This is a genomic window from Streptomyces sp. B8-7, from assembly GCF_058833805.1.
Window position 1 is genome coordinate 630,945 of the sequence record NZ_JBYRRL010000002.1, and the last position, 56,635, is coordinate 687,579.

47 protein-coding genes and 2 pseudogenes (2 of these 49 only partly in view) are annotated in these 56,635 nt (G+C 74.9%); 18 read left to right on the plus strand and 31 right to left on the minus strand.

All coding sequences use genetic code 11. From position 1 onward, the window contains the following. Nucleotides 1-794, plus strand: a pseudogene (locus AC5K6T_RS11500) (lysylphosphatidylglycerol synthase transmembrane domain-containing protein) (its annotated part extends 535 nt beyond the left edge of the window); the annotation flags it as partial. Nucleotides 795-919: 125 nt separating this feature from the next. On the opposite strand, the gene AC5K6T_RS11505 reads toward AC5K6T_RS11500, so the two are convergent. Continuing rightward, nucleotides 920-1,681: a creatininase family protein gene (locus AC5K6T_RS11505; RefSeq protein ID WP_493208158.1), complete on the minus strand. Its 762-nt coding sequence runs from the start codon at nt 1,679-1,681 to the stop codon at nt 920-922. Between the two features lie 38 nt (nt 1,682-1,719). Here AC5K6T_RS11505 and ribA point away from each other — a divergent pair, with 38 nt between their 5' ends. Further along, the gene (ribA, locus tag AC5K6T_RS11510) at nt 1,720-2,379 is read left to right on the plus strand and encodes a GTP cyclohydrolase II (RefSeq protein WP_493208159.1); all 660 of its coding nucleotides are present in this window, start codon (nt 1,720-1,722) and stop codon (nt 2,377-2,379) included. Nucleotides 2,380-2,536: 157 nt separating this feature from the next. On the opposite strand, the gene AC5K6T_RS11515 is transcribed toward ribA, so the two are convergent. From AC5K6T_RS11515 to AC5K6T_RS11575, 13 genes are all read right to left on the minus strand, one after another. Further along, entirely contained in the window at nt 2,537-3,769 is a 1,233-nt protein-coding gene (locus AC5K6T_RS11515) for a serine hydrolase domain-containing protein (RefSeq protein WP_493208161.1), read from the minus strand. Between the two features lie 97 nt (nt 3,770-3,866). Then, nucleotides 3,867-5,315, minus strand: coding sequence for a membrane-associated oxidoreductase (locus AC5K6T_RS11520; protein ID WP_493208162.1), 1,449 nt, complete (start codon nt 5,313-5,315; stop codon nt 3,867-3,869). Nucleotides 5,316-5,355: 40 nt separating this feature from the next. Further along, nucleotides 5,356-5,952, minus strand: a complete 597-nt coding sequence (locus tag AC5K6T_RS11525) for a histidine phosphatase family protein (RefSeq protein ID WP_493209298.1) — start codon at nt 5,950-5,952, stop codon at nt 5,356-5,358. An 11-nt stretch (nt 5,953-5,963) separates the two neighbouring features. Further along, entirely contained in the window at nt 5,964-6,839 is an 876-nt protein-coding gene (gene gnd / locus AC5K6T_RS11530; protein WP_493208163.1) for a phosphogluconate dehydrogenase (NAD(+)-dependent, decarboxylating), read from the minus strand. A gap of 2 nt (nt 6,840-6,841) precedes the next feature. After that, nucleotides 6,842-8,485 (minus strand): glucose-6-phosphate isomerase, encoded by a 1,644-nt coding sequence (gene pgi / locus AC5K6T_RS11535; RefSeq protein ID WP_493208165.1) that lies wholly within the window; start codon nt 8,483-8,485, stop codon nt 6,842-6,844. Further along, entirely contained in the window at nt 8,478-9,413 is a 936-nt protein-coding gene (opcA, locus tag AC5K6T_RS11540; RefSeq protein WP_493208166.1) for a glucose-6-phosphate dehydrogenase assembly protein OpcA, read from the minus strand. The genes pgi and opcA overlap by 8 nt, the downstream gene beginning before the upstream one ends. After that, complete coding sequence (zwf, locus tag AC5K6T_RS11545) at nt 9,410-11,122, minus strand: glucose-6-phosphate dehydrogenase (RefSeq protein ID WP_493208168.1); 1,713 nt, start codon at nt 11,120-11,122, stop codon at nt 9,410-9,412. The genes opcA and zwf overlap by 4 nt, the downstream gene beginning before the upstream one ends. A gap of 226 nt (nt 11,123-11,348) precedes the next feature. After that, a complete protein-coding gene (locus AC5K6T_RS11550; protein WP_493208169.1) occupies nt 11,349-11,900 on the minus strand; it encodes a thiamine pyrophosphate-binding protein in 552 nt (183 codons plus the stop codon). A gap of 301 nt (nt 11,901-12,201) precedes the next feature. Beyond that, the gene (locus tag AC5K6T_RS11555; protein WP_493208171.1) at nt 12,202-12,522 is read right to left on the minus strand and encodes a hypothetical protein; all 321 of its coding nucleotides are present in this window, start codon (nt 12,520-12,522) and stop codon (nt 12,202-12,204) included. Between the two features lie 135 nt (nt 12,523-12,657). Then, on the minus strand, nt 12,658-14,055 hold the full coding sequence (locus AC5K6T_RS11560) for a glycoside hydrolase family 16 protein (RefSeq protein ID WP_493208172.1): 1,398 nt from the start codon (nt 14,053-14,055) through the stop codon (nt 12,658-12,660). Nucleotides 14,056-14,451: 396 nt separating this feature from the next. Beyond that, on the minus strand, nt 14,452-15,069 hold the full coding sequence (locus AC5K6T_RS11565) for a DUF7134 domain-containing protein (protein ID WP_493208174.1): 618 nt from the start codon (nt 15,067-15,069) through the stop codon (nt 14,452-14,454). A gap of 328 nt (nt 15,070-15,397) precedes the next feature. Beyond that, nucleotides 15,398-17,086 carry a carbohydrate binding domain-containing protein gene (locus tag AC5K6T_RS11570; RefSeq protein WP_493208176.1) on the minus strand — a complete coding sequence of 563 codons (1,689 nt, stop codon included), beginning with the start codon at nt 17,084-17,086 and terminating at the stop codon, nt 15,398-15,400. A gap of 167 nt (nt 17,087-17,253) precedes the next feature. Beyond that, the gene (locus tag AC5K6T_RS11575) at nt 17,254-18,378 is read right to left on the minus strand and encodes an ATP-grasp domain-containing protein (protein WP_493208177.1); all 1,125 of its coding nucleotides are present in this window, start codon (nt 18,376-18,378) and stop codon (nt 17,254-17,256) included. Between the two features lie 275 nt (nt 18,379-18,653). Here AC5K6T_RS11575 and AC5K6T_RS11580 point away from each other — a divergent pair, with 275 nt between their 5' ends. Continuing rightward, complete coding sequence (locus tag AC5K6T_RS11580) at nt 18,654-19,532, plus strand: metallophosphoesterase family protein (RefSeq protein ID WP_493209300.1); 879 nt, start codon at nt 18,654-18,656, stop codon at nt 19,530-19,532. Between the two features lie 73 nt (nt 19,533-19,605). Here AC5K6T_RS11580 and AC5K6T_RS11585 read toward each other — a convergent pair whose 3' ends face one another. From AC5K6T_RS11585 to AC5K6T_RS11595, 3 genes are all read right to left on the minus strand, one after another. Continuing rightward, on the minus strand, nt 19,606-19,932 hold the full coding sequence (locus AC5K6T_RS11585; RefSeq protein ID WP_493208179.1) for a hypothetical protein: 327 nt from the start codon (nt 19,930-19,932) through the stop codon (nt 19,606-19,608). Nucleotides 19,933-20,289: 357 nt separating this feature from the next. Next, nucleotides 20,290-20,820 carry a toxin-antitoxin system, toxin component gene (locus AC5K6T_RS11590; protein ID WP_493209301.1) on the minus strand — a complete coding sequence of 177 codons (531 nt, stop codon included), beginning with the start codon at nt 20,818-20,820 and terminating at the stop codon, nt 20,290-20,292. A 38-nt stretch (nt 20,821-20,858) separates the two neighbouring features. Continuing rightward, nucleotides 20,859-21,518 carry a helix-turn-helix domain-containing protein gene (locus AC5K6T_RS11595; protein ID WP_493208181.1) on the minus strand — a complete coding sequence of 220 codons (660 nt, stop codon included), beginning with the start codon at nt 21,516-21,518 and terminating at the stop codon, nt 20,859-20,861. A gap of 223 nt (nt 21,519-21,741) precedes the next feature. Between AC5K6T_RS11595 and AC5K6T_RS11600 the strand changes: the two genes are divergently transcribed. Next, on the plus strand, nt 21,742-22,410 hold the full coding sequence (locus AC5K6T_RS11600) for an MmyB family transcriptional regulator (RefSeq protein ID WP_493208182.1): 669 nt from the start codon (nt 21,742-21,744) through the stop codon (nt 22,408-22,410). 237 nt (nt 22,411-22,647) lie between these two features. Here AC5K6T_RS11600 and AC5K6T_RS11605 read toward each other — a convergent pair whose 3' ends face one another. Next, entirely contained in the window at nt 22,648-23,553 is a 906-nt protein-coding gene (locus AC5K6T_RS11605; RefSeq protein ID WP_493208184.1) for a DMT family protein, read from the minus strand. Continuing rightward, entirely contained in the window at nt 23,550-24,476 is a 927-nt protein-coding gene (locus AC5K6T_RS11610; protein WP_493208186.1) for a phosphatase PAP2 family protein, read from the minus strand. The genes AC5K6T_RS11605 and AC5K6T_RS11610 overlap by 4 nt, the downstream gene beginning before the upstream one ends. Nucleotides 24,477-24,703: 227 nt before the next feature. Between AC5K6T_RS11610 and AC5K6T_RS11615 the strand changes: the two genes are divergently transcribed. Then, the gene (locus AC5K6T_RS11615) at nt 24,704-25,315 is read left to right on the plus strand and encodes a TetR/AcrR family transcriptional regulator (protein WP_493208188.1); all 612 of its coding nucleotides are present in this window, start codon (nt 24,704-24,706) and stop codon (nt 25,313-25,315) included. 633 nt (nt 25,316-25,948) lie between these two features. Here the strand turns inward: AC5K6T_RS11615 and AC5K6T_RS11620 are convergent. Both AC5K6T_RS11620 and AC5K6T_RS11625 read right to left on the minus strand, forming a co-directional pair. Continuing rightward, entirely contained in the window at nt 25,949-26,764 is an 816-nt protein-coding gene (locus AC5K6T_RS11620) for a hypothetical protein (protein ID WP_493209303.1), read from the minus strand. Nucleotides 26,765-26,965: 201 nt separating this feature from the next. Next, nucleotides 26,966-27,085, minus strand: a pseudogene (locus AC5K6T_RS11625) (DUF2510 domain-containing protein); the annotation flags it as partial. A 292-nt stretch (nt 27,086-27,377) separates the two neighbouring features. On the opposite strand from AC5K6T_RS11625, the gene AC5K6T_RS11630 reads away from it, so the two are divergent. After that, nucleotides 27,378-30,053, plus strand: coding sequence for an ATP-binding protein (locus tag AC5K6T_RS11630; RefSeq protein ID WP_493208189.1), 2,676 nt, complete (start codon nt 27,378-27,380; stop codon nt 30,051-30,053). A gap of 113 nt (nt 30,054-30,166) precedes the next feature. Here the strand turns inward: AC5K6T_RS11630 and AC5K6T_RS11635 are convergent, their stop codons facing one another. Both AC5K6T_RS11635 and AC5K6T_RS11640 read right to left on the minus strand, forming a co-directional pair. Beyond that, nucleotides 30,167-31,159 (minus strand): DUF3048 domain-containing protein, encoded by a 993-nt coding sequence (locus AC5K6T_RS11635; RefSeq protein WP_493209305.1) that lies wholly within the window; start codon nt 31,157-31,159, stop codon nt 30,167-30,169. 215 nt (nt 31,160-31,374) lie between these two features. Beyond that, the gene (locus tag AC5K6T_RS11640) at nt 31,375-32,445 is read right to left on the minus strand and encodes an ATP-dependent DNA ligase (protein ID WP_493208191.1); all 1,071 of its coding nucleotides are present in this window, start codon (nt 32,443-32,445) and stop codon (nt 31,375-31,377) included. A 74-nt stretch (nt 32,446-32,519) separates the two neighbouring features. Between AC5K6T_RS11640 and ligD the strand changes: the two genes are divergently transcribed. Both ligD and AC5K6T_RS11650 read left to right on the plus strand, forming a co-directional pair. Next, nucleotides 32,520-33,530 carry a non-homologous end-joining DNA ligase gene (gene ligD / locus AC5K6T_RS11645; protein WP_493208193.1) on the plus strand — a complete coding sequence of 337 codons (1,011 nt, stop codon included), beginning with the start codon at nt 32,520-32,522 and terminating at the stop codon, nt 33,528-33,530. Between the two features lie 60 nt (nt 33,531-33,590). Then, nucleotides 33,591-34,619 (plus strand): LacI family DNA-binding transcriptional regulator, encoded by a 1,029-nt coding sequence (locus AC5K6T_RS11650; protein WP_493208195.1) that lies wholly within the window; start codon nt 33,591-33,593, stop codon nt 34,617-34,619. Between the two features lie 25 nt (nt 34,620-34,644). On the opposite strand, the gene AC5K6T_RS11655 is transcribed toward AC5K6T_RS11650, so the two are convergent. Then, nucleotides 34,645-35,439: a VOC family protein gene (locus tag AC5K6T_RS11655; protein ID WP_493208197.1), complete on the minus strand. Its 795-nt coding sequence runs from the start codon at nt 35,437-35,439 to the stop codon at nt 34,645-34,647. 229 nt (nt 35,440-35,668) lie between these two features. On the opposite strand from AC5K6T_RS11655, the gene AC5K6T_RS11660 reads away from it, so the two are divergent. Next, nucleotides 35,669-35,914: a WhiB family transcriptional regulator gene (locus tag AC5K6T_RS11660; protein ID WP_493208199.1), complete on the plus strand. Its 246-nt coding sequence runs from the start codon at nt 35,669-35,671 to the stop codon at nt 35,912-35,914. 73 nt (nt 35,915-35,987) lie between these two features. Here AC5K6T_RS11660 and AC5K6T_RS11665 read toward each other — a convergent pair whose 3' ends face one another. The 4 genes from AC5K6T_RS11665 to ssgD form a co-directional block, all read right to left on the minus strand. Further along, nucleotides 35,988-36,962 (minus strand): acyl-ACP desaturase, encoded by a 975-nt coding sequence (locus AC5K6T_RS11665; protein ID WP_493208201.1) that lies wholly within the window; start codon nt 36,960-36,962, stop codon nt 35,988-35,990. Between the two features lie 216 nt (nt 36,963-37,178). Then, nucleotides 37,179-37,955 (minus strand): dimethylargininase, encoded by a 777-nt coding sequence (gene ddaH / locus AC5K6T_RS11670; RefSeq protein WP_493208202.1) that lies wholly within the window; start codon nt 37,953-37,955, stop codon nt 37,179-37,181. 367 nt (nt 37,956-38,322) lie between these two features. After that, nucleotides 38,323-39,945, minus strand: coding sequence for an ABC-F family ATP-binding cassette domain-containing protein (locus AC5K6T_RS11675; RefSeq protein WP_493208204.1), 1,623 nt, complete (start codon nt 39,943-39,945; stop codon nt 38,323-38,325). Between the two features lie 528 nt (nt 39,946-40,473). Beyond that, entirely contained in the window at nt 40,474-40,890 is a 417-nt protein-coding gene (ssgD, locus tag AC5K6T_RS11680; RefSeq protein WP_493208206.1) for a spore wall synthesis regulator SsgD, read from the minus strand. A gap of 710 nt (nt 40,891-41,600) precedes the next feature. On the opposite strand from ssgD, the gene AC5K6T_RS11685 reads away from it, so the two are divergent. From AC5K6T_RS11685 to AC5K6T_RS11695, 3 genes are all read left to right on the plus strand, one after another. Beyond that, complete coding sequence (locus AC5K6T_RS11685; protein WP_493208207.1) at nt 41,601-42,632, plus strand: WD40/YVTN/BNR-like repeat-containing protein; 1,032 nt, start codon at nt 41,601-41,603, stop codon at nt 42,630-42,632. Between the two features lie 147 nt (nt 42,633-42,779). Further along, entirely contained in the window at nt 42,780-43,103 is a 324-nt protein-coding gene (locus tag AC5K6T_RS11690; RefSeq protein ID WP_493208209.1) for a plasmid stabilization protein, read from the plus strand. Between the two features lie 61 nt (nt 43,104-43,164). Then, nucleotides 43,165-43,863, plus strand: coding sequence for an endonuclease V (locus tag AC5K6T_RS11695; RefSeq protein WP_493208211.1), 699 nt, complete (start codon nt 43,165-43,167; stop codon nt 43,861-43,863). A 600-nt stretch (nt 43,864-44,463) separates the two neighbouring features. Here the strand turns inward: AC5K6T_RS11695 and AC5K6T_RS11700 are convergent. After that, on the minus strand, nt 44,464-45,642 hold the full coding sequence (locus AC5K6T_RS11700) for a saccharopine dehydrogenase family protein (RefSeq protein WP_493208213.1): 1,179 nt from the start codon (nt 45,640-45,642) through the stop codon (nt 44,464-44,466). An 850-nt stretch (nt 45,643-46,492) separates the two neighbouring features. On the opposite strand from AC5K6T_RS11700, the gene AC5K6T_RS11705 reads away from it, so the two are divergent. Genes AC5K6T_RS11705 through AC5K6T_RS11715 form a run of 3 tightly spaced genes read left to right on the plus strand, consistent with a single transcriptional unit; the run spans nt 46,493 to nt 51,178 of the window. Beyond that, complete coding sequence (locus tag AC5K6T_RS11705; protein WP_493208215.1) at nt 46,493-47,749, plus strand: CaiB/BaiF CoA transferase family protein; 1,257 nt, start codon at nt 46,493-46,495, stop codon at nt 47,747-47,749. After that, nucleotides 47,746-48,960 carry an acetyl-CoA C-acetyltransferase gene (locus AC5K6T_RS11710; protein ID WP_493208216.1) on the plus strand — a complete coding sequence of 405 codons (1,215 nt, stop codon included), beginning with the start codon at nt 47,746-47,748 and terminating at the stop codon, nt 48,958-48,960. Before AC5K6T_RS11705 ends, AC5K6T_RS11710 begins: the two co-directional genes overlap by 4 nt. A gap of 37 nt (nt 48,961-48,997) precedes the next feature. Next, the gene (locus AC5K6T_RS11715; RefSeq protein WP_493208217.1) at nt 48,998-51,178 is read left to right on the plus strand and encodes a 3-hydroxyacyl-CoA dehydrogenase NAD-binding domain-containing protein; all 2,181 of its coding nucleotides are present in this window, start codon (nt 48,998-49,000) and stop codon (nt 51,176-51,178) included. Nucleotides 51,179-51,409: 231 nt separating this feature from the next. On the opposite strand, the gene AC5K6T_RS11720 is transcribed toward AC5K6T_RS11715, so the two are convergent. Next, the gene (locus tag AC5K6T_RS11720; RefSeq protein WP_493208219.1) at nt 51,410-52,126 is read right to left on the minus strand and encodes a MerR family transcriptional regulator; all 717 of its coding nucleotides are present in this window, start codon (nt 52,124-52,126) and stop codon (nt 51,410-51,412) included. Between the two features lie 266 nt (nt 52,127-52,392). On the opposite strand from AC5K6T_RS11720, the gene AC5K6T_RS11725 reads away from it, so the two are divergent. Both AC5K6T_RS11725 and AC5K6T_RS11730 read left to right on the plus strand, forming a co-directional pair. Next, complete coding sequence (locus AC5K6T_RS11725) at nt 52,393-52,893, plus strand: F0F1 ATP synthase subunit B (RefSeq protein WP_493208221.1); 501 nt, start codon at nt 52,393-52,395, stop codon at nt 52,891-52,893. 124 nt (nt 52,894-53,017) lie between these two features. Further along, a complete protein-coding gene (locus AC5K6T_RS11730) occupies nt 53,018-53,941 on the plus strand; it encodes a PfkB family carbohydrate kinase (RefSeq protein ID WP_493208222.1) in 924 nt (307 codons plus the stop codon). A gap of 7 nt (nt 53,942-53,948) precedes the next feature. Here the strand turns inward: AC5K6T_RS11730 and AC5K6T_RS11735 are convergent, their stop codons facing one another. Then, nucleotides 53,949-55,445 (minus strand): M1 family metallopeptidase, encoded by a 1,497-nt coding sequence (locus AC5K6T_RS11735; protein WP_493208224.1) that lies wholly within the window; start codon nt 55,443-55,445, stop codon nt 53,949-53,951. Between the two features lie 203 nt (nt 55,446-55,648). On the opposite strand from AC5K6T_RS11735, the gene AC5K6T_RS11740 reads away from it, so the two are divergent. Beyond that, nucleotides 55,649-56,635, plus strand: partial view of an ABC-F family ATP-binding cassette domain-containing protein gene (locus AC5K6T_RS11740; RefSeq protein WP_493208226.1) — the 5' portion only. Its footprint extends 660 nt past the window's final position; only the first 987 of its 1,647 coding nucleotides appear in the window; the start codon lies at nt 55,649-55,651; its stop codon lies beyond the right edge, outside the window.

Genomic DNA, 56,635 nt, shown 5'->3' on the forward strand with positions numbered 1-56,635 from the left:
CGCTGCTCGGCGCGCTCGGCATCGGCCTGGGCACCACGGTGCTCAGCGCCTGGCGCTGGCAGCTGGTCGCCCGCGGCCTGGGCATCCGGCTGCCCCTGCGGCAGGCCGTCGCCGACTACTACCGGGCGCTGTTCCTGAACGCGGCGCTGCCCGGCGGGGTGCTCGGCGACGTGCACCGCGCCGTGCGGCACGGACAGAGCGCGGGCGACGTCGGCCGGGGCGTCCGGGCCGTGGTGCTGGAGCGGACGGCCGGGCAACTCGTCCTCGCCGTCGCGGGCGGCCTCGTCCTGACCACGGTGCCGTCCGCGCTGCGGGAGGAGACCCGGCAGATCGCCGCCCTCGCCGCCGTGGCCGCGACCGGCGCCCTCGCCGTCGTCGCCGCCCTGCGCATGAACCGGCCCCGCGGCGCGGCCGCCGCGGACGGCGTCCCCGCACCGCCCACCGGGCCGGCCGACGCCCCCCGGCGGGGCGCCGGCCCCGGCGCGGCCCCGTCCCGCGACGCCTCCGGGCCCGGGAGCGGGCCCGCCGCCCCGCGTCGCGGCCGGGCCCTGGCCGCCGAGGTGCGCGAGGCGCTGTTCTCCCTGCGCACCGGGCCCGCCGTGCTCGCCGCGTCCACGGTCGTGCTGGCCGGCCACATCACCCTCTTCCTGCTCGCCGCCAGGGTGGCCGGCGTGGGCGCTCCCGCGCTCACCCTGCTGCCGCTGGCCGTGCTCGCCCTGCTGGCGATGAGCCTGCCGCTGAACGTCGGCGGCTGGGGACCCCGCGAGGGCGTCACGGCCTGGGCGTTCGCCACCGCCGGGCTGGGGGCGGCGAACGGGCTCGCCGTCGCCGTCGTCTACGGCGTGCTGTGCTTCGCGGCGAGCCTGCCCGGTGCCGCCGTGCCCGTGGTGCGCTGGTGCGCGGCCCTGCGCGCCCGCGCCTACCCGGCCGCGTCCGGACCGTCGTCGCCCAGCAGCAGGGAGACGTACGCACCGAAGGAATCCGCGAGACTCGCCAGGAGTTCCTTTCCCTTTTCCGCGGATGCCAGGGAGGGACGGCCTATGACGCCCGAATCGGTATAGGCGGACATTCCCGCGGTCAGGAGATGCCGGCGGTCGTCGGCCTCGAAATCGGCGGACTCGTAGCCGGGCCGCACCCTTTCCGGATACGCGTGCAGAAGGACGGAGGTCTCGATTTCCCCCGCGTGCATGTCGGTGAGCAGCGAGGTGCGCACCCCGGCCCGCTCCCGGGCCTCCTCCCAGTCCTCCGCGGCCGGGAACAGCGCCATCCGCTCACCGCGGGCGGAGGCCTCCTGCACCACGTTGCCCAGGACGTAGTTGCCGCCGTGGCCGTTGACCACCACCAGCGTGTCGACGCCCGACGCGCGGAGCGAGGCGGCGATGTCCCGGACGATCGCGTGCAGGGTGACGGCGGAGACGCTGACCGTCCCCGGCCAGGCCGCGTGCTCGTGCGAGCAGGACACCGTCACCGGCGGCAGCAGGTGCACCGGGTGCGCGGCGGCGATCTCCGCGGCCACGGCGCAGGCGACGAGGGTGTCGGTGGCCAGCGGCAGAAAGGGGCCGTGCTGTTCGAAGCTCCCCACGGGCAGCACCGCGATCCGCGCGTCCCGGGCCCGTACGTCGTCCGTCGTGTCGGCCGGCAGCAGGCTGTACGCCGCCGGCCGTATGTCCGAACCACTCATCTCTTTCACGGCCTTTCATCTCTGCTGAGGAACAGATCATGACAGAAAAGATCGGCGTACTCGCCGCGAAGTCCGCGCCGCGCACCGGAGTGGAACGCGTCGTGAATGCCCCGCTGCCCACCGTGTACGGGCAGTTCACCGCGGTCGGCTATCTCGACCACGACCGCGGCGAGGAGCAGGTCGCGCTGGTCCACGGGGACCCCGGCGGCGACGCGGTGCTGACCCGGCTGCACTCCGAGTGCCTGACCGGCGACGCGTTCGGCTCCCAGCACTGCGAGTGCGGCGACCAGCTCGACTCGGCGCTGCGGGCGGTGGCGGCGGAGGGCCGCGGGATCGTCGTCTACCTGCGCGGACACGAGGGCCGCGGCATCGGGCTGCTGGGCAAGCTGCGCGCCATGGCGCTGCAGGCGGAGGGCCTGGACACGGTGGAGGCCAACCTCGCCCTCGGTCTGCCGGTGGACGCCCGCGACTACGGTGTCGCCGCCGCGATGCTGCGCGACCTCGGGGTCCGCTCGGTGCGGCTGATGTCGAACAACCCGCGCAAACGGGAGGCGCTGGTGCGCCACGGCATCCAGGTCGCCGAGGAGGTGCCGCTGCTGATCCCGCCGAACGAGAACAACATCACCTACCTGCGCACCAAGCTGAAGCGGATGGACCACCGGCTGCCCCACCTGGACGCGGTCGCGCAGCACCGGTGACGGCGGCCGGGACCCGCCCCGGGCCGGCCGGCGCGACCGGGCAGCCGCCCGGCCCGCGGCCCGGCCGCCGCGGTGCCGCGACACCGGGCGGCGACCGGGCGGCGACCGGGCGGCCGCAGAGCGCCGCCGGGGCGGCCGGGCCGGATCCGCCTGTGGCTCAGCCGGTGGCGGCCTGGTGGACGAAACGTTTGAGCACCGGGTAGACGGTGTGGGCGCCGCGCGGCCGCAGCTGGGTCATGAACTGGACCGTCAGGTCGCGGCCCGGGTCGACGAAGAACGTCGTGGTGGCCACACCGCTCCACCCGTACGTGCCCCGCCCGGAGGGGACCCTGGTGCGCTCGGGGTCGACGACCACGGACACCCCGAGGCCGAAGCCGACGCCCTCCTTGCCGGGGTCGTCGTGGGCGGGACGGCTGCCGAAGGACCGCAGGTCGGCGCCGCCGGGCAGCTGGTTGGCCGTCATCAGGGCGACGGTGTCCGGCGCCAGCAGCCGGACGCCGTCCACCGCGCCCCGGCCGCGCAGCAGTTCCATGAAGCGGTGCACGTCGTGCGCGCCGGCCACCATTCCGCCGCTGCCGGACAGGAAGCGGGGCCGCCCGCGGCGCAGCGGCAGCCCCGGCACCGGCGTGAGCCGGCCGTCCTCCCGCTCCCCGTACAGTTCGGCGAGCCGGGGCGCCTGCGCGTCGGTGACCTGGAAGGCGGCGTCCGCCATGCCGAGCGGCCGGAAGACCCGCTCGGCGAGGAACGCGTCCAGCGGCCGGCCCGACACCACCTCGACGATCCGCCCGAGCACGTTGTAGGCCACGGAGTAGTTCCACTGCGTTCCCGGCTCGAACTGCAGCGGCAGGCTCGCGTACAGGTCGACGGTCTCCGCGAGGTCCGCGCCCGGCCGCACCGTGGACGTGAGGCCCGCCTCCCGGTACAGGGCGTCCACGGGGTGGCAGCGGTAGGAGCCGAAGGTGAGACCAGCGGTGTGGGTCAGCAGGTGCCGCACCAGGACGGGCTCCTCGGCCGGCCGCGTCCTCAGCTCCGTCCCGGCCCCCTCGACGTACACCCGGGGAGCGGCGAACGCGGGCAGGTGCCGGGCGACCGGGTCGTCCAGGCCGAGCCGGCCCTCCTCCACGAGCAGCAGCGCGGCGACCGAGGTCACCGGCTTGGTCATGGAGTAGATCCGCCACAGCGTGTCCGCCTCGACGGGCAGCCCGGCCGCGATGTCGCGCCGGCCGTACGCGGTGAGGTGCGCGACCCGGCCGCCGCGGGCCACCGACACCAGGAAGCCGGGCAGCCGCCCGGCGTCGACCTCGTCCGCGAAGTGCCGGTCCATACGGTGGAGCGTCCTCGGGTCCAGGCCCGCCTCCCCCGGGTCGACCTCTTGCCGCAGCTGTGCCATCGCTCTCCTCCGCTCGCGTGCGACGATGCGCACCGGCCTACCCCCGCCAGGACGACGTCAGACCTCATGACCGCTCAGCCGTTGCAGCCGGCCCGTGTCACTGCCGGGTGACGGAGCGGCTGACGCCGGCCACCACGGTGGTCGCGAGGATCCAGCCGGTGACGACGAACAGGTAGGACAGCCACTGGTACCAGCCGTGCGGGGAGAAGGCGCTCTCCTGCCCGAAGGAGATCACGGGGACCAGCAGGTCCAGGGTGTAGAAGACCGCGTTGAACTGCGGCGCCTCGTCCGCCTTCAGGGCGCCGGGCGGATGCAGTCCGTAGACGAGGGAGCCGACGGCCAGCAGGGACAGCAGCCAGCCCGCCGCGCGCAGCGGGCGGAACCCGTAGCCGACGGTGATGTCCTGGACCCGGCCCCACACCCGGCCGTACCAGGGCAGGGTGGTGCGGTGGCGGCGCTGCTTGGCGAGCTGGACGAGGCGGGCGGCGCGGTCGTCGCCGGTGCTCAGGTAGGCGGCCGCCAACTGCTCGTAGGCGTGCGGGACGTAGCCGTCCTCGTCCCGTTCCGCCATCGGCAGCCGACGCTCGGCAGGCTCCTGCGGGGTGAGGGAGGCGTAGGTCAGTCCGCTGAGCAGCACAGCCCGCGGCAGCGTTTCGGGGTTCAGGAACAGGACGCCGATCTGGGAGCGCCGCAGGTTCAGCGTGCCGTCCATCGGCGGGCCTCCGCGCAGCCACAGCTCGCCGATGGTGCTGCTGCTCGCCCGCAGCGCGGTGTCGCCGGGGTGGGAGAGCCTGCTGTCCGACAGGTCGAGCCGGCCGGCGATCCGCGTGCCGCGCAGGGCGACCTTGCCGCGCAGGTCGGCGTGGCGCACGAGCAGGTCGCCCTCCACGCCGAGGCCCTCGGCGTCGACCGCCTTGTCGGCCGCGGTGATCCGGGCGTGGCTCAGGTCGATCGTTCCGCTCACTGCGGCGCCGGTCAGCCGGACCTCGCCGCGGACGCCGAGGCCGGGCGCGGACAGGCCGTCGCCGATGCCGACATGGTTGAGCTGGAGGGCGGACGTGCCGGGCGCCTCGATGTCCGCACCGTCCAGGAACAGCGCCCCGCCGATCTGCGCCCCGCCGAGCCGCACCGGACCACCGAACCGGCAGCCGGACAGCCGCAGCACGCCCTCCACCTGCACCGAGGCCGAGTCCAGGCCTGGCAGGACGGAGCCGCGCAGGTTCAGCTGGCGCAGCCGGGCCCCGTAGAAGACGGGTTCGGCGTCGAAGTGGCAGTGGCTCAGCCGGACCGGGCGCGGGGTGGTGGCGTACTCCAGGTCCAGGACGCCGGTGATGCGGGCGCCCACGATCCGGAGCGCGGGTATCTCCCCCTCCTCGCAAGGATCGTCGAGCAGCAGCCTGCGCAGCACGGTGGCTCGTATGGTGTGTTCGGGTCCGCAGGGGGTGTTGCCGTCGGCGGGGCCGGGCGGGCGGAAGTCCACCACTGCGCCCCGGGGGTAGGCCCGCCACACCCGTGCCTCGGCCGGTGTCAGGTCGTCGGTCTCCATCGCGGGGGACTGTGACCCGGCCGGGGCACGGGTGTCAACTTCACACTGACGGACGGGTGTTCCACTCCGCGATCACGGGGTGGCCGTGCTCCGTCGACAGCCGGCCGACCGTGGCCGTGGCGAGCTGGAACAGCCGGCCCTCGGTCGGCGCCAGGCCGAGCCGGCGGGCGGTCAGCACCCGGAGGAAGTGGGCGTGGGCGACCAGGAGTACGTCTCCCGGCCGGTCGGCGGGCAGCGCGTCCACCCGGGCGAGCACCCGGTCCGCCCGCACGCCGACGTCCGCCGCGCTCTCGCCCGGGTGGCCGGTGCCGGGCGGCACGCCGTCGCGCCACAGGTCCCAGCCGGGGCGGACGCGGTGGATCGCGTCCGTGCTCATCCCCTCGTAGCCGCCGTAGTCCCACTCGTGCAGGTCCTCGTCCGGCACGGTGTCCTTCAGGCCGGCGAGTTCGGCCGTGCGGACCGCGCGGGACAGCGGACTGGTCAGGACGAGAGCGAAGGGCCGGCCGGACAGGACCGGTGCCAGCGACCGAGCCTCCTCCTCACCGCGCGGGGTGAGGGGCAGGTCGGTGAACCCGGTGTGGCGCCCGTCGGCGCTCCACTCCGTCTCGCCGTGACGGACCAGCAGCAGATCGCGCAGCACGGCGGGCCCTACTTCTGCTCGACGGCGTGGCCGCCGAACTGGTTGCGCAGCGCGGCGATCATCTTCATCTGCGGCGAGTCGTCCTGGCGGGAGGCGAACCGCGCGAACAGCGACGCGGTGATCGCGGGCAGCGGCACGGCGTGGTCGATCGCCGCCTCCACCGTCCAGCGGCCCTCCCCGGAGTCCTGGGCGTAGCCGCGCAGCTTGTCCAGGTGCTGGTCGTCGTCGAGGGCGTTGACCGCGAGGTCCAGCAGCCAGGAGCGGATGACGGTGCCCTGCTGCCAGGAGCGGAGGACCTCGCGGACGTTGTCCACGGAGTCGGCCTTCTCCAGCAGTTCCCAGCCCTCGGCGTAGGCCTGCATCATGGCGTACTCGATGCCGTTGTGGACCATCTTCGCGAAGTGGCCGGCGCCGACCCGGCCGGCGTGGACGTAGCCGAAGTCGCCCTCCGGCCTGAGCGCGTCGAACACCGGCCGGACCCGGGCCACGTTGGCGGCGTCGCCGCCCACCATGAGGGCGTAGCCGTTCTCCAGGCCCCACACGCCGCCGGAGACACCGGCGTCGACGAAGCCGATGCCCCTGGCGCCCAGTTCCCCCGCGTGCTTCTCGTCGTCCGTCCAGCGGGAGTTGCCGCCGTCGACGACCACGTCGCCCGGGGACAGCAGCCCGGCCAGCTCGTCGAGGACCGACTGGGTGGCGCCTCCGGCCGGGACCATCACCCAGACCACGCGCGGAGCGTCCAGCCGTTCGACGAGTTCGCCGAGGCTGCCCACGTCGGCGAGGTCGGGGTTGCGGTCGTATCCGACGACGGTGTGGCCCGCGCGGCGGATCCGCTCGCGCATGTTGCCGCCCATCTTGCCGAGGCCGATGAGACCGAGCTGCATGATCAGTTCACTTCCTTGAGGTCGCGGTAGGCCGCGACGAGGGCGGTGGTGGAGGCGTCGAGTCCGGGTACGTCCGTGCCCTGGGTCAGGGCGGGTTCGATCCGCCTGGCGAGGACCTTGCCCAGTTCGACGCCCCACTGGTCGAAGGAGTCGATGTGCCAGACGGCGCCCTGCACGAACACCTTGTGTTCGTAGAGCGCGACCAGCTGGCCGAGCACCGAGGGGGTCAGCTCCGGCGCCAGGACGGTGGTGGTGGGGTGGTCGCCCTGGAAGGTGCGGTGCGGCACCTGCTCCTCGGGCACGCCCTCGGCGCGGACTTCCCCGGGGGTCTTGCCGAAGGCGAGGGCCTGGGTCTGGGCGAAGAAGTTGGCCATCAGCAGGTCGTGCTGGGCCTTGAGGGTGTCGCCGAGGCCGTCGACGGGGCGTGCGAAGCCGATGAAGTCCGCGGGGACCAGCCTGGTGCCCTGGTGGATGAGCTGGTAGTAGGCGTGCTGGCCGTTGGTGCCGGGCGTGCCCCACACCACCGGCCCGGTCTGCCAGGTGACGGGGCGGCCCTCGCGGTCGACGGACTTGCCGTTGGACTCCATGTCGAGCTGCTGGAGGTAGGCGGTGAACTTCGACAGGTAGTGGCTGTAGGGCAGCACGGCGTGGGACTGCGCGTCGTGGAAGTTGCCGTACCAGATGCCCAGCAGGCCCATCAGCAGGGGGGCGTTGGCCTCGGGGGGCGCGGTGCGGAAGTGCTCGTCGACGGTGCGGAAGCCCGCGAGCATCTCCCGGAAGCGGTCCGGGCCGATCGCGATCATCAGCGACAGGCCGATCGCGGAGTCGTAGGAGTAGCGGCCGCCGACCCAGTCCCAGAACTCGAACATGTTCGCCGGGTCGATGCCGAACGCGGTGACCTTCTCCTCGTTCGTCGACAGTGCCACGAAGTGGCGTGCCACGGCCTTGTCGTCGCCGAGGGCGTCCAGGAGCCAGGAGCGGGCGGAGGTGGCGTTGGTGACCGTCTCGACGGTGGTGAAGGTCTTGGAGGCGATGACGAACAGCGTCTCGGCCGGGTCCAGGCCGTGCAGCGCCTCGTGCAGGTCGGCGCCGTCGACGTTGGAGACGAAGCGGAAGGTCATGTCCCGGGCGGTGTAGGCGCGCAGGGCCTCGTAGGCCATGGCGGGGCCGAGGTCGGAGCCGCCGATGCCGATGTTGACGACGTTGCGGATGCGGCGGCCGGTGTGGCCGGTCCACTCGCCGGAGCGGACCCGGCGGGCGAAGCCGGCCATCTTCTCCAGCACCGCGTGCACCCCGGGCACCACGTCGTGGCCGTCGGCCTCGACCACCGCGCCGGCCGGGGCCCGCAACGCGGTGTGCAGCACAGCCCGCCCCTCGGTGGTGTTGATCCGCTCACCGCGGAACATGGCGTCCCTCAGCCCGAACACGCCCGTCGCGGCAGCCAGTTCCCGCAACAGCCGGAGCGTCTCGTCGGTCACCAGATGCTTGGAGTAGTCGATGTACAGGTCGCCGACGCGTACGACGTACCGCTCGGCACGGCCGGGGTCGGCGGCGAACAGCTCACGCAGGTGCGGCTGCCCTTCGGCGCGGTGGTCCTCCAGGGCGGCCCACTCCGGGCGGCGGGTCAGCGGGGGGAAGTCAGACATGGGCGGGCATCTCCTTGCCGGCCATGCCCCGCAGGGCGATGGCGTACATCTCGTCCGCGTCGAGGCGCCGCAGCTCCTCGGCGATGAGGTCGGAGGTCGGGCGCACCTTCAGGGCGAGGGAGCGCGAGGGCTGGCCGGGCAGGGACAGGGTGGCCAGCGGTCCTTCGGGGCGGTCGATGACGATCTCACCGTCGTCGGTGCCCAGTCGTACGGCCGTGACGACGGGGCCGGCCGTGACCACGCGGTCCACGGCGACGCCGAGGCGGGCCTCCAGCCAGCGCGCCAGCAGCTCGGCGCTGGGGTTCTCCGCCTCGCTCTCCACCGCCCCGGCGGTCACCTTCACCCGGGCCTGGTCCAGCGCGGCGGCCAGCATCGAGCGCCACGGCGTCAGCCGGGTCCAGGCCAGGTCGGTGTCGCCGGGCGCGTAGGACCGCACCCGGGCCGCCAGCGCCTCCAGCGGGCGCTCCACGGCGTACATGTCGGTGATACGGCGCTGGGCGAGGGCGCCGAGCGGGTCCTTGGCGGGCACCTCGGGGGCGTCCACCGGCCACCACACGACGACCGGGGCGTCCGGCAGCAGCAGCGGCAGCACCACGGAGTCGGCGTGCGCGGCCACCTCGCCGTACAGGCGCAGGACGACGGTCTCGCCGGTGCCCGCGTCCGCCCCCACCCGTACCTCGGCGTCCAGCCGGGACGCGGTGCGGTCACGCGGCGTACGGGCGTGCCGCTTGATGACGACCAGGGTGCGCGAGGGGTGCTCGTGCGAGGCGCGCTCGGCGGCCTTGATGGCGTCGTAGGCGTTCTCCTCGTCGGTGACGATCACCATGGTCAGGACCATGCCCACGGCCGGCGTGCCGATGTCCCGGCGGCCCTGCACCAGCGCCTTGTTGATCCTGCTTGCCGTGGTGTCGGTCAGGTCGATCTTCATGGCCTGCGCCAGCTCCGTCCGTCTCGTGCGAGCATCTCGTCGGCTTCCCGGGGGCCCCAGCCGCCCGACGCGTACTGCGCCGGCCGGCCGTGTGCCGCCCAGTGCTCCTCGACCGGGTCGAGGATCTTCCAGGACTCTTCCACTTCCTGATGGCGCGGGAACAGGTTGGCGTCCCCCAGGAGGACGTCCAGGATGAGCCGTTCGTACGCCTCCGGGCTGGACTCGGTGAACGACTCGCCGTAGGCGAAGTCCATCGTCACGTCCCGGATCTCCATCGACGTGCCCGGTACCTTCGAGCCGAACCGGACCGTCATGCCCTCGTCCGGCTGCACCCGGATGACGACGGCGTTCGCGCCGAGCTCCTCGGTGGCGGTGGAGTCGAACGGGGAGTGCGGGGCGCGCTGGAACACCACCGCGATCTCCGTGACCCGCCGCCCCAGCCGCTTGCCGGTGCGCAGGTAGAACGGCACGCCCGCCCAGCGCCGGTTGTCCACGTTCAGCCGCAGCGCCGCGTAGGTGTCGGTGGTGGAGCCCGGGTCGATGCCGTCCTCCTCCAGGTAGCCGCGCACCTGCCGGCCGCCCTGCCAGCCGGGAGCGTACTGCCCGCGCACCGTGTGGGCCGCCAGGTCCGCCGGCAGTTTCACGGCCCTGAGGACCTTCAGCTTCTCGGTGAGCAGCGATCCCGCGTCGAAGGAGGCCGGCTCCTCCATCGCGGTGAGCGCCATCAGCTGCAGCAGGTGGTTCTGGATGACGTCGCGGGCCGAGCCGATGCCGTCGTAGTAGCCGGCGCGGCCGCCGATGCCGATGTCCTCGGCCATGGTGATCTGCACGTGGTCCACGTACGACCGGTTCCAGATCGGTTCGAACATCTGGTTGGCGAAGCGCAGCGCCAGGATGTTCTGGACGGTCTCCTTGCCGAGGTAGTGGTCGATGCGGAAGACCTGCTCGGGGTCGAACACGTCGTGCACGACGGCGTTCAGTGCGCGTGCGCTCTCCAGGTCGCGCCCGAACGGCTTCTCGATGACCGCGCGCCGCCAGGCACCGTCGGGCCCGTCCGCCAGGCCGTGCTTCTTCAGCTGCCGGACGACCTTGGGGAAGAACCTCGGCGGCACGGAGAGGTAGAAGGCGTAGTTGCCGCTGGTGCCGCGGGCGGAGTCCAGCTCGTCGACGGTCCTGCGCAGCGTCTCGAACGCGGTGTCGTCGTCGAAGTCGCCCGGGATGAACCGCATGCCCTCCGCGAGCTGCTGCCAGACCTCCTCGCGGAAGGGGGTGCGGGAGTGCTCGCGCACGGCGTCGTGGACGACCTGCGCGAAGTCCTGGTCCTCCCAGTCGCGGCGGGCGAAGCCCACCAGGGAGAAGCCCGGCGGCAGCAGTCCCCGGTTGGCGAGGTCGTAGACGGCCGGCATCAGCTTCTTGCGGGAGAGGTCGCCGGTGACACCGAAGATGACCAGCCCGGAAGGGCCCGCGATCCGCGGCAGCCTGCGGTCCCGCCCGTCGCGCAGGGGGTTGGCCCAGGCGGCGGAGCGCGCGGCCGCGGCGGCCGCCCGTCGGGTACGCGGCTTCGTCCGGCGGCCCCGTGTCCCGCCGGCCGTCCCGGACGCGGGGCGGGACACGGAGGCGGGCGTGCTGCCCGGCCGGCCGTCCGCCGCCGCGGCGCCCTGGGCCGCGGGCGCTCCTGAGGCCGTCCGCGCGGTGCTCTCCTTGCTCATTCCCCGTCAACTCCCCTGCTCGTCGCCCGCTCGTCGCGGCTTCCGTCGGAGCGGCCCCCGCCGGAGCCGCGGGCGGCCCCGGCAGTCCGGCCTCCGGCGGTGCCGCCGGCGGCACCCCGGTCCGGCCCGGCCGCGGTGCTCCCGTGGTCCGGCCGGTCGCCCGGCCGGGCGCGGACGCCGCCGCCGGAGTGGCTCCTGAGGGCTCCCGCGGACGCGGTTGCTTCGGTCATTTCGTGATCTTCTTCTCTCTGGCGGTCGGGTCAACCACGTGCCGGGTCCCGGGATTCCCGGGCGGCGGTGACGGCCTCCCGCGCCGTCGCGGCGACGGGTGCGGCCGTGACGCCGCACCCGGCCGACGGGGCGCGGCGTCGGCACGGACGCCGACGGGGCCGGGGAGGACGACGCGTCCCGCGTCCTGTGTGAAGCGGTACCCCGTCGGGGCGATCCCGGCTGCCCCGGCGCCGCGCGCTCGCACGGACGGCGGAAGGACGCGGTCCCGGCGGGCCCGCGGCTGCTCCTCGCACCACCCCGCGCACGGCCCGGGCAGGGTGCCCGGCAGGGGCACCGCGCACGCCGGGACGCCGCCGGCCTCCCGGCGCCCGCACACCTGCATCACCTTCTGAAAGAGCGTGTACGCGACGGGTGTGGGACCCGTGGCCGTGCCCGGGCGCCCGCTGCCCGCCCTCCGTACCGCGTCGGCGCCGAGAACGCATGCCGGGCCGACGGCACGCCGGTCACGTCCGGTCCACTCGAACCGGGGAGACGCATGCGTGCTCATCTTCAAGAGATCCTCTGGCGGAGCGATTCCGGGGGCCTACGCGTTAGAGACTAAAAGTCTGACTTTTTTGAGGCCAGGGCGGGGTGCCTCTCGCTGCGGCAACCGTGGGACAGCATGCGACAGGTGAGCCTCGGCCGGTCACAGGTGAGCGGCCGAGGCCGGTGCGCGCGCGGCCGGGACACACGGGACACAGCCGTCCCGTGCGCGCGGCACGACAGGGCCGCGCGGGCGAAGGCGGCGTGGCGCGGCGCGGCCTGGCGCGGCCTGCAGTGGGTGCCGGCTCCGCGGCGCGCCGCGGAGCTCAGGCGGCACGGCGGGGAGAGGTCCTGGATCCGGCCCGAGGGGTGTGCCGCTTCTCCGCGCGGGCCCGGTGCCGCGGCACGGCGCTGACCCCGCCCGCCGGCTTCCCGCCCCGTGGCACGGCCGGTGCCACCGACCTGTGCCGCCACGGTCCTGCTGTCGCTGCCACGATCCTGCTGTCGCTGTCGCTGTCGCTGTCGCTGTCGCTGTCGCTGTCGCTGTCGCTGTCGCTGTGGCTGTGGCTGTGGCTGTGGCTGTGGCTGTGGCTGTGGCTGTCGCCGTCGCCGTCCGGGCCGTCGTGTGCGTCGGGCCCGCCGCGCACGGCTTCGCCTGCGGTGAACCTCTCCGGGCCCTCCCGGGGCGTACGGGTCCGGCCCCGCCGCCTTCCGTGCGGAAACACGCCGACGGGGCGTCCTCGTGACGCCCCGTCGGCCGATGTGCCCTCTCGTGCGGATGCTCAGTGGCCGAAGTCGAACCAGTTGACGTTCACGAAGTCGGCGGGCTGGCCGCTGGTGAAGGTCAGGTAGACGTCGTGGATGCCGGTCACCGCGGTGATGTTGGCGGGAACGGTCCGCCACGACTGCCAGCCTCCGGTGCTGCCGACCGCGAAGCTGCCGACGGGTGCGCTGGTGCGGCTGTCCAGGCGCACCTCGACCAGCCCGCTGACGCCGCCCGCGGCACCGCTGGCGACCCGGCCGTAGAACTGCCTGGCCGCCGAGGAGCCGAAGTCGACGCCCCGGTACAGCGCCCAGTCGCCGTTGGCCAGCGCGCCGATGTTCTGCCCGCCGCCGGAGTCCGTGGTCGCCTCCGTGACGGTGCCGGACTGGGCGTCGTAGGACTCGGCCTGGATGGCGGTGTAGGCGTCCCGGCTGCCGCTCGGCGGGGGTGTGGTCCCGCCGCCCGATCCCAAGGACAGCACCTGCACGTAGTCGACGACCATCGCGTGCCCCGGCACCGTGCCGCCGTCGGGGCCGCCGCCGAACGCATCGGGGAAGCCGCCGCCCATCGCCACGTTCAGGATGACGAAGTAGCCGTGGTTCGTGGCGTTCGCCCACGTCGCGGCGTCGACCTGGTCGGCCCGGACCGTGTGGTAGGTGGTGCCGTCGACGGAGAACCGGACCTGCTCCACGCCGGTGGAGCGGTCCCACTCCATCCGGTAGGTGTGGAAGCCCGCCTGGCAGGACGCGCCCGGGCAGGGGGTGGAGCCGCCGATGCCGGTGGTCTCGTTGCACGGCCCGCCGGGGCTGGTGCCGCAGTGCATCGTGGCCCAGACGGTGTTGATGCCCTGGACGTTCTCCAGGATGTCCAGTTCGCCGACGCCGGGCCAGTTCCAGTAGTTGCCGCGGTAGGGCGCGCCCAGCATCCAGAACGCCGGCCAGTAGCCCTTCGCCGCCGCGCCGGTGACGTTCGGCATCTGGATCCGGGCCTCGACGCGCAGCTTGCCGCCCGCCGGGGGCTGGAAGTCGGTGCGGCGGGTCTCGATCCGGCCCGAGGTCCAGCGGCCGGAGGCGTCGCGTCGCGGTGTGATGCGCAGGTTGCCGCTGCCGTCGAGGGCCACGTTGTCGGTGCTGGAGGTCATCGTCTCCACCTCGCCGGTGCCCCAGTTGGCGGGGCCGCCCGGATAGGAGGTGCCGGTCGCGTACTGCCAGTCGGCGGTGTTCACGCCGGAGCCGGCCGGGCCGTCGAAGTCGTCGGCGAAGACCTGGGTCCAGCCCGAGGGGGGCGGCGGCGCGGCCGCCCCGGCCGTGCCGGTGGCCGTCGTGGCGGCGGCCGTGGCCAGGGCGAGTGTGGCGGCCGCCGCCAGCAGGGCCTGACGCAGCGGGCGGCGTCTGCGGACGCCGGGTGTGTCGCTCATGTGGGGGTCGCCTCTCGGGATACGGGGATGCGGGGAGCCGTACTGCCGTGCCTGAGCGGTGCGTGAGGGTTGCCTGTGCCTGTGCCTGTGTCTGTGTCTGTGCATGGGGCCTGCCACTGCGGTGCGAGCGCAGGGCGGCCCCGTTCTGAGAGCGCTCTCACGGCGCGCCCAATGTGCTCCCGGCCGGGCGGGTCGTCAAGAGGTGAAGCAGATAAATCCTTTGGAGCGGGCAAGAGTTCATGAAGTGAAAGGCCGCGGGCCGTCCACCACGGCACGGCGGACGGCCCCCGTTCCGGCCCTGCCCGCCCGGCTGGCCTGCCCGGCTCGGCCTGCCCGACCCTCTGCCCGGACCGCAGTCCGGGCAGACGGTGGGAGCGGGGCGGTCACGCGGGGCAGTCAGTGGTGCACCAGCTCCCGCTCGGCCGGGGCGGCCGCCTCCTCCCGCAGCCCCTGGGCCCGAGCCCGCTCGGCGTCCGCGACCCGCTCCGCCTCCAGCCGCCGGGCCCGGTCCTTAAGGGCCGCCGTGTAGGCGCGCTGCGCCCGGGCGAGCACGCCGAGCGCGTACGCGCAGACGACGCTGAGCAGGTGGAACGCGTATGCGAAGGGCTGGGCGCTCTCCCTCGGGAACACGGTGACGACCACGCCGAACAGCCAGCCCAGCAGCATCATCCGCCGTTCCACGGGCCGGCACTGGGCGGCGGCCGTGTACAGCACGGCGAGCCCGCCCCAGATCACGGTCGGCGGGGGTGCGTGGTGCAGGGCCATCAGGACGGTCGCCGCCGACACCGCCAGCGCGGTGGCGAAGGGAGCTCTGCGGCGCCACACGAGCGGCACCGCCGTCGCCGTGCCCAGCGCGAATCCGAGCCAGGTCAGCCGGTCGTCGCCCTCGTCGGGGAAGATCCACTGGAGGGAGGCGGCGAACAGCACGAGCGCGGCGAGCGCACCGTCGACGGCGTACGGGTTCGCCGTGCGCAGCCACGTGGCCGCGGTGTCGATCCAGGACCGGGTGGGCATGAACGCTCCTCGGGGCCGGGGCGGTTGCAGTATCCGGGCCGGTCGCGGGCTCCGCCTCGCCGGGGAGAGGGATGTTCGTCCTCCGGGGCCCGCACCCGGACGCCCCCGTACGAGGCGGCCCGCACGGGGACACCGTGCACGGGGCGGCCGCCCCACGGACGCCGCACACGGAGGGACTCCGCCCGACGGACGCCGCACACGGAGGGACTCCGCCCGACGGCGCCACGGGAACGCGCCGGGAACGCGCCGGGGGCGCCCCTGCGAGGGGGCGCCCCCGGTCCGGGGAGTGCGTGCGGCACCCGCGGCGGGGCGCCGCACGGCGGGCCGGTCAGCCGGTGAATCCGGCCGTGATGGAGGTGAACTGCCAGTTGTTCTGGCTGATGCCGGAGCAGTTGCTGGTCACGCCGCCGCCCGGACAGGGCCGGTCGCGGTTGACCGACCAGAAGGCGAGGCGCGCGAGGTGGTGGGAGTTCGCCCAGTCGCGGATCCGGGTCCAGGTCGCGACGGAGGTCAGCTCCTGCTGGTCGGACAGGCCGTTCATGCCGGAGATGCCGATGTGGGCGTACGCGGTGGCGTCGTCCCAGCCGAACGTGGACTTCAGCTTGGCCTTGAGTCCCTCGGTGGCGTTGACGGTGTTGCCGTACATGTCGGCACCGCCCCCGAAGTCGAACGGCATGACGGTGAACACGTCGATGCCGGCGTTGAGCGCCTTGGCCTGCTCGATGAGCCGGTTGCCCCAGTAGGTCGGACCGGTCGTCGAGGTGCCGAAGGTGAGGATCGTGCGCAGGCCCGGGTTGCCGGCCTTGACGATCTTCAGGGCGTTCAGGATGCGGTCCTGCACGGTCGCGTTCTCGAACTCGTCCGAGTTCTCGATGTCGACGTCGATCGCCTTGAGGCCGTAGGCGTCGATGACGCGCTGGTAGGCGCCGGCCAGGGCCTCGGGCGTGGAGCAGTTCGGGCCGAGCTTGTTGCCGCTCCAGCCGCCGATCGAGGGGACGACGTCGCCGCCCGCGGCGCGGACGGAGTTGATGACGCCCTGGTCGTTGCCGCCGGTCAGCGGCCGGTTTCCGTCCCAGGCCGGGTTGCAGCCGCCGGAGGAGAGGATGAACGCCATCGTGTACCACTTGACGCCGGTCGCGCCCATCACCGAGGTCGCGCCGGGCGGGTCGCCCCAGCCGAGGTACAGGTAGGGCGCGGCCTGCTTGAAGCCGGTGCCCCCGCCGCCGCCCGGGTCCGTGGTGACGGTGACGGCGTTGGACGCGGGGGAGCTGTTGCCGGCCGCGTCCCGGGCCCGCACGGTGAAGGTGTAGGAGGTGCTCGCCGCGAGCCCGGAGACCGTGGCGCTGGTCCCGGACACGCTCAGCACCTGGTGGGATCCGCTGAACACGTCGTACGCGGTGACGCCGGTGTCGTCGGTGGAGGCGTTCCAGGCCAGGGACACGCTGGACGAGGTCCTGCCCGTGGCGCGCAGGCTGCCCGGCACCGTCGGCGCCTGGGTGTCGCCGCCGCCCCCGCCGCCGGGTCCGTCGAGGCTGATGTCGTCGGCGTGGTACGTCCCCTGCCCGTACCAGCCGTGCACGTACACCCGGGCGCTGGTCTGCGAGGCGCCCGTGGTGAAGGACAGGCTGAGCCGGCTGTACGACGACGGCGAGGTGGTCCAGGTGGAGGCGCCGCCGTCCACGCCGAGGTAGACGTAGGAGCCGCGGACCCAGCCGCTGAGCGTGTACGCCGTGCCCGGCCGGACCGCGATGTCCTGGCCGCACTTGGCGTTGTCGCTCGCGCCGGCCGCCCCCCGGAGGGCGCGGGAGCCGCTGTGCACGGGGGAGGACACGACCGAGCCGAGGTTTCCGGTGCAGGTCCAGGGCGACAACGACCCCGACTCGAAACCGGCGTTGGACAGGATGTTGGCCGCCTGGGCGGTACCGGGAAGCGCGACGGCTCCGCCGGCCGCGAGGCCGACGGCACCGAGCAGCGCGAGAAGTCTGCGTCGGGAGCGACTGAGGAGTGAGGTGCGCACGCGATCTCCCTGGGGAATGTGGGGTGTTCGGGAGTGCACGGGAGTGCGGGTGGTGCGCCCACCAAGTTGGTATGGACCAATCCTGCTGTCAAGAGGCCGCTCGACATCCGTCCGTACCGGAGCCCGGAGCGCGGCCGCTCCCGGTGCGCACCGGGAGCGGCCGCGCCCTAGAGCGGCAGGGCCTGGGCGGTGCTCTGTACCGGGTCCGGCAGGGCCGGTACGGCGGGCAGCGGCACCTCGGTCTCCTCGCTCCGCTGCTGGGGCAGGGAGACGGCCAGCAGGGGCCGCGGCCCCGAGACGACCGTGTAGTCCTGCCCGAGGAACGGCGGAGCGACCTCGCCCGGGTCCTCCCCGAGCGCCAGCCGGACGGCCAGCCACGGCACGTTCGTCCCGCACAGGGACAGCTGGTGCAGTCCGCCGGCCGGACGGGTGTTCACGTCCATCAGCACGGGCGTGTCCCCGAGCATCCGGAACTGGATGTTGGACAGGTGGTGCAGCCCGAAGCCCTCGGCGATCCGGCGGGCCGGCTCCAGCCACTGCTCGTGCAGGGTGAAGCCGCGCCGCCGCCCGTTCTTCGTGCGGCCGATCGCCAGCCGGACCCGGTTGTCCGTCCCGGTCAGGCAGTCCACCGACACCTCGGGCTGGTCCAGCCGCGGCATCACCAGCCAGTCCACCGGCTCGTCGGCCGACCGCAGCGCCTCGACGACCAGGTCGAGATGGACGTAGGGGCTCGGGAAGCCGTTGAGCTGCACCAGGGAGAAGGGGGCCCGGGTGACCACCCGGAAGCCCACGCCGCCCGCTCCGGACGCCGGCTTGAAGCACGCCTTGTGTCCGGCCGCCTCCAACTCCTCCACGGCGGCGAGGAGTTCGTCCGCGGTGCGCACCCGCCACCAGGGCGGCACCGGCACTCCGATCGCCTGCACCGCCTGGTAGGCGACGATCTTGTCCTCGAAGAGCGCGGCCGCCTCCGGAGTGGGCGCCAGCAGCGCGGTGCCGACGGCCGCGAAGTCCGCCCGGTGCGCCGCGATCGCCGCCTGGTGCAGCCGGGGCACGAACACGTCGATGCCGCGCCGCGCGCACAGGTCGAGGGCGAACTCGACGTACGCCGCCGGGGACAGGCCCTCCGGCTCCGGCTCGGCGGTGTCGGCGGCGGCGAGCACGGGGGAGTCCGGGTCCCCGTGCGTGGCATGGATCTCGACGGCCCGGTCGCTGGGATTTCGTCGGAGCTGATCCATGAAGAACACGTTCTCCGCGTACGTGCGGTTGAGCCAGACGCGTACGCGAGAGACCATGCAGGGCCGCCTTTCGGGGGTTCGCGGGCACGGCGGAGCGGCCCGTGCCCGGGCAAGGTGGTTGAAGGGACACCGAACCGCCCCGGTGAAGGGAAGTGTCTCGGCGGTGGTGTTGGGGGGATCATACGACCTCCCCGGACCTCCGCGTGCAACGCGGGTGTTACGGATTCCCCACCGGGGCGGGGTCTGCAGGTGTCGCGGGATCGCCTTGTCGGCGGGGCGCGGAATGTGCTGTCGTAGGGGCGGACGGTGGACACCGGATGGGGGGCGAACGGGTGGCGTCGAGGGCCGGCGGGAGCGGGCGGCTGCTGGCCATCAGCGACCTGCACATCGGGTATCCGGAGAACCGGGCGCTGGTCGAGAAGCTGTATCCCGAGCAGGAGGGCGACTGGCTCGTGGTGGCCGGCGACGTGGCCGAGACCGTCGCCGACATCCGCTGGGCCCTCGCCCTGCTCGCCGAGCGCTTTCACACGGTCCTCTGGGTGCCCGGCAACCACGAACTGTGGACACACCCCAAGGACCCGGTCACCCTGCGCGGTGTCGCCCGCTACGACCATCTGGTCTCTCTCTGCCGCGAGCTGGGCGTGCATACGCCGGAGGACCCCTACCCCGTGTGGCAGGGGCCCGACGGGCCGGTGCGGGTGGCACCGCTGTTCCTGCTGTACGACTACTCCTTCCTGCCGCAGGGCTGTGCCACCAAGGAGGAGGGCCTGGCCTACGCCCGCAGCACCGGGATCGTCTGCAACGACGAGGACCTGCTGCACCCCGACCCCTATCCGACGCGGGACGCCTGGTGCCGGGCCCGGGTGGAGCTGACCGGACGCCGGCTCGCCGAGCAGGCGGGTGACCTGCCCCTGGTCCTGGTCAACCACTACCCGCTGGACCGGCATCCGACGGACGTGCTCTGGTACCCCGAGTTCGCCATGTGGTGCGGGACGAGGCTGACCGCCGACTGGCACCGCCGCTTCGGAACGGTCGCGATGGTGTACGGCCATCTGCACATCCCCCGCAGTACGGTGCTGGACGGGGTCCCCTTCGAGGAGGTGTCGGTGGGCTATCCCCGCGAGTGGCGCGGCCGCCCCCAGCCGCCCGGCGTCCCGCGCGTCGTCCTGCCCCGGGAGCCGCGCCGCGCCCCCGGGCCCGACGCCCCCTGAGCCGGGGGCCCCTGAGCCCGGGCCCGCCGCACGCCGCGGGGCGCGCCGGCGGTGTGCGCTCCCCTGTGGGGTGTCAGCCGTGCGGCTGCCAGGTCTGCACCAGCCGGAAGAACTCCTCCTCGTTGCCTCTCAGCCCCGCCTGGGCCAGTGCCTGCTCGGCCTCGGCCAGGACGGACGGCGGGACGACCGGTGGCCGCCCGCCCTCCGGCGGCCGGTCGGCGGCCCCCGTGCCGCAGGCCCCGTCGAGGACACCGTCCGGACCGGTGGTGCCGGTTTCGCCGTGTCCGTCGGCCGCGCCGCCGCCCTCGGCGTCGTCGAACGCGGCCCGTACGGTGTGCAGCAGGCGCAGATAGGCCTGGACGGCCGTGCGCTCCCGGTCGGTCAGGACGATCGTGGGCATCGGTCGGCTCTCCCCGTGTCGGCTCGGTCGGTCACGCGCCGGTGGGCACGTACGCCCCCTCGGGGGACGCGCTCTCCAGCTTGCCCGCCGCCACTGACAATCGGGGCGCAGCGACGGCCGGTTCGCCCGCTCAGCCGACGCCGGGCCACCCCGCCGGCCCGGGATGCCTCCGGGTGCGGGACGCCCTCGGCGGGTACGCGGCGGCCCGGTGGGCCGCGCGGGCCGGCCGGGGAGCCCCGGGAGGCGGCCCGCCGGATCGGGGCAGCCGGATCGGGGCGGCCGGATCGGGGCAGCGGGAGCGGTGGCCGGAACGGGAGCGGTGCGCCGGCCGGGGAGCGGCCCCCCCCCGGGTGCGCCTCAGCCCTGCGGGCCCAGATAGCCCAGGGACGTCTCGATGCGGCCGGCCAGCCGGTCGCGCCGCAGCGGTGCCCGGCCCGAGGAATCGGCCAGCCAGGTACGGCACTTGCTGGCCAGGAGCAGGCCGAACGCCTCCGCCTCCCGCTCGTCGTCGAGGTCGAAGCGGGTGCGGGCGGCCACTTTCAGCACGGTCGCCTGAAGGTCCGCGGACTCCTCCAGCAGCCGGGCGGCCACCGTCGCGCCGTCCACATGGTGGCCGCGGTGCCCGGCCTGCATGTGCCACAACTCGTGTCCGAGGATGACGAGTTGATGATCCGGAGCGGTGCGCTCCTCGATGACCACCAGGTCCTGGTCCGCCATGTCGATCCACAGGCCGCTGGCCGCGTTGGACGGGAAGGAGGCCATGCGCAGGCGCACCGGGCGCCCGCGGCGTCTGCTCATCGCGTCGCACAGCGCGGTGTAGAGCTCCACGGGTGCCGCCGGTGCGGGCAGCCGGAGTCCGGCCACCAGGTCGGCGCACAGACGGCGCATCTCCCGGGCGTTTCCGTTTCCCACAGTTCTCTCCCGGATCACGACTCGGGCCGTTTGACGCTCTCCAGGAGCATGTCCAGCCATTCGGCGACCTTGTCGCGATGCTGATCGGTGGGCAGTTGGGCGGCCCGCCAGGCGATGCCGCGCACCCCGTGGTCCTGGAGCAGCCGCTCCAGCGGGTCCGACGGCACCGCGGCCGCCGCCTGCCGCTCACGGTCGGCGAGCTTCTGCAGCAGGTCCTGCTCGGCGCGTTGGAGAGCACCGGCGAGTGCCTCGCCGTCCTCGGCGGTCAGGAAGCCGGCGTGCACGCGGAAGAAGCGCTGGAGGGCGTCGCAGTGTTCCATGGTGGGGCGCCGGTCGCCGTTGATCAGCGCGCCCGCCTGCTGCCGGGACATGCCCGCGCCGTCGGCGATCTCCTGCTGGGTGTATCTGCGCCCGTTCGGCTTGAGCCGGGTGCGCCGCAGCAGGTCGAGACGTTGCAGGAAGCGTGCCTGCACGTCGGGTTCGCCGGCCGGGCGGCCCTGGAGGAGGTCCTTCACCACGGGCTCGGGGACGCCGGAGGCCACGGACAGCCGTACCGTGTCGAACACTTCCGGGTGCGGTACGCCGAGCCGGTCGGCGAGCGCCGTGACGCGGTCGACGACGGCCGGCAGGACGGCCCACGCCGTGCCGTCCGAAACCTCGTAGCCATCCGCCACCGACGTGTCTCCTACGTCTCGCACAGCCGTCTCACCCATGGTCCCCGTGAACTTCCCGGAGCGTAGCCGGTGCTTCGAACTCACATCCAGGTCTCGCCACAACTGTGGCCAATTTCAGCCGTCAACAGTCGTGGAATGCCACGATAGTTGACATGCCTACGGTCGGAGCAGCAGGATCGGTGCGCCGCGAGATGGCCGCAGAGGCAAGAGGGGTGACCTCCCGATGGCATACCAGGCAGGTGGGCAGCGGCCGGCGCCGCGGTCCGCCCCCGTGCGTCCGCAGGCCCAGGAGTACCTTCGGGACTACGCGGCGCTCGTGGAGGCCGTTCCCTTCCCGTCGTTCGTGGTCGACCACCGCTGGGACGTGGTGCTGACCAACGGCGCGTTCCGGACACTCTTCCGCGGCGTGGGCCCGCATCCCACCGCCATGCCGGCCGACAACTTCCTGCGGTTCGTCCTGTTCCATCCCGACGCGGGGACGGTCCTCGGCGAGCACGAGTCGCGCTGGTGCCTGCCCATGCTGGCGCACTTCGCCGCCGCGCTGGAGCGGCACGGGCACGACCCCGCGCTGCAGGCGGTGCGGCGTGAGATCGCGCAGGACCCCTTCATGGAGGCGGCCTACCGGCAGGGTCTGCCGCACTGGGTGCGGGCCGTGGGTGAGTCGGCCCTGGAGCACGACGGGGCCGTGCGGCCGCTGCTGCATCCCGATCCCCGGTGGGGCGCGACCGACTGCCGGATCGTCGACGAGACGCCCCGGGCGCTGCGGGAACTGGACCGCACCCGTCTGACGTTGGTGCTGCGCGACCGACGTGCTGCCGCCGAGCGCGCAGCCGTGTCCAGGGCGCGCCGCACGGTGGGTCACCTCAGCGTGGTGCCCGCCCCCGAGGACTGACCTGGCACCGTCGGCGTTCAGGTCGCCGACGGCGTCAGGTCGGCCCGGCGGGGCGCGGCCGGCCCCCGCCGCATGGAGTCCCTGCCGGGTGCGGTGGCGCCGTGGGCAGGGGTGCGCGGGCGTGTCGCGGCCGCTCGCGCAGTTCCCGTGCGCCCCTTCCCGGGCGTGGGCGCGTTGACGGCGGCAGTGCCGTTCCCGGGTCGCGTCGGAGCGCGGCCGCGGGTGCCGGCTCGGTGGTCAGGCGGCCAGCCGGCGTCTGCCGCGTCTGGTGCGGGGGGCCGGGATCGGAGTGGGCCGGGGGAGCGGGGAGGGCTCGGTGCCGACGGTGGCCGGGGGGCGGGACAGGAGGATGACGCCTCGGGCGGCCAGTGCCGTCCCGGTGAGGGCCAGCAGGAGGCCCGCCGGTCCGCCCTGGAGGTGCTCGCCGAGGAGGGAGAGGCCGATCAGGGCGGCCGCCACCGGGTTGGCGAGGGTGACCGTGGCGAGCGGGGCGCCCAGGCCGCCCCGGTAGGCGGTCTGCGACAGCAGCAGGCCTCCGGCCGCGAGCGCCGCGACGAGGACGGCGACCCCGACCACCTGCGCGCTGAGCAGGGGGCCGGAGCGGTCGGTGGCGGCCACCGTCACGGTCTGGGTGAGTGCGGAGGCGACCCCCGAGGCGAGGCCGGACGCGGTCGCGTGCCGCAGGCCCGGCCGTGCGCCCGGCCGGGACAGCACTCCGATCAGCACCGCCGCGGTGCCCGCGACGGCCAGCGCCTCGGCCGGGCTCAGCACGTCGTCCGGCGCCGGGCCCGATGCCGCTGCCAGCAGTGCGGCCAGGCCCGCCAGCGTGCACGCGGTGCCCCGCCACTCGGCGGCGCTGACCCGCCGGCCCGCCACCCGCGCCCCCAGCGGCACGGCCGCGACGAGCGTGAGCGCGCCGAGCGGCTGCACCACCGTCAGCGGGCCGTACTTGAGGGCCACCACGTGCAGCAGTGCCCCGGCCGCGTTGAGCAGGACCGCCCCCCACCACACCGCGCTGCCCAGCAGCCGCGGCGGGCCGGTCCCGGCGGAGCGGGCGAGCCGCTCCTGGGTGACCGCGGCGGCGGCGTAGGCGACCGCGGAGAACAGCGACAGGACGACGGCGAGGGTGAAGGCCGTACTCACCGGACCACCCCGGCCGGTGCCGCCCCGTCCCGCGCCGGAGCGACACCCCGGGCGGGTGCGCCGTCCCCGGCGCGCGCGTCGGCCGCAGGGGGCGCGCCGTCCCCGTCACGTGCGCGGGTTCCGCCGGGCCCGCCGTCTGCGGCGGGTGTGCGGGGCGAGGGGAGGCGGCTGCCGCCGGCGGGTGCGGCGGGTGCGGCGGGGATCCGGGACGGCGCGCGGACCAGCGCCAGCGCGAGCCCCAGCAGCGCGGTCGCCGCGATCGCATCGAGCCAGTAGTGGTTGGCGGTGCCCACCACGACCAGCAGGGTCAGCAGCGGGTGCAGCAGCCACAGCACGCGCCACCGGGACCGGGTGGCGGCGATCAGGCCGATCGCGAGCATCAGCGCCCAGCCGACGTGCAGGGACGGCATCGCGGCGAACTGGTTGGAGAGGTGGTCGGACTGCGGGGGCCCGTACACGGAAGGTCCGTACACCCGCGCGGTGTCGATCAGTCCGGTCTCCCCGAGCATCCGTGGCGGAGCCAGCGGGAACGCCAGATGCAGGGCGAGCGCCGCCGCGGTCACCGCGGCGAGCACCCGCCGGGCCCACACGTAGTGCACGGGGCGCCGCAGGTAGAGCCAGACCAGGAAGGCCGCGGTCGCCGGGAAGTGGACGGCCGCGTAGTAGGTGTTGGCCAGCCGGACGAGGGTGTCGCCGTGCAGCAGGACGGACTGCACCAAGCCCTCGCCGGGCAGCCGCAGGGTGTGCTCCAGGTCCCACACGCGGTGCGCGTTGCGGTAGGCCTCCCCGGTGTGGTCCGCGGCCAGTCGCCGGCCGAGCTTGTACACGAGGAAGAGCCCCCCGACGAGCAGCAGTTCCCGCAGCAGCGGCGGCCGGGACGCCCGGTCGGGCCCCGCTCGGCCGGGCCCGGTGCGTGCCTTCATGCCCAGCCCCTTCGGTGACGGTGGTGCGGACGAGCCGCGGACCTGTCCCGGCTCGGCGATACGGCGGCGTACCGATACCTGAGCGTACCGATACGGTGGTGTACCGATACGGGAGTGTACCGATACGTTCGCGTACCGGTACACTGGGCCGTCGAAGGGCTCGGACGGCGGGGTGGTCGGTAGCGCCGGTCCGCGCCGCAGGGCTGCCGGAGCGAGAGGGAACGCCGATGACGTCGCAGGCCGCGGACCGGCCGGAACAGGTCGCTTCGAGCCGCTCCAAGCTCACCCGGGAGCGGGAGCAGGAGTTCTTCGACGCCGTCCTGGAACAGATCCGCGCGTGCGGCTACGACTCCGTGACCATGGAGGGCGTGGCCGCCAGCACGCGGTGCAGCAAGTCCACGCTGTACCGGCAGTGGCGGACCAAGCCGCAGTTCGTCGCGGCGGCGCTGCGCTCCTGCCGGCAGGTACGCTTCGCCGGCATCGACACCGGCTCCCTCGCCGAGGACCTGCGCCAGGCGGCACGCGCCGCGGGCGGCTCCTCCGACAAGGACCAGGGGCTGCTCCAGGCCCTGGGGCACGCGGTCATGCAGGACCGCGAGCTCCAGCAGGCGCTGCGCGAGGCGCTCGTCGACCCCGAGATCGAGGCGCTGCGGGGGATCCTGCGGCGCGGCATCGAGCGCGGCGAGATCCCGGCGGACCACCCCGCGCTGGAGTACATCCCGGCGCAGTTGTACGGGGTGCTGCGGGCGCGCCCCGTCATCGAGGGCGAGTACGCCGACGCGGACTACCTGGTCCGCTTCGTGGAGGCCGCGGTGCTGCCCGTGCTGGGCCTCGGCTGAAGACCCGGGCCGCCGTCCGCGGGATGACGCGACGGCGGCCTGACCGCGCCGCACCGTGGGGACGGGGGCGGCGCGCACCCCCCGGCCGGGAGGGGTGCCTCCAGAGCGGAGTGGCACCTCTCCCGGCCGTCGTCCGCCGGGCGGAGAGGCGCGGGACGAGGCCGGACCCCACCGGCGGCGCCGGGGACGAGCGGCCGGGCGGCGGTGCGGGACCGGTCGGGCGCCCCCGGCGCTCCCGGTCGCCGTGCCCCTCTGGCTCTCGCTCTGGGTCTGGCCCTCTCCGGGACTGGCCCCCTCCGGGTCTGGCCCTCTCCGGGTCTGGCCCTCTCCGGGTCTGGCCCTCTCCGGGTCTGGCCCCCTCCGGGACTGGCCCTCGCCGGGTCCGGCCCTCTCCGGGACTGGCCCTCGCCGGGTCCGGCCCTCTCCGGGACTGGCTCTCCCTCCGGGTCTGGCCCCCTCCGGGTCCGGCCCCCCTCGGGGCCGGTGTTCCGGGTGCGGGCCTCGCGTTGCGCCGTTCCTTCCGTCACGGGACCCGCGGGGGCGGACGCGACCGCCCCCGCGGACGGACGCCGGCCCCGGGGTCCGGAGTCACCCGCTCCGGGTCCCGGAGTCACCCGCCCCCGGGTCCCGGACTCAGACGTCGCGTCCCGCGCCCCCGGTGGACCCCTTCTTGATGCCCCGGGTGATGTCGTCGAGGACCGACACCTTCTGGTCGGTGTCCAGGCCGAAACGGATGATGATCATCCGGTGCTCGGGGTCGGCGGGGGACGGGACCGCCAGCGACTGGACGTAGCCGTCCGAGCCCTTGCTCGTGACCGCCTTCCAGCGCACCAGGTAGCCCTTCTGGCCGGCCACCGCGACCGGTTCGGCGGCCAGCTCCTGATGCGAGGTGATCTTGCCGTAGCCGGTGCCGTAGGACTCCTCGGCGTTCCGCGCGATGTCGTTCCTGGCGATCTCCTCGGGGGTGGCGCCCCTGGCCTCCAGGAGCCTGGCCGGAGCCGAGTAGACGCCGCCCTTCGTGCAGGTCTCGGACGGCGTGGCGGGGCAGGGGTAGGTGGTGTCGGACGACATCGCCGCCCCCGCTCCGTTCGGCTGTCCCGACCAGCCCTCGGGCACCGGCATCGTGATCCCGTTGACGACGTCGCTCAGCGTGCCCCCGCCGGACACCCGGCCCCGCTGGCCGTCGCCCTCGGAGCCGCCCGAGCCCCCGGAGTCCCCCGGACCTCCGCCGTCCCCGCGCTGCCGCGGCGACGGCGAGCCGCCGTCCCGGTCGCCGTCTCCGAACGGGGTGCCCCCGCCGCCCGGCCCCTGCCGGGAGTCGGTCCGCCGGGGACCGGCGTCGTCGTCGGCCAGTGCGTACACGCCGACGCCGATGCTCGCCAGCACCGCGGCCGCCACCCCGACCGCGACCCAGGTCCGCGCCCCGCCCCGCCGCGACGGCGCGGGCACCGCACCCGGGTGCCCGGGGTACCCCGGATACCCCTGACACGCCGGAGGGCCCCCGTACCCGGGCTGCCCGGGCTGCCCGGGGTGGCCCTGGGAGGCCGGCGGTGACGGCGGCACCGGCTGCGCCAAAGCCCCCGGGCCGTCCACCACGGTCCCGTACGGCCCCGCCGCGGCAGGCGGCACCGGAGGCACCCACGGCGCGGCCGACCCCGCGGGACGGGTCCGGTCCGTCCAGGCCCCGCCGTCCCACCAGCGCTCGGTGGCGGGACCGTCATTCTTCTGCCCGGGATCGGGGTACCACCCCGGGGGAGTCACCTGCGTCATCCCCCCACCGTATGAGGCGAGCGTGAGATCCCGATGAGAGGGTCGGGCCCGGCCCCGAGAACCGGCCGATAGGGGTGCGCACACGTGTGTTCCCGCCCGAAACAGGGCCAACTCCCCGCCCGCCGGGCCCCGCTGACCCGCCGCCGGAGCGGCCGGCTCGCTCCCACGTCGCCCCCGCGCCCCGCCGCTCACCCCTCGCGGCAACAGGTCGCCGGACCCGTCACCACCGGGCCTCCCGGACGGCTACGCTCAAGCCCTGTACGTCGTCCGGGCGACTCGGGGAGGTAGCGGGATGACGGAGGTACGGCCCACAGCGGCCGGCTCGGCCTCCCTGTGGGAGCGCGACGAGGAGGTCGCCGCCATCGCGCGGGCGGTCGACGTCCTGTGCGCGGACCGCACATCGGCAGGCCGGCTGCTGCTGTTCTGCGGCGAGGCCGGCCTCGGCAAGACGGCCCTGCTGCGCGAGGCCCGCAGCCTCGCCGAGGCACGCGCCTGCACCGTCTGGTCCACCCGCGGCGGCGAGACGCTGCGCTCCGTCCCCTTCAACGGCGTCCGCCAGCTCCTCCAGCCCGCCCTCGTCTCCCTGCTGCCCGAAGAAGCCCGCGACTACCTCGGCGACTGGTACGACATCGCCGGCCCCGCCCTCGGCATAGCGGACCCCACCGAGCGCCGGGCCGACCCGCAGGGCGTGTGCGACGGACTCGTCGCCGCCGTGCGCCGTCTGGCCCGCCGGGACTGGCCGCTCGTGCTGCTGATCGACGACGCCCACTGGGCCGACCTGGAGACGCTGCGCTGGCTCGCGGCGTTCGCCGAACGCCTCGACGACCTGTCCGTCCTGGTCATCGTCGCCCGCAGACCCGGCGACCTGAGCGGCGAAGGCGCCCGCCACCTCGATGCGGTCGCCGCCGTGAGCGGCCCCGTCACCGGTCTGAGCGCCCTCACCCCGGACGCCGTGGCCGGACTCACCCGGGCCACCCTCGGCGAGCACGCCGACGCCCCGTTCTGCCGCGAGGTCTGGGCCGTCACCGGCGGCAACCCCTACGAGAGCGTCGAACTCCTCGCCAAGGTCCAGGACAGCGAACTCGAACCGACCGAGGCCTCCGCCGCCGAACTGCGCGCCCTGAACCGCTCGGCCCGCGGCGGCGGCCTCGTCGCCCGGCTGGAGGGGCTGGGCATCGAGGCCACCCGGTTCGCCTGGGCGGCCGCCATCCTCGGCACCGGCATCTCCGTCGACCTCGTGGCCCGGCTCGCCACCATGCCCCACGACGACGCCGCCCGCTGCGCCGAACGCCTGCGTACCGCCCGCATCCTGACCGAGTCCGGCCCCGCCGCCGCCCATCTCGGCGCCCGGGAGCTGGAGTTCGTCCACCCGCTGATCGCCTCCGCCGTCTACAACTCCATCCCCGACGCGCTGCGCACCGCCATGCACGGCATCGCCGCGCGGGTCGTCACCGACTCCGGGCGCGGAGCCGCGGCGGCCTCCCGCCACCTGCTCCAGGTCCACCCGGACGACGACGCGGAACTCGTCGAGCAGCTCCGCGAGGCCGCCGCCGAACACCTCGCCGTCGGCGCCCCGGACGCCGCCCGCCGCTGCCTGGAACGCGCCCTGGCCGAACCGCCCCGGCAGGAGGTCCACGCCCAGGTCCTGTTCGAGCTGGGCTGCGCCACCCTGCTCACCTCGCCCCGCACCACCATCGGCCACCTGCGTTCCGCACTCGCCATCCCCGGCCTCGACGGTGGCCAGCGCGTCGACGCCGTCATCCGGCTCTCCCAGGCCCTGCTCCACAACGACCAGCTCGAACAGGCCGTGCGCACCATCGAGGCGGAGGCCGCCCGGCACGCGGACGGGCCCGCCCGGCTGCGGCTGAAGGCCGTGCAGTACATGTGGGAGGGCATCTACGCCGGAGAGGCCGCCTCACCCGGCCGCTCCGAACGCCTCGCCCGGCTCGCCGCCACCTGCACCGGCCGCGACAACTCCGAACGCGCCCTGCTCATCCTGCGCGCCTTCGACGCCATGACCCACGGCGAGAACGCGGAGGAGGTCGTCGAGCTGTGCGACCGCGCCCTCGTCAACGGCCGCCTCGCACCCGGGCTGGGCTGGACCGACACCGAGTGGGGCATGGAACTGCTGATGATGCTCGGCAGCTGCTACGCCTACTCCGACCGGCTCGACCGCGCCGAGAGCCTGTTCTCCGAAGCACTGCGCGCCTACACCACGGCCGGCTGGAGCGGCGGCCATCTCGCCCTGGCCAACGCCTTCCTGGGCCTCGCCTACCGTCGCCAGGGACGGCTCCGCGACGCCGAGAACGTGCTGCGCGAGTCGCTGCGGATCGCCGAACGCGTCGGCCGCGGACTGCCGCTGTACTGGTCGGCGACCTGCGGACTCGTCGACACCCTGCTCGCCCGCGGCCACATCGACGAGGCCTGGTCGCTCGCCGAGCAGTACGGCTTCGCCCCGCCCTACCCCTCCACCATCGTGCTGCCCGACACCCGCTCCGTGCGCGGCCGGCTGCTGCTCGCCGTGGGCCGCACGAAGGAAGGCGTCAACGAACTCGGCGAGGCCGAGAAGGCGGCCGCCGCCCGTGGCGGGCACAACCCCGTCCTCGCGCCCTGGACCATCGACCTCGCACACGCCCTCGCCGCCGAGGACCCCGCCCGCGCCGCCCAGCTGGCCGCCGACGCCCGCCGCCAGGCCGAGCGCTTCGGCACCGACACCGCCATCGGCGAGGCCCTGCGCTGTGCCGCGGCCCTGGAGACCGGCCCGCACCGGGCCCGCCTCGCCGAACGGGCCGTCGCCTACCTGGAGGCCTCACCCAGCCAGTACGAGCACGCCGCCGCGCGGATCGAGTACGGCCTGGCGACCGGCTCGGCGAGCGAACTGGGCCGCGGCCTGACCCTGGCCCGCTCCTGCGGCGCGGACGGGCTCGCCGCCCGGGCGCGCCGGGGCCTGGACCGCCTGCCCGGCTGACCGGGCCGAACCGGCCGGAGCCCGCTGATCCGCCCGGCCCCGCCGACCGGGCCGGCCCCGCCGACCGGGTCGGCCGGACCGGCCGGTCCGTGGCAGCCGGTCCGGCCCGCGCGTCAGGCCGCGGCGAACACCACCCAGACCTGGCCCTCGGCGAACGCCAGCGGCGTGCCGTCGGGCCTCGTGAACGTGGTGCCGTCGGACGCCCCGGGGCGCGACCAGACGGCGTCGAAGGCCCGTCCGTCGCGGAGCACCCTCGCCCGGCCCTCCCCGACCGTCTCGGTGAAGGGGGTGCGGTTGCCCAGCGAGTCGTGGTAGTCGGACTCGCGCACCCGCACGTACTGCACCACGACCGTCGCGGGCGCCAGCGGGCCGCTGTCCGTGCTCGTCGCGGCGGTGCCGTCCATGTCCACCAGATAGCCGCCGCTCTCCGGCGACCAGGTGAAGGTGAAGCGCGCCGACGGGTAGCGCACCGTCTCGGAGAGGTCCGCCATGCCGCCCGCGGGAGTCTTCCCGTACCGGAAGCCGGTGGTCAGTGCGGCGGCACCGGGAGCCTCCGGCAGCAGCGCGGCGGGGCGCAGATACAGGTTGTGCGGGGCGGGACGGGCCGTGCCCCGGTAGTAGGCCTCCGACGCCTGCTCCGGCGGCTCCGCCCGGAGCGGCGCCGCGTCGATCAGCGGCGTCAGCCTGCGCTGCGCCCCCGAGTAGGCGAGCGTCGGCTCCTCGAACTGGCGCAGCAGCTCCAGGTCCGTCTCCCGGGCGCTGCGCACCGGGCCGACGGCCGCGGGCAGGGCCGTCGCGTACACCGCCATCAGCCGGCTCAGACCGCCCTCGACCTGCTCGACGTAGACGACGTCCGCGCTGCCGAGTCCGGTCTGGGGACGGGCCCGCACCGAGTTGTCGATCTTCACGGCGAGAACCGACGCGCCGGCCGCCGGGTCCGTCGGCTGCCCCTGCTCCCGGCTTCCGGTCCGGTCCGGGGAACGCCCGTCGTCCGCGCCGCCGGAGGAGCCGCCCGGGGAGCAGCCCGCTGCCAGGGCGGCCGCCAGCACGGCGGTCAGCAGCACCCGCGTCGTACCCCGGCGCCGTCCGCGCGCCCTGCGTTCCATGCCCACCGTGGCCACCCGCCCTGTCCTGTGTCGTCGATTGTGCGCTTATCAGGTCATCGCAGGCCATACCCCATCATCCGGTACATCGCGCGCGGCGTCCCCCGACGGCGGGACGGAAGGGGCCGATCGGCCCATGCCGGCGGCCCGGCACACCGCCGTACGGGGAGGGGGGCGGGGCGCCGCGGACGCCGGGCGGGCTCCGGTTCCGGCCCGGCTCAGGTGCCGTGGCCGAGGATCTCCGCGAGGTCGTAGCGCACCGGCTCCTCCAGCTGGGCGTAGGTGCAGCTCTCCGGGGTGCGGTCGGGGCGCCAGCGGCGGAAGCGGGCGGTGTGCCGGAAGCGCGCGCCGTTCTCCATGTGGTCGTAGGCGACCTCCGCGACCCGCTCCGGCCGCAGCGGCACCCAGGACAGGTCCTTCTTCCCCGACCAGCGGCTCGGAGCCCCCGGCAGCCGGGCCGTCTCGTGGGCGGCCTCCTCCGCCCAGGCGGCCCACGGGTGGCCGCTCGCGTCGGCCATCCGCAGCGGCTCCAGCTCCTCGACCAGCTCGGCGCGCCGCGCCATCGGGAAGGCCGCCGACACGCCGACGTGCTGGAGCACCCCCCGCTCGTCGTGCAGCCCGAGCAGCAGCGAGCCCACCACGGGGCCGCTCTTGTGCAGCCGGTAGCCGGCCACCACGACGTCCGCGGTGCGCTCGTGCTTGACCTTGAACATGGCCCGCTCGTCCTGCCGGTACCGCCCCGACAGCGGCTTGGCGATCACGCCGTCCAGGCCGGCGCCCTCGTACTGCTCGAACCAGGTCCGGGCCACCTCCTCGTCGGTCGTCGCGGGCGCCAGGTGCACCGGCGGGGTGACCCCCTCCAGCGCCCGGGCCAGCAGGGCCCGCCGGTCGGTCAGCGGCACGTCCAGCAGCGACTCGTCGGCCAGCGCCAGCAGGTCGAACGCCACGAACGAGGCCGGGGTGCGCCCGGCCAGCGTGCGCACCCGGGAGTCGGCCGGATGGATCCGCTCGGTGAGCGCGTCGAAGTCCAGCCGCCCCTCCCGGGCGATCACGATCTCCCCGTCCAGCACGCACCGTCCCGGGACCCGCTGCGCCAGCGCCGCCACCAGCTCCGGAAAGTATCTGGTCAGCGGCTTCGCGGTACGGCTGCCCAGTTCGATCTCGGCGCCGTCGCGGAACACGATCGCCCGGAAGCCGTCCCACTTCGCCTCGTACTGCATCCCCGGCGGGATGTCCGCCACCGACTTGGCGAGCATCGGCTTCACGGGCGGCATCACCGGCAGGTCCATGCATCCGATTCTGCGCGCCCCAGGCCCGGTTCGCCCGGTGTGCGAGGTGTGCCCGGTACGCCTACGGTGGCCGCATGGCCGAAGCGGTGGAACTGGAGACGGGCGGCCGCACCGTGCGCCTGACCAACCCGGACAAGGTCTTCTTCCCGGAGCCCGGGTACACCAAGCTGGACCTCGCCCGCTACTACCAGGCGGTCGCCCCCGGCATCCTGCGCGCGCTGCGCGAGCGGCCCACCACGCTGGAGCGCTACCCCGACGGCGTGGACGGTGAGTTCTTCTTCCAGAAGCGCGCCCCGAAGAACATGCCGGACTGGATCCCCACCGCCCACATCACCTTTCCCAGCGGCCGCAGCGCCGACGAGATGTGCCCCACCGAGGAGGCCGCCGTGGTGTGGGCGGCCCAGTACGGCACGCTCACCTTCCACCCGTGGCCGGTCCGCCGCGCGGACGTCGACCACCCCGACGAACTCCGCATCGACCTCGACCCGCAGCCCGGCACCGACTTCGCCGACGCGGCCCGCGCCGCGCACGAACTGCGCTCCGTTCTCGACGAGTTCGGCGGGCTGCGCGGCTGGCCGAAGACCTCCGGCGGACGCGGACTGCACGTCTTCGTGCCGATCGAGCCGCGCTGGACCTTCACCCAGGTCCGCCGTGCCGCCATCGCCGTGGGCCGCGAGCTGGAGCGCCGGATGCCGGGCCGGGTCACCATCAAGTGGTGGAAGGAGGAGCGCGGGGAGCGCATCTTCGTCGACTACAACCAGACCGCCCGCGACCGTACCGTCGCCTCCGCCTACTCCGTGCGCCCCCGCCCGCACGCCCCGGTCTCCGCCCCGCTGCGCTGGGAGGAGGTCGGCGAGGCGCACCCCGCCGACTTCGATCTCGCCACGATGCCCGGCCGCTTCGCCCGGCTCGGCGACGTCCACGCCGACATGGACGACCACGCCTACTCGCTTCAGGGCCTGCTGGAGCTGGCCGCCCGGGACGAACGCGACCACGGACTGGCCGACCTGCCGTATCCGCCGGAGTACCCCAAGATGCCGGGCGAGCCGAAGAGGGTGCAGCCCAGCCGGGCCAGGAAGCACTGACCGCGTCGCTCCGGGCCGCTGGCTATCCTGATCCACGAGCCGCAGCAGAGGAGCCGGACCGTGACCGAGACCGCGCCACGCCCCACACTGGAGGCCGTGGCCGCGCGGGCCGGGGTGTCACGGGCCACCGTCTCCCGTGTGGTCAACGGCGGCGAAGGGGTGCGCGAGCCGCTCGTCCGGCGGGTCCTGCGGGCCGTGGAGGAGCTGGGCTACGTCCCCAACCGGGCCGCACGCAGCCTGGTGACCCGTCGGCACGACGCCGTCGCCGTGGTCATCGCCGAGCCGGAGACCCGCGTGTTCGCCGACCCCTTCTTCGCGCTCCAGCTGCGCGGCATCAGCAGGGAGCTGACCGCCCACGACAACCAGCTCGTCCTGCTGCTCACCGAAGGGCCGGAGGACCACGGCCGGGTGGGGCGCTACCTGGCCGGCGGACACGTCGACGGTGCGCTGGTGTTCTCCCTGCACCTGGACGACCCGCTGCCGGGCCTCATCCGCCGCGCCGGGGTTCCGGCCGTGTTCGGCGGACGCCCCGGCTGGTGCGACGACGGGACCGGCGGGGGGCCGCCGACCGTGTACGTCGACAGTGACAACCGGGGCGGCGCGCGGGACGCGGTGCGGCATCTCGCCGCCCTGGGGCGCAACCGGATAGCGCACATCACCGGCCCGCTGGACCAGACCTCCGCGGCGGACCGGCTGGCCGGCTACCGGGACACCGTGGCCCGGCCCGATCCGGCACTGGTCGCCGAGGGCGACTTCACCCCGTCCGGCGGGGAGCGGGCGATGCGCGCCCTGCTGGCGCGGAGCCCCGGTCTGGACGCCGTGTTCGCCGCCAACGACCTGTCCGCCGCGGGCGCGCTGCGCGCGCTGCGCGCGCACGGGCGGCGGGTGCCCGAGGACGTCGCCGTGGTGGGCTTCGACGACATGCTGACCGTCGCCGAGCAGACCGACCCGCCCCTGACGACCGTACGGCAGCCCATAGAGGAGATGGGCCGGCTCATGGCCCGCCTGCTGCTGGGCCGGCTCGCCGGAGAGGCGGACACGGCCGGCCTGGTCCTGCCGACCACCCTGGTGCGTCGGGCCACCGCGTAGCCCGGGCCCGGGGCAGGCCGCCGCCTCAGGGGCCCGTGGCGGTGGCGACGACCGCGAAGCGGGCGCCGTGCGGGTCGGTGAGCTGGGCGACGCGGCCGACGTCCGGCAGGTCGGCCGGGGCCCTGCGGACCGCGCCGCCGAGCTCGCGGGTGCGGGCGGTGACCGTGTCGGGGTCCGCCGCCTCGATGTACGCCAGCCAGTACGGGTCCGGGGCGTCGTCGGCCTCCGCCGGGTCGGCGCCGAGCGGGACCAGCCCGCCGAACACGGCGTCCTCCTCCTGTCCGGCCGGGCGCAGACAGGTGTAGCGGCCCCCGGGATGGGTCACGGAGGACGTCTCCCAGCCGAGCACCCGGTGGTAGAAGCCGGCCGCGGCGGGGATGTCCCGCGCGCACAGCTCCAGCCAGCACAGCGAGCCGGGCACCCGCACCAGGTCCGTACCGCCGGCCCGCCCCGGTCCGCGGACGCCGAAGGCGACGCCCGCCCGGTCGGCGAGCAGCGCCGCCCGTCCCCCGTCCGCACCGTCCGCGGGCGGCTCCAGCACGGTGCCCCGGGCCTGCTCGGCGGCCTCGGCCGTGGCGTCGGCGTCCGCGCTGTGGAAGAGCGCGGTCCAGGAGGCCGGACCCTGCCCGGCGGCGGTCCGCCGGGCCCCCGCGACGGCGGAGCCGCCGAGCCGGAACACGCCGGGCCCGCCGTCCTCGGGCCCGGTCGGCCCGAACCGCCAGCCGAAGAGGCCGGCGTAGAACGCCGCGGCCCCGGCGGGGTCGGGGGTGGCGAGCTCGATCCCGTACGGGGCGCCGTGGACGAAACGGGTGCTGAGCATCATCGCCCTCCTCCGGGCGGGCCGGACGCCCGCTCCGCCGAGTCTGGCACCGCCCGCGGGCGGCCGCGCGCCGCCTTGGCGTACGAGGCCGGCGCGGGCACCATCATCGGCGTGCGGCCGTCCGGCGTGCGGCCGTCCGGGGTGCCGCCGCCGCGCCGCGACCGCCCGGGAAACGGGCGTTGATGACACGTTGACCGAACGTTTTGCGCAGCCCGGCACGATCTCGGCCATGCACACCGACACACTTTCCCCGGACTCCTCCGCCTGGCGGTCCGAGGCCCTGTGCGCGCAGACCGGGGCCGACTTCTTCTTCCCCGAGCCGGGCAGCTCGGTCCGCGAGGCCAAGCGCATCTGCGGACTGTGCGACCTGCGCCCGGCCTGTCTGGAGTACGCCCTCGCCCACGACGAACGCTTCGGCGTCTGGGGCGGCCTCTCGGAGAAGGAGCGCGCGCAGTTGCGCCGCACGCCGAGCTGACCCGGCGGCCGGCCGGCCGCACGCGCGGCCGCGCGGCCGGCCAGGCCCGCTCATGCGGGCCCGGGGTGTCGGGTCAGCGGCCCGCCCGAGCCGCCATCCGGGCCTTGCGGGCGGCGAGCTTCTCGTCGAACTTGAGAGCCTCGTCGTTCAGGCCGCCCAGGAACAGGCCCAGCTCCTCCTGGGCCCGGAGGCCCTCCGGGCCGAGGCCGTCGATCTCCAGGACCTTCAGGAAACGCAGCACGGGCTGGATCACGTCGTCGTGGTGGATGCGCAGGTTGTAGACCTCGCCGATGGCCATCTGGGCGGCGGCCCGCTCGAAGCCGGGGATGCCGTGGCCGGGCATGCGGAAGTCGACCACGACGTCCCGCACCGCCTGCATGGTGGGGTCCGGGGCGATCTCGAACGCGGCCTTGAGCAGGTTCCGGTAGAAGACCATGTGGAGGTTCTCGTCGGTCGCGATACGGGCCAGCATGCGGTCGCAGACCGGGTCGCCGGACTGGTGGCCGGTGTTGCGGTGCGAGATACGGGTGGCCAGCTCCTGGAAGGCGACGTAGGCGACCGAGTGCAGCATCGAGTGCCGGTTGTCGGACTCGAAGCCCTCGCTCATGTGCGCCATGCGGAACCGTTCCAGCTGGTCGGGGTCGACCGCCCGCGAGGCCAGCAGGTAGTCGCGCATGACGATGCCGTGCCGGCCCTCCTCGGCCGTCCAGCGGTGCACCCAGGTGCCCCAGGCCCCGTCCCGCCCGAACAGCGTGGCGATCTCGTGGTGGTAGCTGGGCAGGTTGTCCTCGGTGAGCAGGTTGACCACCAGAGCGGTCCGGCCGACCTCGGTGACCTGCGACTGCTCCTTGGACCAGGCCTCGCCGTCCTCGAAGTACCCGGGGAAGTTGCGGGCGTCGCTCCAGGGGACGTACTCGTGCGGCATCCAGTCCTTGGCGACCTTCAGGTGCCGGTTCAGCTCGGTCTCGACCACTTCCTCCAGCGCGTACAGCAGCCGGGCGTCGGTCCACGCGGAAGGGCTGCCCAGATGGGGAGAGGTGATCGTCACGGGTACTCCAGGGGGACGCAGAGCAAAGCGGAACGCACCGGCGTGCGACGCCGGAACCTACGGGATCGTAGGCTACGAATCCGTAGGTTACGAAGCCGTAGGTTAAGTTCGGGGTAAAGATGCGCCCCAAGATCCCTGGTCAGGGGTGTCGTACGGGCATCCGACGCGCCCCGGGACCCGCAGGTCCCAGGGCCGGCCGGGTGAACGGCTCACCCGTCAGGCGTACAGCCCGCGCAGCCGCACCGAGAGGCACGTCACACAGCCCTCCAGCTTCTCGAACTCGCTGATGTCCACCACGACCGGTGTGTAGCCCAGCGACCGGTACAGCTCGGCCGTCCTCGGCGCGCTCGCCGCCATCAGCAGCCGGTCACCGCCGAGCAGCACCACATGCGCCCCGGACTCCTCCGGCACCGGAAGGAAGCGCCCGAACAGCGAGGGCGCGTCCGTCAGCGGCAGGTGCCCGACGACCGTCCCGTCCGGCAGCGCGGTGACCGCCGACTTCAGATGCAGCACCTTGGTCACGGGGACGGCGACCACCCGGGCGCCCAGCGGCTCGAAAGCGGCACGCAACTGCTGCACACCGGCCGCGTCGGTGCGTCCGCCCCGGCCCACGTACAGCGTGTCACCCACCTTCAGCACATCGCCGCCGTCCAGGGTGCCCGGCTCCCACACCCAGTTCACCGAGCAGCCCAGCGCCGCCACGGCCTGCTCCACCGCGGCGGTCTCCGCGCGCCGGGACTCGGCGCCCGGCCGGGCGATCAGCGCCACGTTGCGGTACATCACCACCGTGTCCTCGACGAACACCGCGTCGGGGCAGTCGTCCGCCGGGGCCACCTCCACGGTCTCCCAGCCGTGCGCGCGCAGCGCCCCGGCGTACGCCTCCCACTGCTCCGCCGCCAGCTCCACATCCACGACGGAGCGCTCGACATGCGTGACGAGCCCCTCGGCGAGGCGGGGACCGGGGCGGCGGATCAGGGCCTTCTTGCTGGACACGAGAGGTACTCCGTATCGGGCGGGAGAGGTCGGGCGGGAGCTGTCGGACGTGAGCTGTCGAGCGGGAGGCACGGCAGTGCGGAGCGGGATGTTCCGGTTCCGGGCCGCGGCGCCGGTGGGCCATCATGCACAGCCCGCCCCCGCGGACAGAACCCCTCGTTGCCAGGCTGTGCCCCACCCGAAATGCGCGGCGGCGGAAACCGGACGGTGACGCCGCGTGACCGCGTGACCGCGTGACCGCGTGACCGCGTGACCGCGTGACCGCGTGACCGCGTGACCGCGTGACCGCGTGACCGCGTGACCGCGTGACCGGGCTACCGGGCGGGCTGGGCGGTCACGCGGGCCGGTGGCCGCGGGCGGCGGCGCCTCAGGCGGACGGAGCGGCCTCCTCCGCGGTGATCTCCCGCAGCCCGTCGTCCAGCAGCAGCCGCCGCGTGACACCGAGCGCGTCCAGGAACGCCAGGTCGTGGCTGGCCACCAGCAGCGCCCCCTCGTAGCCCTCCAGGGCCGTGGTGAGCTGCCGGACGCTCGCCAGGTCCAGGTTGTTCGTCGGCTCGTCCAGCATCAGCAGCTGCGGGGCCGGCTCCGCCAGCATCAGCGCGGCCAGCGCCGCCCGGAAGCGCTCCCCGCCGGACAGGGTGCCCACCCGCTGGTCCGCCCGCGCGCCCCGGAACAGGAAGCGGGCCAGCCGCGCCCGGACCCGGTTGGGGGTGGCGTCCGGTGCGAACCGGGCCACGTTCTCCGCGACCGTCAGCTCGTCGTCCAGCACGTCCAGCCGCTGCGGCAGGAACCGGTGCGGCACATGCGCCCGCACCTCCCCGGACAGCGGTGCCAGCTCCCCGGCGACCGTGCGCAGCAGCGTGCTCTTGCCCGCGCCGTTGCGCCCGAGCAGCGCCACCCGCTCAGGACCGCGCAGCTCCAGCCGTCCCCCGGTCAGGGTGCCGTGCGCCAGGGCCACGTCCTCCAGGGTGAGCACCGTACGGCCGGGCGGTACGGCGGTGCGGGGCAGGTCGACCCGGATCTCGGCGTCGTCCCGGACCGCCTCCACCGCCTCGCCGAGCCGTTCCTTCGCCGCGGCCAGCCGCTCCTCGTGCAGGATGCGGTGCTTGCCCGCGGACTCCTGGGCCGTCCGCTTGCGCATCGCCATGACGGCCTTCGGCTCGCGGGTGTTGTCCCACATCTTCTGCCCGTACCGCTTGCGGCGGGCCAGCTTGACCTGGGCGTCGGCCAGTTCGCGCTGCTGCCTGCGCAGGTCGGCCTCGGCGGCCCTCACCATCCGCTCGGCCGCCTCCTGTTCACCGGCCAGGGCGGCCTCGTAGGCCGAGTAGGGGCCGCCGTACCAGGCGACCTCGCCGGAGCGCAGGTCGGCGATCCGGTCGACCAGTTCGAGCAGTTCGCGGTCGTGGCTGACCACGACGAGCACACCGGGCCAGGACCGTACGGCCTCGTACAGCCGCCGGCGCGCGTACAGGTCGAGGTTGTTGGTCGGCTCGTCCAGCAGCAGCACGTCCGGGCGGCGCAGCAGCAGCGCGGCCAGCCGCAGCAGCACCGACTCGCCGCCCGACAGGTCGCCGACCGTGCGGTCCAGCCCGAGGTGGCCGAGGCCGAGTTCGCCGAGTGTGGCGAGGGCGCGCTCCTCGACGTCCCAGTCGTCGCCGACCGTCTCGAAGTGCTCCTCGGCCGCGTCGCCCGCCTCGATGGCGTGCAGCGCGGCACGCCGTTCTGCCACCCCGAGGGCGTGGTCGACGCGCTGGGCCGTGTCCAGGGTGACGTTCTGCGGCAGGTAGCCGATCTCGCCGGTGACGCGCACGGTGCCGCCGACCGGGGTGAGTTCTCCGGCGACGAGCTTCAACAGGGTGGACTTCCCGGCGCCGTTGACGCCGACCAGGCCGGTGCGGCCGGGGCCGACGGAGAGGTCGAGCCCGTCCAGGACGGGGGTGCCGTCGGGCCAGGAGAACGACAGTGAGGTACAGGTGATCGAGGTATGCATGCGGGCCTCCGCGGTTGCGCGACATGGGCAGGGCAAGCGCGTGTCGAGACACCGGAGGCGGGCGACCACCCGCAGGGCGGGCAGAGGGGAGCGGCCGGGACATGCAAAGGGGCCTGCTCCGCAGGGACGGCTCGGACGCCGAGGTCGCACGCGGCGCACGCACCTCGCAGGTGCGGCGCGGTGTCTCAGAACCTCAGACGAGCAACGTCCTTCTCCCCTCGGCGGCAACAGGTCCGACATGAACGGTAGGAGAGGCGGTGGGCGCCGTCAACGGAATTACGGCGGGGCCGGCCGACGCCGCGGCCCGGGCGGCGCGGCCGGGGGCCGGGCGGCGTGGCCGGGGGCCGGCGTGTGAGCGGGGAGCCGGCCCGGGGAGGCCGCGGGCCCGTCGGAGGGAACCGGTACGGGGAGGCCGCACCGGCGGGGACGCCGGGGCGCCGACGGGAGCCGTCGACGGCGGGTGACGGCTCGCACAGGGGGGGTGTCGCGGCGGGCGCGGGGGCCGCCCGCGCCGGCGGGCGTCGCGCGTCAGCAGGCGTCGCGCATCAGCTCCGCCAGGTCGCCGTCCAGGTCGAGCATGCGGTGCTCGCACCCCACCGGCACCAGCGCCGCGGCCGCGTCCAGGAACCGCCGTACCTCACCGGAGTGCAGGTGGACGACGGCCGTGCCCTCCGGCGCGTGGAACTCCAGCTCGGTGCGTTCGTACCCGTACGGCCGTACGCGGACGTCGCCCTGCCCCTCGGCGCCCTCCAGGCCGGCCGCCAGCAGCTCGCGGGCGAACGTCCAGACCACCTCGACGCCCTCCAGGGTGGCCTGCGCGGGGAAGGTCATGTGGACGGCGTACGGGTCACTCGGGTCGTAGTGCAGCGCGGCCGGGATGAACTGCATCCGCGGCATGGTGGAGATCAGACGGGCCTCGACGGGCTGCTCGATCACGGTGGACAAGGCCTGGCTCCCTTGCGACGTCGGGACGGAGCTCCGGGTGGATGAGGCCCCTTGATGGAAGAGACGAGGGAATCGGCCACCGCGTGCACCTGAGTCACCAGTGACCTCTGTCACCGTGTTCCATCCCGGCCGCGGCTCGGTCCCCGTTCGCCCGGCCTTCGCCGCCTCCCCTCCGCCTCCCCACGACTTCCCCACAGGCCTCCGCCGGAGCGCGCCGCCCTCACCCCGCTTCCGGCTGCTTCCGGCTGCTTCCGGCCGGTTCCGGTCCGGCGGTGCCGGGCCGGTGCCGGGCTCGCTCCGGGCCGACGAGGTCGGCCGGGGTTCCGGCCGCGGGATGCCGGCCCGCGCGTGTCCGGGCACGCCGCGACGGGTCCAGGCCCTCTGGACGGGCCGGGGGCGGTCGGCTAGCTTCGCGCGCCATGAGGCGTATGGGGAGCACGCGAGGGTCGGGGCGGACGCCAAGGGCCGCCAGGAAGGCGGCCGTTGCGGCGGTCTGCGGGGCGGCGCTCGCCGTCCTCGCCACCGCATCCGCACAGGCCCGCCAGCCGGAGCAGACCCTGCAGAGCGGGCAGGACGCACCGGGCACGCACGGTCCGCGGGCCGGTCGAACCGTTCAGGCCGGTCAAACCGGTCAGGCAGGTCAGGCAGGTCAGACAGGTCGGGGCGGTCGAGCCGGGCGGGCACCCCGGGCCGAGGGGGCGGCAGGACGGGTGGCCGGGGCCGGAGCGGACGAGGCGGCGGCGACGCGGTGGCATCCGCACCGCGGGGCGCACTGGGCGCTGAAGGACACCGGCACCGCGACGACGGCCCGCCTCCGCGGCCTGGCGGCCGTCAGCCACCGCGTCGCCTGGGTGTCCGGCAGCGCCGGCACCGTGCTGCGCACCACCGACGGCGGCGCGAGCTGGCGGAACGTCTCGCCGCCGGGTGCCGAGGAGCTCCAGTTCCGGGACATCGAGGCCTTCGACGCCCGCCGTGCGGTGGTCCTCGCCATCGGCGAGGGCGAGGCCTCCCGTGTGTACCGCACGGACGACGGCGGCACCACCTGGACCGAGTCCTTCCGCAACACCGACGCCCGGGCCTTCTACGACTGCCTCGCCTTCTTCGACCACCGTCACGGACTCGCCATGAGCGACCCGGTCGACGGCCGGTTCCGCATCCTGTCGACCGCGGACGGCGGCCGCACCTGGCGGGTCCTGCCCGCCGCGGGCATGCCGCCGGCGCTGGAGGGCGAGGCCGGGTTCGCGGCGAGCGGCCAGTGCCTGGTGGCCGCCGGACCGAAGGACGTCTGGCTCGCCACGGGCGGCGCGGCCCGCGCGCGCGTGCTGCACTCCGCGGACCGCGGACTGACCTGGACGGCGGCCGGGACACCGGTGCCCGCCGGCGACCCGGCCCGCGGGGTCTTCGCCCTCGCCTTCCGCGACCGTGCGCACGGCCTGGCCGTGGGCGGCGACTACCGCCCCGACCAGGCCTCACCGCGGGCCGCGGCACGCACCGGCGACGGCGGCCGCACCTGGCGGCCCGCCGCCGAGCCCCCGCCCGCCTACCGCTCCGGCGTGGCCTGGCTGCCGCACAGCCGCACCGCCGCCCTCGCGGTCGGCCCCACCGGCACCGATCTCACCACGGATGCGGGCCGCACCTGGCGGACCGTGGACCCCGGCTCCTACGACACGGTCGACTGCGCCCGCGACCGCGGCTGCTGGGCCGCCGGCGAGGCCGGCCGGGTGGCGCGCCTGGAGCGCTGAGCCGCGCGTGTGCCGCCGCGTCACCGGGTACCCGGTGACGCGTACCCGGTCCGGGCGGGCGCCCGGGAGGCCGGTGCCCCGCGCCGGGCCAGACACCCGGCCGTCCGGTCCGTACCCGGGGACGGCGTACGAGAGGAGTGGTGGCCCATGCCACGCGGTTCCGGCCCCAAGCGGGAGCGTCAGTACGAGCACATCAGGCAGAGCGCGCTGGACCGGGGCGAGAGCCGCAAGCGCGCCGAGGAGATCGCCGCGCGCACCGTGAACAAGGAGCGCGCCCGGTCCGGCGAGTCGGAGACGGCGAGCCGCGTCTCGACCGAGGACACCTCCTCCGGCAGGCGCGGCGGGCTGCGCTCCGGCAAGGGGGCCCAGGGCCCCACCTACGACCAGCTGTACGAGGAGGCCAGGCGCCGTGACGTCCACGGCCGTTCGGAGATGAACAAGGCGCAGCTGCGGAGGGCGCTCGGCAAGTGAACCCGGGCCGGGCCCGGCCCGGGGCGGCTCCGGAGCGGAAGGCCGTACGCTCGGTTTCACGATGACGACCGTGAGCGTTCCCGCGGGCTGGCCCGCGACCGAGGAGGAGGCCCGCGCGGTGCAGGACGCGCTGCGCGGGCGGGTGGTGCTGGACGAGCCGGGGCCGCCGCCCGGCTCGGGCCGGGTGACCGGCGTGGACGTGGCCTACGACGACGAGCGCGACCTGGTGGCGGCCGCGGCCGTCACGCTCGACGGGGCGAGCCTCGACGTGGTCGCGGAGGCGACCGCGGTGGGCCGGATCCCGTTCCCGTACGTCCCCGGGCTGCTGGCCTTCCGGGAGATCCCGGCCGTGCGGGCCGCGCTGGACGCCCTGCCGGGGCCGCCCGGCCTGGTCGTCTGCGACGGCTACGGTCTGGCCCACCCCCGCCGCTTCGGCCTCGCCAGCCATCTGGGGGTCCTGACCGGGCTGCCCGCGATCGGCGTCGCCAAGAACCCCTTCACCTTCCGGCACACCGAACCGGCCACCCCGCGCGGCTCGTCCACGCCCCTGCTCGCGGGCGAGGAGGAGGTGGGCCGCGCCCTGCGCACCCGCGACGGGGTGAAGCCGGTGTACGTCTCCGTCGGCCACCGCGTCTCCCTCGCCGCCGCCTGCGCCCATGTGCTGCGCCTGACCCCGGACCACCGCCTGCCGGAGACCACCCGCCGCGCGGACGCCCTGTGCCGGCGTGCGCTGCGGGAGGCCCTCGCCGCGGCGGGGTAGCCCGGCGGCGGGAGGGGGCGGCCCGGACCCGGAGAGCGCACCGCCGTCCCCGTGGCGCGCACGGCCGTCCGGAGGCGGCGCGCCCGCACGTCGCGGAGGCGGCGGGCGCGACCGGAGCGGCGGCGCGAGGCGAGCGGAGCGCTCCGCCGGGAGGTCCGCGGTACGACAGCGGCCGACCGCTGCGCCGTCGTGGCTGGTCGCGCGGCTCCCCGCGCCCTGCAAGGGCGCTGCACGCCTGTCGTCGAGCCTGCCCGGCCTTCTCGGTGGCCTTCGCCCGGGCACGGGGGACCCACGGCGGACGGGCATGGGGGACCCACGGCGGACGGGCACGGGGACCCAGGGCGGACGGGCACGGGGATCCACGGCGGACGGGCCGCCGCGGCTGCCCCGTGCCGCGCCGCCGGCCGCGGGCGGGTCCGGCGGGCGGCCGTCATCCGGCACGGTGCCCGGTCGGTCCCCGTCGCCCGGCGGGCGGTCCTGCCGGACGGCCGTCACCCGGCGGACGGGCCGGGCCGGTCGCCGTCACGGCGGCGCGCCCGGCGGGCGGCCCCACCCGGCGGGCGGCCCCACCCGGCGGGCGGCCGCGCGGCGCGGCCCGGCTCAGCGGACCGCCGCCACCCGGAACGTGATGCCCGCGCGGGTCAGCCGCCCGGTCAGGGCGTCGCCCATCGCCTGTGCCGTCGTGACCTGGCCCGCGGTCGGGGGCAGATCGTCGAAGGCGAGCGCGAGGGCCGCCTCGGCGAACATCTTGGCCGTCTCGCCGTAGCCGGGGTCGCCGCCCGCGACCTCGGTGTACACCCGGCGGCCGCCGCCCTCGCCGACGAACCGCACGGAGAACCAGCTCCGGGCCCGCTTCTCGGGGCTCGGGCCCTCACCGGGCCGCAGCCGCGCGGAGAGCGCCCGCCGGGCGGCCGGCACCTGGGCGGCCGCGAACAGCGCGCCGACGGCGGCGGCCCCGCCGACCGCGACCGGAAGATGCCGCACCGCGGCGTAGTGGCGGTAGCGGAAGTCGGGCCCGTAGCGCTCCAGGGCCCGTGCCGAACGGCCCACGATCTGCGGGTCGATGGTCGGCAGCGGCAGCGCCCAGGCGTCGACCTCGGCGGCGTAGCGGGGGGCGCCGGCCGGCGTCGACGCCCGGCGGCCCACCAGGCGCGGCTCGTGCCGGCGCCGGTCCCGTGCGGCCGCGAGCATCTGCCGGCCGCGGGCGAACTGTCCCAGCGCGGAGGCCAGGGTGCCGCCGGAGAAGGACGCGTCGGCGGTCACGTAGCCGTCCACGGTCAACGGCACGCCCTCCGGCAGCTGCCGCACGGTGAAGTAGGCCCCCAGGTCGTGCGGAACGGAGTCGAACCCGCAGGCGTGCACCAGGCGCGCGCCCGTCTCCCGCGCGCGTGCGTCGTGCCGGACGTACATCAGGTCCACGAACTCCGGCTCCCCGGTGATGTCCAGGTAGTCCGTGCCCGCGTCCGCGCAGGCGGCCACCAGGTCCCCGCCGTGGCGCACGTAGGGGCCGACGGTCGAGGCGACCACGCGCGCGTGGCCGGCCAGCGCGCGCACGGACTCCGGGTCGGCCACGTCGGCGACCAGCACACCCGCCTTCTCCCCGCCCGGCAGCCCGTCGCGCAGCCGCTCCAGCCGGGCCTCGTCCCGGCCCGCGACCGCCCAGCGCAGTCCGTCGGGGGCGTTCGCCGCCAGGTACCCGGCGGTGAGCCTCCCGACGAAACCGGTGGCTCCGAAGAGCACGATGTCGTACGGACGTTCCGCCTTCTTCAGCCTGCTCATGACACCCCTTGGTCCGCGGCCGCGCCGTTGTCGGTGGCTGAGGCTAGCGTGCGCGCTACGGAGCCCGGCGACGAGCCCGGAGGTGTGCGGTGACTGTCACCGGACATGCCCTGAACAAGTGGGAGGAAGTGCGCGCGTTCGCCCTGACGCTGCCGGGCGCTGCGGAGGACCTCCCCCGGAGGAGACCGTCGTCGAGGTCGGCAAGAAGGGGTTCGTGTCCCTGGGGGTGACCGACGGCAGCCGACCGACGGTCACCGCCAGGCTCACGGACGAGACCGACGGGCGCCACCGCCAGGCTCACGGACCGGACCGCCCACGCGCACGCCCTCGGCCCCCACGCGCACGCCCTCGGCCCCCGGGCGCCCGGCCGGGCGGACACGGCCTCGGCCGGGCGGGCCGGGGCGGCGTGCCGCCGGGAGGTACCGGCAGCCCGCGGGCGGACCGCCCGGCGACCGGGCCGGGGAGACCGGCCGCGCCGACGCCCCCGAAGCGCCCCACGGCGGAACCCGCCACCCGGTGACCGGTGCACCCCGCGACGGGTGCCGCACCCGTGGCCCGGGGTGGGGGAGCGCTGCCCGGCAGAACGCGGGTGACCGCCGGGGCGCACGCGGGTCCGTGCGGCCCGAGAGGCCTGCCAAGTCCCGCATGGCCGGGTGCCGGGTGCCGGGTGCCGTCGGGGGCGTCCGGGGGCGCCCGGGTGCCGGATCGGGAGCGCCGGAGGTGTGCCGGGTCGGGCCCGGCGCCGTAGATTGTCTAAGCGCTTGCTCTTCCAGGTCTTGCCCGGACCGGAACGCGTTCTTAACATCACTGGTGTTACATCATTGGTGTCACACAAACGGCTGGGGGCCGGATGACGACGGCGAGGACGCCGGGGCAGGGCCCGCTCGCGGGCGTGCGCGTGGTCGAACTGGCCGGGATCGGCCCCGGCCCGTTCGCCGCGATGCTGCTGGCCGACCTGGGCGCCGACGTGGTGCGGGTGGACCGCCCCGGAGGCCCCGGACTGGGTGTCGACCCGGCCTACGACGTCACCAACCGCAACAAGCGCTCCGTGCTCGTCGACCTGAAGTCACCCGACGGCCCGGCCCGGGTCCTCGACCTCGCCGAGCGGGCCGACGTCCTCGTCGAGGGGTACCGTCCCGGCGTCGCCGAACGCCTCGGCGTCGGACCCGCGGACTGCCACGCCCGCAACGCCGCGCTGGTGTACGGGCGGATGACCGGCTGGGGTCAGGAGGGCCCGCTGGCCCACCGGGCCGGGCACGACATCGCGTACATCGCGCCGACCGGCACCCTCGGCCTGATCGGGGCGCCGGACACGCCCCCCGCCGTCCCCGCCAACCTGGTCGGCGACTACGCGGGCGGCTCCCTCTACCTCGTCGTCGGCGTGCTCGCGGCGCTGCACCACGCCCGCGCCACCGGCTCCGGGCAGGTCGTCGACGCGGCCGTGGTCGACGGCGCCGCCCACCTCTCCACGATGATCCACGGCATGCTCGCCGCGGGCGGCTGGCAGGACCGGCGCGGCGCCAACCTCCTGGACGGCGGCTGCCCGTACTACGGCACCTACGAGACGGCCGACGGCGGGTACATGGCGGTCGGTGCCCTGGAGCGCCGGTTCTACGCCGAGTTCCTCGACCTGCTCGGGCTGCCCGGCCTCGCCCCGGCCCACGGCGACCTCACCCGCTGGGGCGAACTGCGCGAGGCGGTCACGGCCCGCTTCCGGACCCGGACCCGCGACGAGTGGACGGCCGTGTTCGAAGGGTCGGACGCCTGTGTGGCGCCCGTGCTGTCGCTGCGCGAGGCCCCGCACCACCCGCACCTCGCCGCCCGCGGCACCTTCACCGACCACGGCGGCATCACCCAGCCCGCCCCCGCGCCCCGCTTCTCCGGCACGCCCACCGCGGTCCGTACCGGCCCGGCCCTGCCCGGCGCCGACACCCGGGACGTGGCCCGCGACTGGGACGTACCGCGACTGGCGGCCGGCGCCCCCGCACCGGGACCGCCGGCCGAGGCCGACCCCGCCCCGCGCCCGCCGGCCGGCGCCGCCGCGCCGCGGCCGGGCACCGATGACACCCCCGCGCCCCGCAACCCCCGTGGAAAGGCCACCCCGTGAGCACCGAAGCGTATGTGTACGACGCGATCCGCACCCCGCGCGGGCGCGGCAGGGCGACCGGCTCCCTGCACGGCACGAAGCCCATCGACCTGGTCGTCGGACTCATCCACGAACTCCGCGACCGCTTCCCGGACCTCGACCCGGCCACGATCGACGACGTCGTGCTCGGCGTCGTCGGCCCGGTCGGGGACCAGGGCTCCGACATCGCCCGCATCGCCGCGATCGCCGCCGGGCTGCCCGACACCGTCGCCGGCGTCCAGGAGAACCGCTTCTGCGCCTCCGGTCTGGAAGCCGTCAACCTCGCCGCGGCCAAGGTCCGCTCCGGCTGGGAGGACCTCGTCCTCGCCGGGGGCGTGGAGTCCATGTCGCGGGTGCCGATGGCCTCCGACGGCGGAGCCTGGTTCAACGACCCCATGACCAACCTCGCGGTCAACTTCGTGCCGCAGGGCATCGGCGCCGACCTCATCGCCACCCTCGAAGGCTTCTCCCGCCGCGACGTCGACGAGTACGCCGCGCTGTCGCAGGAGCGGGCGGCGGCCGCCTGGAAGGACGGCCGCTTCACCCGCTCGGTGGTGCCGGTCCGCGACCGCAGCGGACTGGTCGTCCTCGACCACGACGAGCACCTGCGCCCCGGCACCACCGCCGACTCCCTCGCCGGACTGAAGCCGTCCTTCGCGGACATCGGCGAACTGGGCGGCTTCGACGCCGTCGCCCTGCAGAAGTACCACTGGGTCGAGAAGATCGACCACGTCCACCACGCGGGCAACTCCTCCGGCATCGTGGACGGCGCCGCGCTCGTCGCCATCGGCTCCAAGGAGGCCGGAGAGCGCAACGGACTCACCCCGCGCGCCCGGATCGTCTCCGCCGCCGTCTCCGGCTCCGAGCCCACCATCATGCTCACCGGGCCCGCGCCCGCCACCCGCAAGGCCCTCGCCAAGGCCCGGCTCACCATCGACGACATCGACCTGGTCGAGATCAACGAGGCGTTCGCCGCGGTCGTCCTGCGCTTCGTGAAGGACATGGGCCTCACGCTGGACAAGGTCAACGTCAACGGCGGCGCCATCGCCCTCGGCCACCCGCTCGGCGCCACCGGCGCGATGATCCTCGGCACCCTGGTCGACGAACTGGAGCGCCAGGACAAGCGGTACGGCCTCGCCACGCTGTGCGTGGGCGGCGGCATGGGCATCGCCACCGTCATCGAGCGTCTCTGACCCCTTCCCGACGGATTCCTACGGAGCACCCTCCCTCATGAGCACTGAGTCCACGACCATCCGCTGGGAACAGGACGACACGGGTGTCGTCACCCTCGTCATCGACGATCCCGACCAGTCCGCCAACACCATGAACGCGGCGTTCCGCGCCTCGCTCTCCGCGACCGTCGACCGCCTGGAGGCGGAGCGGGACTCCGTACGCGGCGTCATCCTCACCTCCGCCAAGAAGACCTTCTTCGCCGGCGGCGACCTGCGCGACCTGATCCGCGTCACGCCCGAGACCGCGCAGCAACTGCTCGACGGCGGCCTGGAACTCAAGCGCGACCTGCGCCGCCTGGAGACCCTCGGCAAGCCGGTGGTCGCCGCGATCAACGGTGCCGCCCTGGGCGGCGGGTACGAGCTCACCCTGGCCTGCCACCACCGCGTCGCCCTGGACACGCCCGGCACCCGCATCGGCTGCCCCGAGGTCACCCTCGGCCTGCTCCCCGGCGGCGGCGGCGTCGTCCGCACGGTCCGCCTCCTCGGCATCGCCGACGCCCTGCTGAAGGTGCTCCTGCAGGGCACCCAGTACAACGCCCGGCGCGCCCAGGAGAACGGCCTGGTCCACGAGGTGGCCGCCACCCCGGAGGAACTGCTGGCCAGGGCACGCGCGTTCATCGACGCCAACCCCGAGGCCCGGCAGCCCTGGGACGTGCCCGGCCACCGTATCCCCGGCGGCACCCCGGCCCACCCCAGGTTCGCCGCGAACCTGCCCGCCTTCCCCGCCACCCTGCGCAAGCAGACCGGCGGCGCCCCCTACCCCGCCCCGCGCGCCATCCTCGCGGCGGCCGTCGAGGGCTCCCAGGTCGACTTCGAGACCGCGCAGGTCATCGAGGCCCGCTACTTCGTGGAACTGGCCGCCGGACAGACCTCGAAGAACATGATCCAGGCCTTCTTCTTCGACCTCCAGGCCGTCAACTCCGGCGCCAACCGCCCCCGGGGCGTCGCACCGCGACAGGTCCGCAAGGTCGCCGTGCTCGGGGCCGGGATGATGGGCGCGGGCATCGCCTACTCCTGCGCCCGCGCGGGCATCGACGTCGTCCTGAAGGACGTCTCGGCGGAGGCCGCCGCCCGCGGCAAGGGCTACTCCGAGAAGCTGTGCGCCAAGGCCGTCGCCAAGGGCCGTACCAGCCGGGAGAAGGCCGACGCGCTGCTCGCCCGGATCACGCCCACCGCCGAGAGCGCCGACCTCGCGGGCTGCGACGCGGTCATCGAGGCCGTCTTCGAGGACACCGCTCTCAAGCACAAGGTGTTCCAGGAGGTCCAGGACGTCGTCGCCCCCGACGCGCTGCTGTGCTCCAACACCTCCACCCTGCCCATCACCGCACTCGCCGAGGGCGTGCACCGCCGGGCCGACTTCATCGGGCTGCACTTCTTCTCGCCCGTCGACAAGATGCCCCTCGTGGAGATCATCAAGGGCGAGCGCACCGGCGACGAGGCCCTCGCCCGCGCCTTCGACCTGGTCCGGCAGATCAACAAGACGCCGATCGTCGTCAACGACTCGCGCGGCTTCTTCACCTCCCGGGTCATCGGGCACTTCATCAACGAGGGCGTCGCCATGGTCGGCGAGGGCGTCGACCCCGCCTCCGTCGAGCAGGCGGCCGCCCAGGCCGGATACCCGGCGAAGGTGCTGTCCCTGATGGACGAGCTGACGCTGACCCTGCCGCGCAGGATCCGCAGCGAGTCGCGGCGCGCGGTCGAGGAGGCCGGCGGCACCTGGCGGCCGCACCCCGCCGAGGCCGTCGTGGACCGCATGGTGGACGAGTTCGGCCGCACCGGCCGCAGCGGCGGCGCGGGCTTCTACGACTACGCCGAGGACGGCAGCCGCGCCGGGCTCTGGCCGGGCCTGCGCGAGCACTTCACCCGGGCCGACCACGGCGTCCCGTTCGAGGACATGCAGGAGCGCATGCTGTTCGCCGAGGCGCTGGACACCGTCCGGCTGCTGGAGGAAGGGGTGCTGACCTCGGTCGCCGACGCCAACATCGGCTCCGTCCTCGGGATCGGCTTCCCCGGCTGGACCGGCGGCGTGCTCCAGTACATCAACGGCTACGAGGGCGGCCTGCCCGGCTTCACGGCCCGCGCGCGTGAACTCGCCGAGCGCTACGGCGACCGCTTCGCCCCGCCCGCGCTGCTCGTCGAGAAGGCCGAGCGGGGGGAGACCTTCACGGACGCCGGCTGACCCGCGGCGGCTGACCGGCGCCGGCCGACGGCGGCGGCTGACGGCGGCGGAGGACGGGCCCCGGCCTCCGGCCGACGGCAACCGGGCTGCCGCCGCCCACGGGCGGCGGCAGCCCGCTCCCGACGGCCGGACACGGGCTCCCGGCCTCCGCCGGGGGCCCGTCCGTCGGTACCAGGCCGCCGTCGGCCGGGGCACCTCCACCCCAGAGCCCCGGGCCGCCGGCCGGCGGGCTCAGTCGTGGGGCCCGGCCGCGGGCTCGCTCAGCCAGGCCCGCAGTTCCTCCCGCAACGACCGCTGGAACGTCGTCAGCAGCGCCTGCACCACCAGCGGATGCATGTGCGCGGACAGGGACTTCACCTCCTGCGGGGCGCGTTCGGCGACCGCCTCCCGCAGGAGCCGCGACAGCTCTCCCGCCGCCGCCCGGGAATGCTCGATCAGGGCACTGCGCGCGGCCAGGATGGTCTCCTGCGACAGCGGCACGTCCAGCAGGTCCACCCCGAGCCGCAGCAGCCCGACGTCGACCCGGAACCGGCCGTCGTCCTCCCGGGTGACCACGTCCAGCGCGACGAGCCGCTCGACGTCCTCCTCGCCGAGCGGCCGCCCGGCCAGCCGGCCGAGCTCCCCGCCCGAGACCGACTCCGTCGCCTCCGGCGCCCAGGACGCGACCACGGCCCGGTGGATGGCCAGGTCGTGCGCGCTGAGCCCGGCCGGCAGGGCACGCAACTGGCGCTCGATCGCGGCCAGTGTCATGCCCTGGCGCTGCAGTTCCTCGATCAGTGCCAGCCGCGCCAGGTGCCCGGCCCCGTAGCGGCCCACCCGGCGCGGCCCGATCACCGGGGGCGGCAGCAGCCCCTTGGTGGCGTAGAACCGCACGGTGCGGACCGTGACACCCGCGCGCGCGGCCAGCTCGTCGATGGTGAGGGTGGGCTCCCCGGCGTCCGTCGTCATGTTCAGCAGTATCGCTGTCACATCACACGCTGTCACACCGCATGCTGTCACATCCACGGCTGTCATCCCCGGCCGACGACGCCCGCCGGCCGGGCCCCGTGATCCGCCCCCCGAGATCCGCCCCCCGTGATCCGCCCCCGTGATCCGCGCCCGAGGCCCGGCCCGGGACCGAGCCGCGAGGCGTTGCCGCGCCAGGCGTCGGATCTCCGCCAGAATTGGCTCTCCGATGCCGCACGGACAGGCGGGTGCGTGGGGAGGACAACGGCATGGAGAATCTCTCGCTGGAACTCGGTCCGCTCAACCCCGGAGTGGCGGACCTGGTGTTCGCGGTGGTGACCTTCGCCGTCTGCTACGCCGCCATGGTGCGGCTGCTGCGGCGGATCAACCGGGTGCTGGCCGAGCGCGAGGACGCCACGGACGGAGCACGGCACCGCGCGGAGCAGACCCGGGCCGAGGCCGACGCGGTCCACCACCAGGCCCTCGCCCTGCTGGCCGAGGCCCGCCACGACGCCGCCGACATCCGCCGGCGGGCCCACGAGCACGGCGCCGCCCTCGTCGCCGAGGCCCGCGCCGACGGCATGCGCAGAAGCCGGGCCCTCCTCGCCGACTCCGCGGCCCGCATCCAGGCCGACCGCGCCGCCGCGGAGCGGGAACTGCGACGCCACGTCCCCACCCTCGCGGAGGACCTCGCCGGCCGTGTCCTGGGCGAGCCGGTCGCCCCCGCCCGCACCCCCACGGCGAAGCCCCGCCGAGCCGGGGCCCCCTGAAGGGGCGCGGGGAACTGCGCGGCCGGCCACGACCGCGCCGCGGCCGGGCGACGGCGTACTGTGGCCCTTCCAGCGGAGCGCTCAGGCTCCCTGCGGACCGTGGCCGGGCAACGGGAGGAACGCGTTGAAGGACGACGGCGACGTCCTCGTGCTGGGCGGGGCCGGGGTGGACACCATCGTCCCCGTCCCCCGGCTGCCGCTCCCGTACGCCGACAGCCACATGATCGACTCCGGCATCCGTACCCGCGCGGGGCAGACCGGCGACTTCGTCTGTCTCGGGCTGACCGCGCTGGGGCTGCGCGCACACCACCTCGACCTGCTCGGCGACGACCCGGAGGGCGAGCTGGTCCGGGCGCTGCACCGGGACAAGGGCATCGCGCTGACCACGGTGCCGCAGCCCGCCGGAACCAAGCGCGCGGTCAACCTGGTCGGCCCCGACGGGCGCCGCATGTCGCTCTACGACACCAGCCGCTCCACCCCCGGCGACCGCTTCCCCGAGGACCTGGTGCGCGACCTGGCACGGGCCGCCCGGCACGTCCACGTCTGCATCACCCAGCCGTGCGCCGAGGCCCTGCCGCTGCTGCGCGAAACCGCTGTCACGATCTCCACCGACCTGCACGACTGGGACGGCGTCGACCCGTACCACGAGGCGTTCGCGTACGCCGCCGACGTGGTGTTCCTCTCCGCCGCCGCGCTCACCGACCCGGAGGCCGTGATGCGCCGCATCGCCGCCCGCGGGCGTGCCGAGGTCGTCGTGGCCACGGCCGGCGCCGACGGCTGCCACGTTCTGGCCGGCGGCACACTGACGCGGCTGCCCGCCGTGGCGCCGCCCGCGCCGGTGGTCGACTCCAACGGCGCGGGCGACGCCTTCGCCGCCGCGTTCCTCTACGCCCGCCTCACCGGCGAACCCCCGCACCGCTGCGCGCTCCACGGCGCGGTCGCGGGCGCGCACGCCTGCACGGTCTCCGCGGCCCGGACCGACGCGATCACCCGGACCGGCCTCCTGGACCGGGTCGGCGCCCTGGACCGGGGGGCGGTCACGGGGTGACCGCCGCTCAGTGCCGGTGCACCGTGTTCGTCGCGGCGATCTTCCGCCAGGACGCCGGACGCTCGGGCGGCGCCGCGGAGGACGGAGCCACGGCGACGGCGCGGGCCGCGGCCGCAGCGGGCTTGCCCGGCCGGAACAGCCAGGTGTCGAACAGCGTGCCCAGCTTCTCGCCCGAGACCTCCTCGGCGTAGCCGACGAAGTCCGCCACGCTCGCGTTGCCGTACGCGTACCGCTGCGGCCAGCCCTTGAGGACGGCGAAGAAGTCCCGGTCCCCGATCCGGTTGCGCAGCGCCTGGAGGGCCAGCGCCCCGCGGTCGTACACGGCGATGTGGAACTGGTTGTCCGGGCCCGGGTCGCCCGGCTTCACCGTCCAGAACGGGTCGTTCGCCGCCCGCGAGGCGTACACGTAGTCCGCGATCTCCTGCGCCGTGCCCTCGCCCTCGTGCTCGGACCACAGCCACTGCGCGTACCGGGCGAAGCCCTCGTTGATCCAGATGTCCTTCCATCCGGAGACCGAGACCATGTCCCCGTACCACTGGTGGGCCAGCTCGTGCACGACCACGGAGGTGTTGGACCCGTTCGCGAACAGCCGCGGGCTGTAGAACGGCCGGGTCTGCGTCTCCAGCGCGTACCCCGTGCCCGTGTTGGGCACGTAGCCGCCGACGGCGTCGTACGGGAAACGGCCGAAGTACTCCGCGAGCCAGTCGGTGATCTCGCCGGTCCGCTCCACGCTGGCCCGTGCCGCGCCGTAGTGCGCGCCGAGGTCCCTGCTGTAGGCGTTGAGGACGGGGATGCCGCTCTCGGTGGTCCCGGTCGTCACGTCGAACCTCCCCACGGCGAGCGTGGCGAGGTACGTGGCCTGCGGCCTGCCCGACCGCCAGCTGTAGCGGGTCCAGCCCAGCCGCGACGTCGTGGACTGCAGGGTGCCGTTGGAGATGGCCTGGGTGCCGTCCGGCACCTGCACCGACACGTCGTAGGTGGCCTTGTCCAGCGGGTGGTCGTTGCTCGGGAACCACCACCAGGCCGCCTCCGGCTCGTTCGCCGCGATGCCGCCGTCCGGGGTGCGGTGCCAGCCGTTGAAGCCGTACGCCTGCTTCGTCGAGGGCACGCCCCGGTAGCGCACCACGACGGTCATCTCCGTGCCGCGCCGCAGCGGGCCGCGCGGGGTGATCTCCAGCTCGTGCTCGCCGGACGTGGCGAACGCCGCGCGGACGCCGTTGACGCGGACCTCGCTGACGTCCAGCAGGAAGTCCAGGTTGAACCGCCTCAGGTCCTCGGTGGTGCGGGCCAGCAGGGTCGCGGTGCCCTGCAGCTCGTCCGTGGCCGGCTGGTACCTCAGCCGCAGGTCGTAGTGGGAGACGTCGTAGCCGCCGTTGCCGTAGGCCGGGTAGTAGGGGTCGCCGATGCCCGGTGCGCCGGGGGAGAAGCCGGCGGCCGACGCCGGGATCGCCAGCAGGAGGCAGGCCGCGGCCAGTGCGCCCGGTGCGAAGATTCTGCGGTGCACGCAAGCTCCAAGTCGTAGGGGCACGAGATCCGTTCGGAGCCTATTGACTCCCCGGGCCCCAGACCCTGTCCACCGCCCCTGCTGTCACACGAACGGCATCCGGCCGAGATCGCGAGCCCGCCGGCCGAGGGCCGGGCGCCGTGCGTACCCCCGCTGGTGAGGGGCGCGGGGCGGGCTGCCCGCCCGTTAGGATCGGACCCCTGATGACTGCCACCCTCGTCGCCAAGGACCTCGCCGCCGGGCACGGCGACCGCTCCCTGTTCACCGGCCTCGACCTGGTCGTCGGCCCGGGCGACGTGATCGGCCTGGTCGGGGCCAACGGCGCGGGCAAGTCCAGCCTGCTGCGGCTGCTCGCCGGGCTCACCGCGCCCGAGCACGGCGAGATCCGCCTCTCGCCGCCCGGCGCCGCCGTCGGCCACCTCCCGCAGGAACCGGAGCGCCGCCCCGGTGAGTCCGTCCGTGCCTTCCTCGCCCGCCGCACCGGCGTCGCCGAGGCCCAGCGCGCCATGGACGACGCCGCGCAGGGCCTGGCCGACGGCACCCCCGGCGCCGACGACGCCTACGCGGCGAGCCTGGAGCGCTGGCTCGCGCTCGGCGGCGCCGACCTCGACGAACGCGCCGACGACGTGGCCGGCTCCCTCGGCCTGGCCGTCGGCCTCGACCAGCCCATGACCGCCCTGTCCGGCGGCCAGGCCGCCCGCGCCGGCCTCGCCTCCCTCCTGCTGTCCCGCTACGACGTCTTCCTGCTCGACGAACCCACCAACGACCTCGACCTCGACGGCCTGGAACGCCTCGAAGGCTTCGTCACCGGCCTGCGCGCCGGCACCGTTCTCGTCAGCCACGACCGCGAGTTCCTCGCCCGCACCGTCACCGCCGTCCTCGAACTCGACCTCGCCCAGCAGCAGGTCCACCTCTACGGCGGCGGCTACGAGGGCTACCTCGACGAGCGCGAGGTCGCCCGGCGGCACGCCCGCGAGGACTACGAGGAGTACGCGGACAGGAGGGCCGCCCTCCAGGAACGCGCCCGGACCCAGCGGGCCTGGATGGACAAGGGCGTCAAGAACGCCCGGCGCAGGGCGGGCTCCGACAACGACAAGATCGGCCGCAAGTTCCGCAGCGAGGCCAGCGAGAAGCAGGCCGCCAAGGCCCGCCAGACCCAGCGCATGATCGAACGCCTGGAGGTCGTCGAG

Bases quoted from the DNA above. Each gene is read 5' to 3' on its own strand.
- AC5K6T_RS11505 (WP_493208158.1), bottom strand. From the start codon at position 1,681: ATGAGTGGTTCGGACATACGGCCGGCGGCGTACAGCCTGCTGCCGGCC.
- ribA (WP_493208159.1), top strand. From the start codon at position 1,720: ATGACAGAAAAGATCGGCGTACTCGCCGCGAAGTCCGCGCCGCGCACC.
- AC5K6T_RS11515 (WP_493208161.1), bottom strand. From the start codon at position 3,769: ATGGCACAGCTGCGGCAAGAGGTCGACCCGGGGGAGGCGGGCCTGGAC.
- AC5K6T_RS11520 (WP_493208162.1), bottom strand. From the start codon at position 5,315: ATGGAGACCGACGACCTGACACCGGCCGAGGCACGGGTGTGGCGGGCC.
- gnd (WP_493208163.1), bottom strand. From the start codon at position 6,839: ATGCAGCTCGGTCTCATCGGCCTCGGCAAGATGGGCGGCAACATGCGC.
- pgi (WP_493208165.1), bottom strand. From the start codon at position 8,485: ATGTCTGACTTCCCCCCGCTGACCCGCCGCCCGGAGTGGGCCGCCCTG.
- opcA (WP_493208166.1), bottom strand. From the start codon at position 9,413: ATGAAGATCGACCTGACCGACACCACGGCAAGCAGGATCAACAAGGCG.
- zwf (WP_493208168.1), bottom strand. From the start codon at position 11,122: ATGAGCAAGGAGAGCACCGCGCGGACGGCCTCAGGAGCGCCCGCGGCC.
- AC5K6T_RS11550 (WP_493208169.1), bottom strand. From the start codon at position 11,900: ATGAGCACGCATGCGTCTCCCCGGTTCGAGTGGACCGGACGTGACCGG.
- AC5K6T_RS11560 (WP_493208172.1), bottom strand. From the start codon at position 14,055: ATGAGCGACACACCCGGCGTCCGCAGACGCCGCCCGCTGCGTCAGGCC.
- AC5K6T_RS11565 (WP_493208174.1), bottom strand. From the start codon at position 15,069: ATGCCCACCCGGTCCTGGATCGACACCGCGGCCACGTGGCTGCGCACG.
- AC5K6T_RS11575 (WP_493208177.1), bottom strand. From the start codon at position 18,378: ATGGTCTCTCGCGTACGCGTCTGGCTCAACCGCACGTACGCGGAGAAC.
- AC5K6T_RS11585 (WP_493208179.1), bottom strand. From the start codon at position 19,932: ATGCCCACGATCGTCCTGACCGACCGGGAGCGCACGGCCGTCCAGGCC.
- AC5K6T_RS11590 (WP_493209301.1), bottom strand. From the start codon at position 20,820: ATGCGCCGTCTGTGCGCCGACCTGGTGGCCGGACTCCGGCTGCCCGCA.
- AC5K6T_RS11600 (WP_493208182.1), top strand. From the start codon at position 21,742: ATGGCATACCAGGCAGGTGGGCAGCGGCCGGCGCCGCGGTCCGCCCCC.
- AC5K6T_RS11610 (WP_493208186.1), bottom strand. From the start codon at position 24,476: ATGAAGGCACGCACCGGGCCCGGCCGAGCGGGGCCCGACCGGGCGTCC.
- AC5K6T_RS11615 (WP_493208188.1), top strand. From the start codon at position 24,704: ATGACGTCGCAGGCCGCGGACCGGCCGGAACAGGTCGCTTCGAGCCGC.
- AC5K6T_RS11630 (WP_493208189.1), top strand. From the start codon at position 27,378: ATGACGGAGGTACGGCCCACAGCGGCCGGCTCGGCCTCCCTGTGGGAG.
- AC5K6T_RS11635 (WP_493209305.1), bottom strand. From the start codon at position 31,159: ATGGAACGCAGGGCGCGCGGACGGCGCCGGGGTACGACGCGGGTGCTG.
- AC5K6T_RS11640 (WP_493208191.1), bottom strand. From the start codon at position 32,445: ATGGACCTGCCGGTGATGCCGCCCGTGAAGCCGATGCTCGCCAAGTCG.
- ligD (WP_493208193.1), top strand. From the start codon at position 32,520: ATGGCCGAAGCGGTGGAACTGGAGACGGGCGGCCGCACCGTGCGCCTG.
- AC5K6T_RS11655 (WP_493208197.1), bottom strand. From the start codon at position 35,439: ATGCTCAGCACCCGTTTCGTCCACGGCGCCCCGTACGGGATCGAGCTC.
- AC5K6T_RS11660 (WP_493208199.1), top strand. From the start codon at position 35,669: ATGCACACCGACACACTTTCCCCGGACTCCTCCGCCTGGCGGTCCGAG.
- AC5K6T_RS11675 (WP_493208204.1), bottom strand. From the start codon at position 39,945: ATGCATACCTCGATCACCTGTACCTCACTGTCGTTCTCCTGGCCCGAC.
- AC5K6T_RS11690 (WP_493208209.1), top strand. From the start codon at position 42,780: ATGCCACGCGGTTCCGGCCCCAAGCGGGAGCGTCAGTACGAGCACATC.
- AC5K6T_RS11695 (WP_493208211.1), top strand. From the start codon at position 43,165: ATGACGACCGTGAGCGTTCCCGCGGGCTGGCCCGCGACCGAGGAGGAG.
- AC5K6T_RS11700 (WP_493208213.1), bottom strand. From the start codon at position 45,642: ATGAGCAGGCTGAAGAAGGCGGAACGTCCGTACGACATCGTGCTCTTC.
- AC5K6T_RS11705 (WP_493208215.1), top strand. From the start codon at position 46,493: ATGACGACGGCGAGGACGCCGGGGCAGGGCCCGCTCGCGGGCGTGCGC.
- AC5K6T_RS11715 (WP_493208217.1), top strand. From the start codon at position 48,998: ATGAGCACTGAGTCCACGACCATCCGCTGGGAACAGGACGACACGGGT.
- AC5K6T_RS11720 (WP_493208219.1), bottom strand. From the start codon at position 52,126: ATGACGACGGACGCCGGGGAGCCCACCCTCACCATCGACGAGCTGGCC.
- AC5K6T_RS11725 (WP_493208221.1), top strand. From the start codon at position 52,393: ATGGAGAATCTCTCGCTGGAACTCGGTCCGCTCAACCCCGGAGTGGCG.